The organism is Citrobacter sp. S39, assembly GCF_009495675.1.
Classification (GTDB): Bacteria; Pseudomonadota; Gammaproteobacteria; order Enterobacterales; family Enterobacteriaceae; genus Citrobacter; species Citrobacter freundii.
In genome coordinates this window covers 3,500,036-3,556,724 of record NZ_CP045555.1, presented here as the reverse complement: position 1 = coordinate 3,556,724, position 56,689 = coordinate 3,500,036, and the positions used below count along the sequence as shown (strand labels likewise).

At 51.4% G+C, this 56,689-nt stretch carries 58 protein-coding genes and 1 pseudogene (1 of these 59 only partly in view); 21 read left to right on the top strand and 38 right to left on the bottom strand.

Going from position 1 to position 56,689, the window contains the following annotated elements; all coding sequences use genetic code 11:
• Positions 1–323, bottom strand: the 5' portion of a protein-coding gene (cfa, locus tag GFB57_RS16945; RefSeq protein WP_003029219.1) for a cyclopropane fatty acyl phospholipid synthase. It extends 826 nt beyond the left edge of the window; the window shows 323 of its 1,149 coding nt (coding positions 1–323); the start codon lies at positions 321–323; its stop codon lies off the left edge, out of view.
• A 290-nt stretch (positions 324–613) separates the two neighbouring features.
• Complete coding sequence (punC, locus tag GFB57_RS16940) at positions 614–1,819, bottom strand: purine nucleoside transporter PunC (RefSeq protein ID WP_003029217.1); 1,206 nt, start codon at positions 1,817–1,819, stop codon at positions 614–616.
• A 113-nt stretch (positions 1,820–1,932) separates the two neighbouring features.
• Between punC and punR the strand changes: the two genes are divergently transcribed.
• A complete protein-coding gene (punR, locus tag GFB57_RS16935; RefSeq protein ID WP_003029215.1) occupies positions 1,933–2,865 on the top strand; it encodes a DNA-binding transcriptional activator PunR in 933 nt (310 codons plus the stop codon).
• Here punR and purR read toward each other — a convergent pair.
• Positions 2,862–3,887 (bottom strand): HTH-type transcriptional repressor PurR, encoded by a 1,026-nt coding sequence (purR, locus tag GFB57_RS16930; RefSeq protein WP_003029211.1) that lies wholly within the window; start codon positions 3,885–3,887, stop codon positions 2,862–2,864. The two genes, punR and purR, sit on opposite strands and share 4 nt — an antisense overlap.
• Before the next feature lie 297 nt (positions 3,888–4,184).
• On the opposite strand from purR, the gene cydH reads away from it, so the two are divergent.
• Both cydH and GFB57_RS16920 read left to right on the top strand, forming a co-directional pair.
• Entirely contained in the window at positions 4,185–4,274 is a 90-nt protein-coding gene (gene cydH, locus GFB57_RS16925) for a cytochrome bd-I accessory subunit CydH (RefSeq protein WP_003029209.1), read from the top strand.
• Positions 4,275–4,449: 175 nt separating this feature from the next.
• Positions 4,450–5,619: an MFS transporter gene (locus tag GFB57_RS16920; protein WP_003029207.1), complete on the top strand. Its 1,170-nt coding sequence runs from the start codon at positions 4,450–4,452 to the stop codon at positions 5,617–5,619.
• Positions 5,620–5,658: 39 nt separating this feature from the next.
• On the opposite strand, the gene sodB is transcribed toward GFB57_RS16920, so the two are convergent.
• Positions 5,659–6,240, bottom strand: a complete 582-nt coding sequence (gene sodB / locus GFB57_RS16915; protein ID WP_003029205.1) for a superoxide dismutase [Fe] — start codon at positions 6,238–6,240, stop codon at positions 5,659–5,661.
• 127 nt (positions 6,241–6,367) lie between these two features.
• Positions 6,368–7,198 (bottom strand): C40 family peptidase, encoded by an 831-nt coding sequence (locus GFB57_RS16910; protein WP_003029203.1) that lies wholly within the window; start codon positions 7,196–7,198, stop codon positions 6,368–6,370.
• 334 nt (positions 7,199–7,532) lie between these two features.
• Here GFB57_RS16910 and grxD point away from each other — a divergent pair, with 334 nt between their 5' ends.
• Positions 7,533–7,880, top strand: coding sequence for a monothiol glutaredoxin 4 (grxD, locus tag GFB57_RS16905; RefSeq protein WP_003029202.1), 348 nt, complete (start codon positions 7,533–7,535; stop codon positions 7,878–7,880).
• 53 nt (positions 7,881–7,933) lie between these two features.
• Here grxD and rnt read toward each other — a convergent pair whose 3' ends face one another.
• From rnt to GFB57_RS16885, 4 genes are all read right to left on the bottom strand, one after another.
• Entirely contained in the window at positions 7,934–8,581 is a 648-nt protein-coding gene (gene rnt / locus GFB57_RS16900; RefSeq protein ID WP_003029200.1) for a ribonuclease T, read from the bottom strand.
• A 94-nt stretch (positions 8,582–8,675) separates the two neighbouring features.
• Positions 8,676–9,083 carry a lactoylglutathione lyase gene (gloA, locus tag GFB57_RS16895; protein ID WP_003029198.1) on the bottom strand — a complete coding sequence of 136 codons (408 nt, stop codon included), beginning with the start codon at positions 9,081–9,083 and terminating at the stop codon, positions 8,676–8,678.
• Between the two features lie 97 nt (positions 9,084–9,180).
• Positions 9,181–10,278, bottom strand: a complete 1,098-nt coding sequence (locus GFB57_RS16890; protein ID WP_003029197.1) for an alkene reductase — start codon at positions 10,276–10,278, stop codon at positions 9,181–9,183.
• Between the two features lie 54 nt (positions 10,279–10,332).
• Positions 10,333–10,932, bottom strand: coding sequence for a TetR/AcrR family transcriptional regulator (locus GFB57_RS16885; protein WP_003029194.1), 600 nt, complete (start codon positions 10,930–10,932; stop codon positions 10,333–10,335).
• Positions 10,933–11,033: 101 nt separating this feature from the next.
• On the opposite strand from GFB57_RS16885, the gene GFB57_RS16880 reads away from it, so the two are divergent.
• The 3 genes from GFB57_RS16880 (at position 11,034) to sodC (ending at position 12,825) form a co-directional block, all read left to right on the top strand.
• The gene (locus tag GFB57_RS16880; RefSeq protein ID WP_003029191.1) at positions 11,034–11,273 is read left to right on the top strand and encodes a DUF1289 domain-containing protein; all 240 of its coding nucleotides are present in this window, start codon (positions 11,034–11,036) and stop codon (positions 11,271–11,273) included.
• Positions 11,274–11,322: 49 nt separating this feature from the next.
• Positions 11,323–12,219 (top strand): aldo/keto reductase family oxidoreductase, encoded by an 897-nt coding sequence (locus tag GFB57_RS16875; RefSeq protein ID WP_003029189.1) that lies wholly within the window; start codon positions 11,323–11,325, stop codon positions 12,217–12,219.
• An 81-nt stretch (positions 12,220–12,300) separates the two neighbouring features.
• The gene (gene sodC / locus GFB57_RS16870) at positions 12,301–12,825 is read left to right on the top strand and encodes a superoxide dismutase [Cu-Zn] SodC (protein WP_003029187.1); all 525 of its coding nucleotides are present in this window, start codon (positions 12,301–12,303) and stop codon (positions 12,823–12,825) included.
• On the opposite strand, the pseudogene GFB57_RS16865 reads toward sodC, so the two are convergent.
• From GFB57_RS16865 to GFB57_RS16855, 3 genes and pseudogenes are all read right to left on the bottom strand, one after another.
• A pseudogene (locus tag GFB57_RS16865) lies at positions 12,801–14,841 on the bottom strand (FUSC family protein). The gene sodC and the pseudogene GFB57_RS16865 overlap by 25 nt on opposite strands.
• Positions 14,838–15,701: an HlyD family secretion protein gene (locus tag GFB57_RS16860; protein WP_003029182.1), complete on the bottom strand. Its 864-nt coding sequence runs from the start codon at positions 15,699–15,701 to the stop codon at positions 14,838–14,840. Before GFB57_RS16860 ends, GFB57_RS16865 begins: the two are co-directional and overlap by 4 nt.
• A 2-nt stretch (positions 15,702–15,703) precedes the next feature.
• A complete protein-coding gene (locus GFB57_RS16855) occupies positions 15,704–15,940 on the bottom strand; it encodes a DUF1656 domain-containing protein (RefSeq protein WP_003029180.1) in 237 nt (78 codons plus the stop codon).
• Between the two features lie 192 nt (positions 15,941–16,132).
• On the opposite strand from GFB57_RS16855, the gene slyA reads away from it, so the two are divergent.
• Entirely contained in the window at positions 16,133–16,573 is a 441-nt protein-coding gene (gene slyA / locus GFB57_RS16850) for a transcriptional regulator SlyA (RefSeq protein WP_019076732.1), read from the top strand.
• Between the two features lie 47 nt (positions 16,574–16,620).
• Here the strand turns inward: slyA and slyB are convergent, their stop codons facing one another.
• Positions 16,621–17,088, bottom strand: coding sequence for an outer membrane lipoprotein SlyB (gene slyB / locus GFB57_RS16845; RefSeq protein WP_003029175.1), 468 nt, complete (start codon positions 17,086–17,088; stop codon positions 16,621–16,623).
• 274 nt (positions 17,089–17,362) lie between these two features.
• Here slyB and anmK point away from each other — a divergent pair, with 274 nt between their 5' ends.
• The 5 genes from anmK (at position 17,363) to pdxY (ending at position 21,943) form a co-directional block, all read left to right on the top strand.
• Entirely contained in the window at positions 17,363–18,484 is a 1,122-nt protein-coding gene (gene anmK / locus GFB57_RS16840; RefSeq protein ID WP_003029171.1) for an anhydro-N-acetylmuramic acid kinase, read from the top strand.
• Between the two features lie 87 nt (positions 18,485–18,571).
• A complete protein-coding gene (gene mliC / locus GFB57_RS16835; protein ID WP_003029170.1) occupies positions 18,572–18,901 on the top strand; it encodes a C-type lysozyme inhibitor in 330 nt (109 codons plus the stop codon).
• A 59-nt stretch (positions 18,902–18,960) separates the two neighbouring features.
• On the top strand, positions 18,961–19,617 hold the full coding sequence (gene pdxH / locus GFB57_RS16830; RefSeq protein ID WP_003029169.1) for a pyridoxamine 5'-phosphate oxidase: 657 nt from the start codon (positions 18,961–18,963) through the stop codon (positions 19,615–19,617).
• Between the two features lie 126 nt (positions 19,618–19,743).
• A complete protein-coding gene (tyrS, locus tag GFB57_RS16825) occupies positions 19,744–21,018 on the top strand; it encodes a tyrosine--tRNA ligase (RefSeq protein WP_003029168.1) in 1,275 nt (424 codons plus the stop codon).
• Positions 21,019–21,082: 64 nt separating this feature from the next.
• Positions 21,083–21,943 carry a pyridoxal kinase PdxY gene (gene pdxY / locus GFB57_RS16820; RefSeq protein WP_003029165.1) on the top strand — a complete coding sequence of 287 codons (861 nt, stop codon included), beginning with the start codon at positions 21,083–21,085 and terminating at the stop codon, positions 21,941–21,943.
• 83 nt (positions 21,944–22,026) lie between these two features.
• Here pdxY and gstA read toward each other — a convergent pair whose 3' ends face one another.
• From gstA to blr, 12 genes are all read right to left on the bottom strand, one after another.
• Positions 22,027–22,632 (bottom strand): glutathione transferase GstA, encoded by a 606-nt coding sequence (gstA, locus tag GFB57_RS16815; RefSeq protein ID WP_003029164.1) that lies wholly within the window; start codon positions 22,630–22,632, stop codon positions 22,027–22,029.
• A 104-nt stretch (positions 22,633–22,736) separates the two neighbouring features.
• Positions 22,737–24,242 (bottom strand): dipeptide/tripeptide permease DtpA, encoded by a 1,506-nt coding sequence (dtpA, locus tag GFB57_RS16810; RefSeq protein ID WP_003029162.1) that lies wholly within the window; start codon positions 24,240–24,242, stop codon positions 22,737–22,739.
• 609 nt (positions 24,243–24,851) lie between these two features.
• Positions 24,852–25,487: an endonuclease III gene (gene nth / locus GFB57_RS16805; protein WP_003029161.1), complete on the bottom strand. Its 636-nt coding sequence runs from the start codon at positions 25,485–25,487 to the stop codon at positions 24,852–24,854.
• On the bottom strand, positions 25,484–26,179 hold the full coding sequence (locus GFB57_RS16800; RefSeq protein ID WP_003029158.1) for an electron transport complex subunit E: 696 nt from the start codon (positions 26,177–26,179) through the stop codon (positions 25,484–25,486). The genes nth and GFB57_RS16800 overlap by 4 nt, the downstream gene beginning before the upstream one ends.
• 3 nt (positions 26,180–26,182) lie before the next feature.
• The gene (gene rsxG / locus GFB57_RS16795; protein ID WP_003029155.1) at positions 26,183–26,803 is read right to left on the bottom strand and encodes an electron transport complex subunit RsxG; all 621 of its coding nucleotides are present in this window, start codon (positions 26,801–26,803) and stop codon (positions 26,183–26,185) included.
• 9 nt (positions 26,804–26,812) lie between these two features.
• The gene (gene rsxD / locus GFB57_RS16790; RefSeq protein ID WP_003029152.1) at positions 26,813–27,865 is read right to left on the bottom strand and encodes an electron transport complex subunit RsxD; all 1,053 of its coding nucleotides are present in this window, start codon (positions 27,863–27,865) and stop codon (positions 26,813–26,815) included.
• Positions 27,866–29,890 (bottom strand): electron transport complex subunit RsxC, encoded by a 2,025-nt coding sequence (gene rsxC / locus GFB57_RS16785; protein WP_003029149.1) that lies wholly within the window; start codon positions 29,888–29,890, stop codon positions 27,866–27,868.
• The gene (rsxB, locus tag GFB57_RS16780) at positions 29,883–30,461 is read right to left on the bottom strand and encodes an electron transport complex subunit RsxB (protein WP_003029148.1); all 579 of its coding nucleotides are present in this window, start codon (positions 30,459–30,461) and stop codon (positions 29,883–29,885) included. Before rsxB ends, rsxC begins: the two co-directional genes overlap by 8 nt.
• On the bottom strand, positions 30,461–31,042 hold the full coding sequence (rsxA, locus tag GFB57_RS16775) for an electron transport complex subunit RsxA (RefSeq protein WP_003029144.1): 582 nt from the start codon (positions 31,040–31,042) through the stop codon (positions 30,461–30,463). The genes rsxB and rsxA overlap by 1 nt, the downstream gene beginning before the upstream one ends.
• Positions 31,043–31,118: 76 nt before the next feature.
• Positions 31,119–31,559 carry a DUF2569 domain-containing protein gene (locus tag GFB57_RS16770; protein WP_003029141.1) on the bottom strand — a complete coding sequence of 147 codons (441 nt, stop codon included), beginning with the start codon at positions 31,557–31,559 and terminating at the stop codon, positions 31,119–31,121.
• Between the two features lie 91 nt (positions 31,560–31,650).
• The gene (gene ydgT, locus GFB57_RS16765) at positions 31,651–31,866 is read right to left on the bottom strand and encodes a transcription modulator YdgT (protein WP_003029138.1); all 216 of its coding nucleotides are present in this window, start codon (positions 31,864–31,866) and stop codon (positions 31,651–31,653) included.
• Between the two features lie 291 nt (positions 31,867–32,157).
• Positions 32,158–32,283: a division septum protein Blr gene (gene blr / locus GFB57_RS16760; RefSeq protein WP_003029134.1), complete on the bottom strand. Its 126-nt coding sequence runs from the start codon at positions 32,281–32,283 to the stop codon at positions 32,158–32,160.
• 240 nt (positions 32,284–32,523) lie between these two features.
• On the opposite strand from blr, the gene GFB57_RS16755 reads away from it, so the two are divergent.
• Entirely contained in the window at positions 32,524–33,564 is a 1,041-nt protein-coding gene (locus GFB57_RS16755; RefSeq protein ID WP_003029131.1) for an oxidoreductase, read from the top strand.
• A gap of 101 nt (positions 33,565–33,665) precedes the next feature.
• Here GFB57_RS16755 and add read toward each other — a convergent pair whose 3' ends face one another.
• The 3 genes from add to malX all read right to left on the bottom strand — a co-directional run bounded on the left by add (position 33,666) and on the right by malX (position 37,543).
• Positions 33,666–34,667 carry an adenosine deaminase gene (add, locus tag GFB57_RS16750; RefSeq protein WP_003029130.1) on the bottom strand — a complete coding sequence of 334 codons (1,002 nt, stop codon included), beginning with the start codon at positions 34,665–34,667 and terminating at the stop codon, positions 33,666–33,668.
• A gap of 100 nt (positions 34,668–34,767) precedes the next feature.
• Entirely contained in the window at positions 34,768–35,940 is a 1,173-nt protein-coding gene (locus tag GFB57_RS16745) for a MalY/PatB family protein (protein ID WP_003029127.1), read from the bottom strand.
• A gap of 10 nt (positions 35,941–35,950) precedes the next feature.
• Positions 35,951–37,543, bottom strand: coding sequence for a maltose/glucose-specific PTS transporter subunit IIBC (gene malX, locus GFB57_RS16740; protein WP_008323976.1), 1,593 nt, complete (start codon positions 37,541–37,543; stop codon positions 35,951–35,953).
• Between the two features lie 169 nt (positions 37,544–37,712).
• Here malX and GFB57_RS16735 point away from each other — a divergent pair, with 169 nt between their 5' ends.
• Complete coding sequence (locus GFB57_RS16735) at positions 37,713–38,741, top strand: Mal regulon transcriptional regulator MalI (RefSeq protein ID WP_003028974.1); 1,029 nt, start codon at positions 37,713–37,715, stop codon at positions 38,739–38,741.
• A gap of 47 nt (positions 38,742–38,788) precedes the next feature.
• On the opposite strand, the gene GFB57_RS16730 is transcribed toward GFB57_RS16735, so the two are convergent.
• Both GFB57_RS16730 and manA read right to left on the bottom strand, forming a co-directional pair.
• Positions 38,789–40,297 carry a YdgA family protein gene (locus tag GFB57_RS16730; protein ID WP_003028973.1) on the bottom strand — a complete coding sequence of 503 codons (1,509 nt, stop codon included), beginning with the start codon at positions 40,295–40,297 and terminating at the stop codon, positions 38,789–38,791.
• A 106-nt stretch (positions 40,298–40,403) separates the two neighbouring features.
• Positions 40,404–41,579 carry a mannose-6-phosphate isomerase gene (gene manA, locus GFB57_RS16725; RefSeq protein ID WP_008323978.1) on the bottom strand — a complete coding sequence of 392 codons (1,176 nt, stop codon included), beginning with the start codon at positions 41,577–41,579 and terminating at the stop codon, positions 40,404–40,406.
• 262 nt (positions 41,580–41,841) lie between these two features.
• On the opposite strand from manA, the gene fumB reads away from it, so the two are divergent.
• A complete protein-coding gene (gene fumB / locus GFB57_RS16720; protein WP_003028969.1) occupies positions 41,842–43,488 on the top strand; it encodes a class I fumarate hydratase in 1,647 nt (548 codons plus the stop codon).
• Positions 43,489–43,629: 141 nt separating this feature from the next.
• Positions 43,630–45,033: a class II fumarate hydratase gene (gene fumC, locus GFB57_RS16715; RefSeq protein WP_003028966.1), complete on the top strand. Its 1,404-nt coding sequence runs from the start codon at positions 43,630–43,632 to the stop codon at positions 45,031–45,033.
• On the opposite strand, the gene tus is transcribed toward fumC, so the two are convergent.
• The 3 genes from tus to GFB57_RS16700 form a co-directional block, all read right to left on the bottom strand.
• The gene (gene tus / locus GFB57_RS16710; protein ID WP_003028964.1) at positions 45,030–45,959 is read right to left on the bottom strand and encodes a DNA replication terminus site-binding protein; all 930 of its coding nucleotides are present in this window, start codon (positions 45,957–45,959) and stop codon (positions 45,030–45,032) included. The genes fumC and tus overlap by 4 nt on opposite strands.
• A 73-nt stretch (positions 45,960–46,032) precedes the next feature.
• Complete coding sequence (gene rstB / locus GFB57_RS16705; RefSeq protein ID WP_003028962.1) at positions 46,033–47,334, bottom strand: two-component system sensor histidine kinase RstB; 1,302 nt, start codon at positions 47,332–47,334, stop codon at positions 46,033–46,035.
• Positions 47,335–47,562: 228 nt separating this feature from the next.
• Entirely contained in the window at positions 47,563–48,081 is a 519-nt protein-coding gene (locus tag GFB57_RS16700) for a membrane protein (protein ID WP_003028960.1), read from the bottom strand.
• A gap of 234 nt (positions 48,082–48,315) precedes the next feature.
• Between GFB57_RS16700 and GFB57_RS16695 the strand changes: the two genes are divergently transcribed.
• Positions 48,316–48,660 carry a DUF1294 domain-containing protein gene (locus GFB57_RS16695; RefSeq protein ID WP_003028959.1) on the top strand — a complete coding sequence of 115 codons (345 nt, stop codon included), beginning with the start codon at positions 48,316–48,318 and terminating at the stop codon, positions 48,658–48,660.
• A gap of 26 nt (positions 48,661–48,686) precedes the next feature.
• On the opposite strand, the gene GFB57_RS16690 is transcribed toward GFB57_RS16695, so the two are convergent.
• On the bottom strand, positions 48,687–49,478 hold the full coding sequence (locus GFB57_RS16690) for an MBL fold metallo-hydrolase (protein ID WP_003028958.1): 792 nt from the start codon (positions 49,476–49,478) through the stop codon (positions 48,687–48,689).
• A gap of 190 nt (positions 49,479–49,668) precedes the next feature.
• Between GFB57_RS16690 and GFB57_RS16685 the strand changes: the two genes are divergently transcribed.
• Both GFB57_RS16685 and GFB57_RS16680 read left to right on the top strand, forming a co-directional pair.
• A complete protein-coding gene (locus GFB57_RS16685; RefSeq protein ID WP_290366836.1) occupies positions 49,669–50,511 on the top strand; it encodes an aminoglycoside phosphotransferase family protein in 843 nt (280 codons plus the stop codon).
• A 115-nt stretch (positions 50,512–50,626) separates the two neighbouring features.
• A complete protein-coding gene (locus GFB57_RS16680; RefSeq protein WP_003028954.1) occupies positions 50,627–51,655 on the top strand; it encodes a HoxN/HupN/NixA family nickel/cobalt transporter in 1,029 nt (342 codons plus the stop codon).
• Positions 51,656–51,707: 52 nt separating this feature from the next.
• Here GFB57_RS16680 and GFB57_RS16675 read toward each other — a convergent pair whose 3' ends face one another.
• Together GFB57_RS16675 and rstA are read right to left on the bottom strand one after the other, a co-directional pair.
• The gene (locus GFB57_RS16675; protein ID WP_003028953.1) at positions 51,708–53,048 is read right to left on the bottom strand and encodes an L-cystine transporter; all 1,341 of its coding nucleotides are present in this window, start codon (positions 53,046–53,048) and stop codon (positions 51,708–51,710) included.
• A gap of 246 nt (positions 53,049–53,294) precedes the next feature.
• Complete coding sequence (rstA, locus tag GFB57_RS16670; RefSeq protein WP_003028952.1) at positions 53,295–54,029, bottom strand: two-component system response regulator RstA; 735 nt, start codon at positions 54,027–54,029, stop codon at positions 53,295–53,297.
• 127 nt (positions 54,030–54,156) lie between these two features.
• Here rstA and GFB57_RS16665 point away from each other — a divergent pair, with 127 nt between their 5' ends.
• Positions 54,157–54,492, top strand: a complete 336-nt coding sequence (locus tag GFB57_RS16665; protein WP_003028950.1) for a GlpM family protein — start codon at positions 54,157–54,159, stop codon at positions 54,490–54,492.
• Here GFB57_RS16665 and folM read toward each other — a convergent pair.
• Positions 54,489–55,211 (bottom strand): dihydromonapterin reductase, encoded by a 723-nt coding sequence (folM, locus tag GFB57_RS16660; RefSeq protein WP_003028949.1) that lies wholly within the window; start codon positions 55,209–55,211, stop codon positions 54,489–54,491. The genes GFB57_RS16665 and folM overlap by 4 nt on opposite strands.
• 36 nt (positions 55,212–55,247) lie before the next feature.
• Complete coding sequence (locus tag GFB57_RS16655) at positions 55,248–56,630, bottom strand: amino acid permease (RefSeq protein WP_003028947.1); 1,383 nt, start codon at positions 56,628–56,630, stop codon at positions 55,248–55,250.
• Positions 56,631–56,689: the final 59 nt, after the last annotated feature.

The window sequence follows — 56,689 nt, the reverse complement described above, 5'->3', positions numbered from 1 at the left end:
GTCTGCAAATTGAACAAGCGAGCAGCGGCAATTCGTAACGTATCTTTGAAGTGGCGGGGGAGTTGGTTTTCAAGACCGGCGCGTAGGACTTTACTAAAAAACATATCCAGCCGGTCGCATTCCCACCAGCCATCCATATAACTTTCACCTAACCCTAACGATCCTTCCTGCAATACTCGTTTGAAAAAATCGGGGTTCTTTACGCGAATATCCGCCGGTGCCGGGCCATTAATGGTAATGCCTGCACGGCTCAATAATTCATTGGTGATGCGGTACCAGTCATCATCCGGTACGCTGACGTCTTCTATACACGATGAACTCATAGCTTCTCCATCACTGGTCGGTGATCAGAACCTTAAAACAGCGTAGACGCTTTTTTGGGCTTTGTGAGAAATCTCACGGAATTAATCCGTGAATCTATAATCCGACGTAGAACAGAGGAAGGGAGGAACCCTTGCCGAAAAGACCATCCGTGGGAATACGGGAACATTCTTGTTCCCGTTAACACATAAAAATTATCGTTTTTTTAACATCCGGAAATCAGTATAGGCCTGAATTTTTGACGATTCAACTGATAATTCTTAGCGGGCTAATTAATTGCCCGCGACAATTATTAGTGAGACTCTCCGTGGGCAATTTGCGCGCGGTCATCTGTTTGCGGGGCGTCAGTTTTCTGCGATTGCATTTTGTAACCCACAGCAGCCAGCAATACCGTGGTCAGCATAACGCTGGTAGTGGTGAGCAGCGGGGTAGCAATCAACCAGGAAACGACAAGGCTTGCCAGGAAGCATAAACCCAGTTGTAGCGTATTCTGCAATGCGGCAGCGCGTCCAGTGGCCTGTGGGAAAGGGCGTAATGCTTGGGCGACAACGATAGGGTAGATTGCGCCGTTCGCAATCGCCATAACGCAGAATGGGATCAGGATTTCAGCCAATGCGACATGATGAATAAAGCCGGTCGCCCAGGTGCCTACAACGCTGAAGGCATACAGAATGAGTAACCAGGGCAGCAGCTGACGACCCTGCCATTTTTGCAGCGCAGCACGACAGCCGTAACCACCGATTAAAAAGGCGATAGTTTGCGGAACATAGCTCAGACCAATTACCGCTGGGCTATAACCCATTTCGCTAAGGATGAACGGGGAACCCGTCAGCCATGCAAAAAAGCTCGCAGAACAGGCGGCATAAATCAGCACGTTTCCACGGTAAGTTTTCGAGCGCAGCAAGGTGGCGAAAGTCAGTTTATCCTGGCTGTCATCGCGTGCTTTAGCTGAAGGCTTTAAACGCAGCGCCGGAAGCATCAGAATCAGAGTAATGGCGAACAGGGTGGCAAAAATGGCCTGCCAGGAAAAATGTACCAGGATCCAACTACCTAATAACGGGGCGAGGGCAGGTGATAACCCGACCAGCGGCATAATGGTGGCAAAGATGCGGTTTACTTTTTGTGAAGGATAATAGTCGGTAACCAGCGCTTGCCAGATAACCGATGCTGCACAGACGCCAACGGCCTGAACAAATCGCAGTACCAGCAGGCCTGTGGCGTTTTCAACCCACAGCATGCCCAGACTGCCCAGTGCGAAGATAGATAAACCCAGTAGCAAAATAGGCTTGCGACCATAGTGGTCAGAGAGCGGTCCCCACAGCAGTTGTGCGACGGCAAAACCGGCTAAGAACAAGCTCAGGCTGGCGCTGACGGCAGATGCAGGCGTTTGCAGATCGGACTGAATTGCGGCGAAGGCGGGCAGATACATATCTGTTGCCAGAAAGCCGAGCACGCTAAGGCCCGCCAGCCAGACTAAAAACCCTTTCCCAGGTTGCATCATCATTTCTCTTTTTTTAGCAGTAGAACAATGCCGCTGAGTGTAGTGAGTGTAATTCTCGCTGTGAAACGCTAATATTTGCTTACTGATTTCAAAATTTTTGCAGGCAGAATATGTGGTCGGAATATTCACTTGAAGTGGTTGATGCGGTTGCGCGTAACGGTAGCTTTAGTTCAGCCGCACAGGAGCTACACCGTGTACCTTCGGCGGTAAGCTACACTGTGCGCCAACTGGAAGAGTGGCTGGCGGTACCACTTTTTGAGCGACGCCATCGGGATGTGGAATTAACGCCTGCCGGGGCATGGTTTTTAAAAGAAGGTCGCTCTGTTATCAAAAAAATGCAGATCACGCGCCAGCAATGCCAGCAAATTGCCAACGGCTGGCGCGGACAGCTGGCGATCGCAGTCGATAACATTGTCCGCCCGGATCGTACCCGACAGATGATCGTGGATTTTTACCGTCACTTTGATGATGTGGAGTTGTTAGTTTTTCAGGAAGTGTTTAACGGCGTATGGGACGCGCTGTCCGATGGACGCGTGGAGCTGGCCATCGGCGCCACACAGGCGATTCCGGTAGGGGGGCGCTATACCTTCCGCGATATGGGAATGCTGAGCTGGAGTTGCGTGGTAGCCAGCCATCATCCACTGGCATCAATGCCCGGACCGCTAAGTGATGATACGTTGCGCAACTGGCCGTCACTGGTGCGCGAAGATACCTCCCGTACGTTGCCAAAGCGTATTACCTGGCTGCTGGATAACCAAAAGCGCGTCGTGGTGCCTGACTGGGAATCATCCGCTACCTGCTTATCAGCAGGGTTGTGTGTTGGCATGGTACCGACGCATTTTGCCAAGCCGTGGATCGATAGCGGCAAGTGGGTTGCGCTGCAACTGGAGAACCCCTTTCCTGATGCCGCATGCTGTCTGACATGGCAGCAGAACGATACGTCACCGGCATTGAGTTGGCTGCTGGACTATTTAGGGGATAGTGAAACGTTGAACAAGGAATGGCTGCGGGAGCCAGATGAGACTCCCGCACAACAGGCTTAACGGCGATAATCGCGGAACGGACCGTCGGCAACGGAGCGACGCTCAACCAGACGTGGATGCACCTCGATAGACTGTGACTCTTCACGTTTATTCACGATACGGTCTAACAGCATGTTGAAGGCCGTTTCACCTAGTGAATCCTTCGGCTGGTGAATGGTCGTTAAGGCCGGCGTGAAGAAGCGGGCGTTGCGCACGTTGTCGTAGCCGATGAGTGAAACATCCTGTGGTACGCGCAGACCCATTTCGTCAGCGGCGCACAGCGCACCCATCGCCATAATATCGCCACCGCAGAAGACAGCGGTCGGACGATGCGATTGCGAAAGAATTTGCTGCATGGCGCGATAGCCGGACTCAGGCTCGAAATCGCCCTGGACAATCCAGTTATCAGGCACTTTAATCAGCGCTTCTTCCATCGCTTTCATAAAGCCCGCCAGACGCCCGGCCCCGGTATTACGTTCCATTGGACCTGGGATCACGCCAATTTCACGATGACCGCGTTCTACCAGATACCGACCCGCCATGTAACCGCCTTCGAAGGCGTTATCAATGACCGTATCGGTAAAGTCGGCTTTAGCTTCGCCCCAGTCCATGACGACCATCGGAATATGGCGATACTCTTCGAGCATCGAAAGCAGCGACTCCGGATACTCAGAACACATCACCAGCAGACCATCAACGCGCTTTTGCGCCATCATCGACAGATAGGCCTGCTGCTTTTCGAGACTGTTCCATGCGTTACCCAGAATCAGCGTATAGCCTTTCTGGAAACAGTTTTTCTCCACGGCTTCGATAATTTCTGCGAAATAGGCCGCTTCGCTGCTGGTCGCCAGCAAGCCAATAGACTTGGTGTGATTCACCTTCAGGCTGCGGGCAACTGCGCTCGGAGAATAGTGCAGTTCTTTGATCGCTGCCCAGACAGCATTACGCGTTTCTTCCGCGACAAAGCGCGTCTTGTTAATTACGTGTGATACGGTTGTAGTGGAAACGTTTGCTCGCTTCGCTACATCTTTAATTGTTGCCATTACATCTCACTCCAGACCATATCCTAAGCTCCTGAGAATACTCCAGGTAAACGTTTGCCTTTACACACCCTTAGCGCAACGTAAGGGTTGCGGCACGCCGGGAAAACGACACGGAACGTCAGGAAGGGGTCAATGGCCGGTACGCTAATCAAGTAAGCGTGGAATTTTGTCTGATCTTAACGAAAAGGGGAAGAGTTAAAAGCAGTTATCAATATAAATCGTGAGAGATTTTTGCTTTCAAGTGTGTAAAAATGCGCAATATCACTTTTTGTGTGGGAATAAAAAGGAGAAAACTTGATGAGCACCGATCTGAAATTTTCGTTAGTGACTACCATTATTGTTCTGGGTTTGATCGTCGCGGGTGGCCTGACCGCAGCGCTGCATTGATTTCCCCGAGGGAGTTAGCTCTCCCTCACTCTTTCCGCTCGTCTATCTCTTCTATTGTTTGCTAATTAGCAAAAGTCTTTTGCAATTTTGTTAACTTTATTAATTTTGCGATCAATGTCATGCTTTTGACTCTTATTTTATGTCGCGCCACGGCTCGACGTTACGGAGTCGCAATATGAAACTCAATTATCCTTTACTGGCGCTGGCGATCGGAGCGTTTGGCATTGGCACCACCGAATTTTCGCCAATGGGATTATTGCCCGTCATAGCCAAAGGTGTGGATGTCTCGATTCCGGCGGCCGGCATGCTGATCAGCGCCTATGCGGTAGGTGTGATGGTAGGTGCACCGCTGATGACATTGCTGCTGTCTCATCGCGCGCGACGTAATGCTTTGATATTCCTGATGGCGATTTTCACGCTGGGTAATGTGCTTTCGGCTATCTCGCCGGATTACACCACGCTAATGCTATCGCGTATTTTGACCAGTCTTAACCATGGGGCCTTTTTTGGTCTCGGTTCAGTGGTTGCTGCCAGTGTTGTACCCAAACATAAGCAGGCCAGCGCCGTAGCAACGATGTTTATGGGGTTAACCATCGCCAATATTGGCGGCGTTCCGGCGGCGACATGGCTTGGTGAAACCATCGGCTGGCGCATGTCATTTATGGCCACTGCGGGTCTGGGCGTCATTGCTATGGTTAGCCTGTTCTTCTCCTTACCCAAGGGTGGAGCCGGAGAGCGCCCGGATGTTCGCAGCGAACTGGCGGTACTTATGCGCCCACAGGTGTTGTCGGCGTTACTGACTACCGTACTGGGTGCTGGAGCGATGTTCACGCTTTATACCTACATCTCGCCAGTTCTGCATACTATCACTCATGCCACTCCGGCATTTGTTACCGGGATGCTGGTGTTGATAGGCATTGGTTTCTCGATCGGTAACTACTTTGGTGGCAAGTTTGCTGACCGTTCAGTCAACGGTACGTTGAAAGGCTTTTTACTGCTGCTGATGGTTATTATGCTGGCCATTCCTTTCCTTGCGCGTAATGAGCTGGGGGCGGCGATCAGTATGGTGGTCTGGGGCGCGGCGACGTTCGCGGTCGTTCCACCGTTGCAGATGCGTGTGATGCGCGTTGCCAGTGAAGCGCCTGGATTATCATCGTCAGTCAATATTGGCGCGTTTAATCTGGGGAACGCTCTGGGTGCAGCGGCCGGTGGGGCGGTGATATCAGGCGGCCTGGGCTACAGTTTTGTGCCAGTGATGGGGGCGATTGTGGCGGGTCTTGCGCTGCTGCTGGTGTTTATTTCCGCAAGAAGACAGCCAGAAGAGGCTTTCACGACCGCGAATTAATGCAAAAACGCAGAAGGAAGCCCTTCTGCGTTATCTTTTTTATGCTGCGAAGTTCTTCGCAACAAATTCCCAGTTCACCAGCGCCCAGAAATGTTCCAGGTAGCCAGGACGGGCATTGCGATAGTCGATGTAGTAGGCGTGTTCCCATACGTCAACGGTCATCAGCGGCGTCGCGTCGGTAGTCAGCGGAGTACCTGCGTTGGAGGTGGAGACGATAGCCAGTTTGCCATCAGTTCCTTTAACCAGCCAGGTCCAGCCAGAACCGAAGTTTTTGATAGCGGCATCGGTGAACTGCGCTTTGAAATCTGCAAAGCTGCCAAAGGAGGCGGCAATTGCATCGGCCAGTTTACCGGTTGGTTCGCCACCTGCGTTCGGTGCCAGGCAGTTCCAGTAGAACGTGTGGTTCCATACTTGTGCTGCGTTATTGAATACACCGCCTTCAGAGCTACGAACGATCTCTTCCAGTGATTTGCCTTCAAACGCCGTGCCTTTAATCAGATTGTTCAGATTGGTCACGTAGGTTTGATGGTGTTTGCCATAGTGATATTCCAGCGTTTCGGCAGAAATGTGCGGTGCCAGAGCATCTTTGGCATACGGTAATGCAGGTAATTCAAACGACATTGCTTCTCTCCTTATTATTTATATTGAGTACACACAATAGCCTCATTGTGAGTAAGGATAGGGTAGCAAATTGAAAGGTTATGCAAAAGAAGAACTTACCCTACAGCATGTTCTGTAGGGTAAGTTTTTAGCGAATTGTTTTTGGCGTCATTACCCGACGAGCGCCCACATAGTGGCGCTGCCAGTAATCTTCGCTCAGAGAGGTGATTTGAATTTCCTGCCCGCTACGCGGTGACTGAATAAACTTACCGTTTCCGACGTAGACGCCGACGTGATCGGCTGTTCCGCGACCCTGGGTACGAAAGAAGACCAGATCGCCATTTTTCAGTTCGCCACGTTCAATCGGTGCGGCATCACGCAGATGATACATTTCGTTCGCGGTACGCGGAATGCGGAACTTCACCAGATCTTTATAGGCGTAATAAACCAGACCGCTGCAGTCAAACCCGGTTCTTGGCGAGGAACCGCCCCAACGATAAGGTTTACCGATTTGGTTCATCAAAGTGGACATAGCGGTTTTAGTCGCTTTCTGCACTTTCACTTTATGGGCGTCAGCAAGCGTAGTTGGTGCAGTGGTTTTCACCTTCACGCAGCGTGGTTTATGACCTTTGCGCGGTGTGCATTTTTCAGTCCAGGTAACAGCTGCGGTTTGTGCTACGGCAGTTTTACCACGACGATTTGCAGTTTTAGTCGACTTTGCCGGAGTGGCAGTGCGTTTTTTAGAAGAGGAAGCGGTTTTGGTGCTGGTTTTACTGGTGGTTTTTGTCGCCGTTTTCTTGCTGGTCTTTGTTGTTTTTTGGCTGGTTGTTGCGCTTTTCTTTTTATCTACCGTTTTGATGGTGTGAGAATTGGTAGGTGTCGCCCTGGCTTGCTTGGAAGCATGAGCCATAGGCGTAAAGGGCAGTGTAGTAAAAAGTAAAGCACAGAGCGTGATCGAGATTCGGTTTATCCGCGCCACTGAGCAGTCCTCTGGTAAGGCAGGTCTATCGTGCCTGCGTGTGATTTTCAAAACTTGACGATTCTAATCTATAGAAAGAGGGAAAGTTAATAGCTTTTTTTGTTTAAAACTATGTTTCGTAACCGACCGCAAAAAAAAACATCAATTAACGTTGGAGTTGGTGAACAGATAATCAAAACCACATGTTTGAAGGGGATAAATGAGATTATGAATGCAACTTTTAGCGTCAGGGGATAAAATAATAACGCGTAATGAAAATGTTATTTTCCGTTGCCTGTCTGACCCGTTACAATGTCAGACTACTGCCGTAAAAGAAGTTTAAGGAAGCAAGATAATGAGCACCACTATCGAAAAAATCCAGCGCCAGATCGCTGAAAACCCGATTCTCCTGTACATGAAAGGTTCTCCTAAACTGCCAAGCTGCGGTTTCTCCGCTCAGGCTGTGCAGGCGCTGTCAGCCTGTGGTGAACGCTTTGCTTACGTTGATATTCTGCAGAACCCGGATATTCGCGCCGAACTGCCGAAATACGCAAACTGGCCAACTTTCCCACAACTGTGGGTTGATGGTGAGCTGATTGGCGGTTGTGACATTTTGATCGAAATGTACCAGCGCGGTGAGTTGCAGCAGCTGATTAAAGAAACAGCTGCGAAATACAAAACCGAAGAGCCGGACGCTGAGTAATATCAGCAGAAGTAAAAAAGCGACCTGAAATGGTCGCTTTTTTTATGTCGCCGTTACGCTTCTTCAGGCACGGGAAGAGGCCAACCACCGAGACGTTTCCAGCGGTTAACGATTTCGCAAAACAGCACGGCCGTACGTTCGGTGTCATACAGTGCCGAGTGTGCCTGATTCCCGTCAAACTCCATTCCCGCCGCCAGGCACGCTTTTGACAACACCGTTTGCCCCAATGACAGACCGCTTAATGCCGCAGTATCAAAGGTGACAAATGGATGAAACGGATTCCGTTTCAGCGAGGCGCGTTCTGCTGCTGCCATCATGAAACTGTGGTCGAACGTAGCGTTATGCGCCACCATGATTGCCCGATTGCAGCCGCTGTCTTTAATGCCTTTACGCACCATTTTGAAGATGGCATGCAGAGCGTCATATTCGCTGACCGCGCCGCGTAGCGGATTGTTCGGGTCAATACCGTTAAAGGCGAGGGCCTCCGGCTGCAGATTCGCGCCTTCAAACGGCTCTACGTGGAAATGTAACGTCGTGTCCGGCATCAGCCAGCCTTGTTCATCCATTTTCAGTGTGATGGCTGCAATCTCAAGCAGCGCATCGGTTTTGGCATTGAACCCTGCGGTTTCGACATCAATGACGACAGGATAAAAACCACGAAAACGGTCACACAGACCGGAAAGTTGAGCGTTATCGGACATCTGGGTCTCTTAATACGGGAAAATTGCAGCGCGTATTATGGCAAAATGATGAGTATAAAACTACGGGCACAGACGATCTGCGCCCGAGGGGAAGTTAGTCGCCCAGGCCGCGCCCGGCGTCTTTCTCTTCGATCAGCTCAATTTTATAGCCGTCCGGATCTTCAACGAACGCAATCACTGTGGTGCCGCCTTTTACCGGACCCGCTTCACGCGTTACGTTACCGCCATTCTGGCGAATACGTTCACAGGCTTCAGCCGCGTTGTCTACGCTCAGGGCGATATGGCCATAGGCAGTACCCAGCTCATACTTGTCGACACCCCAGTTATAGGTCAGTTCGATTACGGCTTCACTGGTTTCAGGACCGTAGCCGACAAAAGCCAGAGAGTACTTGTATTCAGGGTTTTCGCTGGTACGCAGCAGCTTCATGCCCAGCACGTTGGTATAAAACTCGATGGAACGCTGCAGGTCACCCACGCGCAGCATGGTATGGAGTAAACGCATCTTTTTCCCCTTCGAAAATGGCTAATACAATCAAAATGTTGTTTTAGTATAGCGGCGTTGTTACGCCGCTATCAATGGCAGAACGGAGATTGTGACGTTAGAGGGTAGGATAGTCGGTGTAACCTTCCGCGCCGCCGCCGTAGAAGCTCTCGGCACGTTGCGGATTCAGTTCCGCTTTGCGTTGCAGACGCGCCACCAGATCCGGGTTAGCAATATAGGCACGACCAAAAGCAACGGCGTCGATCAGACCTTTCTCGATCAGCGCTTCTGCCTTTTCAGGGGTGTAGGCACCAGCACCAATGATAGGACCGTGGAAGCGCGCGCGAACTTTTTCGCGGAACGCATCGGAATACGGCTCACCACCGGCCCAATCCGGCTCAGACATGTGCAGGTAAGCGATTCCACGCTTGCCCAATTGTTCAATCAGATACAGCGCATCGGCTTCTTCGTTCGGACCGTTGTCAACGTTCTGGAATGAGCCAATCGGGGAGACGCGAATACCAATACGATCGGCACCCCATTCTTTAATACCGGCATCAACCACTTCCAGCACAAGACGCGCACGATTTTCGACGCTACCGCCGTATTGATCGGTACGCTGATTAGAGGTTGGCGACAGGAACTGGTGCAGCAGGTAGCCGTGGGCAGAGTGCAGTTCAACCATGTCGAAACCCGCTTCGCGCGCGTTGGCTATCGCCTGACGGAAGTCATTAACGATGCCCGGAATCTCTTCGGTTTCCAGCGCACGTGGCATTGAGGTATCGGCACGCGTTGCCAGACCGTTTTCATCGCGCAGCGAGGTGCGGGTTCCAGCACTAATCGCGGAAGGTGCAACTGGAGCTTGACCATTTGGTTGCAGACTGGCGTGAGAGATGCGTCCGGTGTGCCACAACTGGACAGCAATATGACCTTGCTCAGCGTGTACGGCAGCGGTGATTTTCTTCCATGCGGCAATTTGCGCTTCGCTGTGTAAGCCGGGTGCTCCGGCATAGCCTTTCGCCTGTGCGGAAATCTGCGTCGCTTCGCTGATAATAAGACCCGCGCTGGCGCGTTGACGGTAATACTCGGCCATCAGCGGAGTAGGGATGTCGCCAGGCTCAATACTGCGCAGACGCGTCAGTGGCGCCATGAATACGCGGTTTGCTGCCGTAATGGCACCCACTTTCAGTGGGGAAAACAGTTTTTCAGATGACATGTGGCACTCCTGAATAGACCGGTCGTCTAGTAATAAAAGAAATAAAAACGCCTGTTAAACGGCAGGCGTTGTGATGATGTTTTTAACGTGCGCCAGCGCATTTTCCAGCGGAGTAGCGCTACGAGAAATCTTGGCCTGTAGGTTGGCGCCAAGCCACAGCGCATACAGTACTTGCGCCTGCTGTAACGGCTCGCCAACAAAGGACAGACAATGGCTGGCCTGACCTTTCTCCAGTGCCTGCGCTAACAGCACAATAATGTGCCGCGCGCCTTTATCCATCGCTGTGCGCATATCTTCTGACAGATCGCACACTTCGGCAGACAGTTTTACAGTTAAACAGCCGCTAATAATGCCGTGCTGGCTAAACTGGTTCAGGGTTTCCTGATAGTAGGCCAGAATGCGGTCGCGGTAGTTTCCCGCACCCGTATCAAAGTGCGTAGCCAGTCGCTGATGATAGGCCGCATAGTGGCGTTCCAGCATCGCGACACCGAACGCTTCTTTAGAGCGAAAATAATGATAAAACGAACCTTTGGGCACTTCAGCGGTTTTCAGTAGTTCGCTTAAACCCATGCCGGTGAAGCCGCGCTGCATACACAGCAGTTCGCCAGTCGCCATTAGATGTTCGCGTGTATCGTGTTCAGTGATTTTGTTCATGAACAGGAGTGTAATAGACCAGTCGGTCTAATGCAATAGCGCTTGCGAGAAATTCAGTTAACGTCTTCAATAAGTATATCAATCTTACTAAAGGAGGGGATGTGGCCGAACAGCTGGAGTTTTTCCCCGTCCAGAGCCCATGCCGTGGAATATGTCAGTCTGACGAACGCGGATTTTGCCGTGGCTGTTTTCGCAGTCGGGATGAACGTTTTAACTGGCAAAAGATGAGCGATGCTCAAAAGCAGGAAGTGCTACGGCTTTGTCGTCAGCGCCTGATGCGTAAATTACGAGCGAACAAAGCCAACCCTTCGGAAGAACCGCAACAACCTTCACTCTTTTAAAAGCGTAATTGCGTATACTCGAGGCACATTCACTTAAAAGGAAGCTGCTATGGTTCAGCGTATTACTATTGCGCCGCAAGGCCCGGAATTTTCTCGCTTTGTGATGGGGTACTGGCGCCTGATGGACTGGAATATGTCCGCGCGCCAGCTAGTCAGCTTTATTGAAGAGCATCTGGATCTGGGCGTGACCACCGTCGATCACGCCGATATCTACGGTGGATACCAGTGTGAAGCGGCGTTTGGTGAGGCAATGAAACTGGCTCCGCATTTGCGTGAAAAAATGCAGATTGTGACCAAATGCGGGATCGCGACGACGGCGCGCGCGGAAAATGCGCTGGGCCATTACATCACCGACAGCGCGCATATTATTGCCAGTGCGGAAGAATCGCTGAAGCTGCTGGCGACCGATCATATTGATCTGTTGCTCATCCACCGTCCCGATCCGCTTATGGATGCTGACGACGTCGCCGACGCTTTCAAAAAATTGCACCACAGTGGCAAAGTGCGTCACTTTGGTGTCTCTAATTTCACCCCGGCACAGTTCTCATTGTTGCAATCGCGTCTGCCGTTTACGCTGGCGACCAACCAGGTTGAAATCTCTCCGGTACATCAGCCGCTCCTGCTGGATGGCACTTTAGATCAACTGCAACAGTTGCGTATTCGTCCAATGGCCTGGTCCTGCCTCGGCGGCGGTCGCTTGTTTAATGACGATGCGTTCCAGCCATTACGAAATGAACTTGCCGCGATTGCAGAAGAGTTAAACGCGCAGTCTATTGAGCAGGTGGTGTACGCCTGGATTTTACGTTTGCCGTCTCAGCCGCTGCCGATTATTGGCTCAGGAAAAATAGAGCGCGTACGCGCCGCCATTGAGTCTGAGACGCTGAACATGTCTCGCCAGCAATGGTTCCGCATTCGTAAAGCTGCACTGGGTTACGACGTACCTTAATCGTGTTTTTGGTGCATCTCCGTTCAAAATTGCGTCACTGGTTTACACTTAACAATCAGACACCTTTTGGACGGAGGTCTTATGAAGCGTTTGAGTTTGGCCATCATCACTCTACTCGCCTGTGCAGGTGCGCAGGCTGCCATTGAAGAAAAAGTGACGATGAATCTGGTCACGTCGCAAGGCGTTGGCCAGGCGATTGGTACGGTCACTATTGCTGAAACCGCAAAGGGGCTGGAGTTTTCGCCCGATCTGAAAGCGTTGCCGCCGGGAGAACATGGCTTCCATGTGCATATGAACGGCAGCTGCCAACCGGCGATTAAAGAAGGGAAAGCCTCAGCCGCGGAATCGGCTGGAGGCCATTATGATCCGCACCAAACCGGCAAACACGAAGGCCCGGAAGGCGCAGGTCATATGGGTGACCTGCCGCTGCTAGTGGTGAATAACGACGGAAACGCCACAACACCGGTCATTGCGCCGCGCCTCAAAACCCTCGATGAGGTTAAAGGCAAAGCGCTGATGATCCATGTGGGCGGCGATAATATGTCCGATCAACCGAAACCGCTTGGCGGTGGCGGAGCGCGCTACGCCTGTGGTGTTATCAAATAATCAACTACTGAGAGTGCCCGGCGGTGGCGCCTGTTCGAGTTGTGAAAGCGAGCAGTGTAGCCGCCAGACCAATGCCGATAACTCCTGTGCAGCAGGTTGATGATGGTGGGCAAGCGTATCGCTGATGCGTTGTAGCTCACTCAGCGTGGCATTCAGTGGTCGTTGCTGGACGCCACGTTCGCTCATTACATCGCGCAGCAGAGAGATACACACGTCCCTGACGCGAGCCAGCGGATCCGAACGCGCCTCCCAGGTGCGCAGTTGCCACACCACGTGCGAGCAGTTCAGCAATACGACCCCCCAGCGTAATAACCAGCGTCGCGCCAGCGCGTCCTGACTGCTGCTGAGCTGGCTGACGTGATGATAGGTCAGCGATTCAAATTCGTTTTCACTGAGTGACGGGTGTCGGCTGAGCTGATCGACAAAATCCCGGCGCAGGGCGCGAATATGACGGCGACTTTTCCGTGCATCCGATCCGGGCCGCAGAATGGCGAAGGCCAGCCATGACAGCGCCACGCCAGTGATTTTCGCCATATTGTCATTCAGGAAATCAGCAAAATCATATACCGGCGGATTGGTCACCGCGATAAACGAACCCATAAATACAATCAGTTGCCCCCAAAGACCTGCCAGGGCTGGCATTTGCAGCTTTAACAGTTGCATGGTGGCGAGTAGCGGGAAGAGAAAAAGAATGAATTGCCAGAGGTCGGAAATTTGCACCATCAGGCCAAACTTAACCACAAAGCTGAACAGCGACAGCAGAACCAGTGTGCGCATCAGCAAAGAAAGCGACTTGAACGGCGTGGCAACGGCGGAATACAGTACGCTGCTGATGGCGGCGAGCGTGAGTGCGCCAGAGCCTGATTCCCATTGTGCGCCAATGCTCCATGCGCCGATAAGCATCAAAGTGCAGAACGTACGTAACCCGCTCCAGATAGCTTCCGCATTATCGGTATGACGGGCAAGCCCCGGCGTGCGGACGATACTAATACGCTCGGCGGTAACGCCATTTTCCAGTAAATGCAGATAATGACTGCTGCGCAGGTAGAGCCGACAAAAATAACGCAGTCGTTGCCAGAAGGCGACGTGTCGATAGTCGCGTGCATCGACGGGTCGCAGTGGGGCAATAATACGTGCAACGGTGTAGCTATTAGCATTGGATTTTATCAGTTCGCTGAGCAACTGTTCGATAATTTCCCGGGTATTGGACGGGGGATTAGGCCAGTTCAACAGCATCCTGCGCAGACTGGAAATCACGCTGGTCATCCTTAACTGTTGATGCAACAGCGAATTGAGCAAAGCATTTTGTCGGCGAAAACGGTAGTGGCTCCAGAACGCCTGAATACGCAGCAGGTTCATGGTAAGAATCTGACCGATAACACCTTCATGGGCTGTGCGAATGGCGTCCGTGGTTTCTGGTTGCCAGAGTAGGCTGGCATGTTCCAGTAAACGTGAATGCATGTTTTTCAATGCAGTCAGTAACGTGATGCCATCGGAGGTGCTGGGCAGGATCATCATCATCACACCGCCACACAAGATACCGACGATGACTTCACACACGCGTGCTTGCGCGATATCCCATAACTGCGTAATTTCCACGGTATTGACCATGGGAAACGCAATGATCGCCGCTGTATAACCTGCCAGTTGAAAGGCGTAGGCAACGTTATTGGTGAAATGCGCACAGGCCCAGGTACAAAAACCGATCCACACCGACATGCTCAGCAAGAACAACCACGGCTCATTAAGGGTATGACCGGCAATAATCAATGCGGCGGTGGCACCCAGTAAGCTACCCGCCACGCGACCCAGACTTTTGCTGATAACCCCGCCAACGGTGGGAAAACTGACTACCGCCGCTGAGGTCATCGCCCAATAGGGTTCGTCCAGATTCAGATAATAAGCAAAAGTTAACGCCAGACACATCGCAATGGTGTTACGCAGCGCATAACGCCACTGTGCCGCCGTGGCTTTAAACCACGGCAAATTGCCAGGTGTCAGGTGAGGTAGTTTCATTTACGCTGGCCAATGGATACGCTGCAGGTTGTACCTGATACCAGCGTGACATCCCGCGGCAGGGCGTCGAATTCGATGCGTACCGGGATACGCTGCGCCAGACGCACCCACGGCACGTTGGGCTTGATATCTGGAATCAGGCCGGAATCACTTTCCACACTTTGATCGTAGATAGCACGACCAATACTGGAAACGTGACCCTGTAACTTTATATCACCGCTGTAGAGCGTGATGAGGGCTGGTGCACCTTCGCGAATGTGGCGCAACTTAGTTTCTTCAAAATACCCCATCACATAAAAAGAGTGACTGTCGACGAGAGCAAACAGAGGCTTCCCGGTTGAAGCGTAGTCTCCGGTACGGGTTGAAAGATTGGTGACCCAGCCCGCTACGGGGGCTTTGACCACCGTTTGCGTCAATTGCCACTGTGCTTGGCGCAGACTGGCCTCTGCTGCTTCAACACTCGCCTGCATGGCTTTCACGTTGAGATTTGCGGTATCCAGATCCTCGGCTGAGATGTAATTTTGCGATAAATGACGGCGACGGTTGGCTTCGTTATTGGCTTTCGCCAGGTCAGACTGCGCTTTTGCGAGTTGCGCTTGCGCATTCAGTTCAGCAATGTGAAATGGCGTCTTGTCGATAATAAAAAGGACATCGCCTTTATTCACAAACTGGTTATCTTTTATATAGAGTTCGCTAATGCTACCTGACACCTGTGGCGTAATGCTGACCTGCTCTGCTCGCACTTTGCCATCACGTGTCCAGGGCGATTGCATATAGTAATTCCACATCCACCATCCGGCGAAAACTGCGATTGCAGCGACTATAATAGTGGAGAAGTATTTAACGGTTTTAAGCGACATAATCACCACGCTATCAGCATAACAAAGGCCAGACATACGCAAAGCGTAAAGAGTGACAGATCCATTAACAAGGGATGCCAGATTTCGCCAGAGTAAATCCAGTCGCGCAGTAGGCGATGAACAACCAGCCAGAGAATAAATCCTGCTACAATCGCCTTGAAAACAGGAGGGAAGTAGACAGATGCGCCGATCATTAAATCTTGTAGGGGCAATCCTGTTGCATTAAACATAAACTTCACGGGCAAAATCCTTGGCGGAAGAGAGCATTGCTATAGGTTTAGCAAAAAAGAGACAATGAGTCTCCGTAACGCATAATGTCTGAAAAAATGTCAGCCGGTAAGCAAATTTGGCAATACATTTGTTTTGGGAATACAAATGCTGCACACTATTCTAAAATCAGCACAATAACTTAGCAAGCTAATTATAAGGAGATGAAATTGGAATCGCCATTAGGTTCTGATCTGGCACGGTTGGTGCGCATTTGGCGTGCTCTGATTGACCATCGCCTGAAACCTCTGGAGTTGACGCAGACGCATTGGGTTACGCTGCACAACATTCATCAGTTGCCGCCGGATCAATCGCAGATTCAGTTGGCTAAAGCGATTGGCATCGAGCAGCCTTCGTTGGTACGTACGCTTGACCAGTTAGAGGAAAAGGGACTCATTTCACGACAGACTTGCGCCAGCGATCGCCGGGCAAAGAGAATTAAACTGACAGAAAAAGCAGAGCCGCTGATCGCTGATATGGAAGCGGTTATCAACAAGACGCGTGGAGAAATTTTGGAAGGGATTTCAGCTGAGGAAATTGATCTGCTGATTAAACTGGTCGCCAGGCTGGAACACAATATTATTGAGCTGCAGTCACAGGGCTGAAGCAAAAAAATGACGTGTGGCCAGGGTCTGACCACACGTGAATTAGATTAGCGTGGAGACACGGTAACCTGGCTGCCGTTGTTAGCCATAACAACGCGCTGGCCGGCTGAAAACTTGGTCGCACCCTGTTTCTGAACCACCATGATGGTATTACCATCATCCTTACGGATTTCCAGTTCCACACCCTGGGTTTTATTCATCGCACCTTGTACGCCTTGACCCGCTACGCCACCGGCAACTGCGCCTGCAGCCGTCGCTAATGAACGACCCGTACCGCCGCCGACGGTGTTACCGAGGAACCCGCCGAGTACCGCACCACCAATAGCACCAATCACGTTTGCGTCATCGCCACCCTGGATTTGCACCGGACGAACATGAACAATCGTACCGTAGGTAACGTTCTGAACTTGTTTCGCTTCGGATGCGGTATACACGTCACCTGAAAGGCTATCATTGTTAACGCAACCCGCTAAAGATACGCCCATTAATGAAACAATCAGCACACGTTTAATCATTTACAAATCTCCTTTGTCACCACGAAACGCTAATAAAGCACCCTTCATGGTTAAATTATATGGCATTTGTGAGCCTAAGATCACATGTTCTACTGGAACAATATGAAAATCTTAACCGAAATCGGATCAACCGAGTATAAACGAATCATTCATGTAATTGATGTAATTAAACGATCATTGTAATGATTAGCCACCAAAAATCATTAAGCAAGCATGGCATTAGTCGACACTTTATGGTTGAGTGTCAAGGCTAATTTGCTTAAAAGGATGACCTATGAAATCGGGCCGTTTTATCGGTGTAATGTCTGGAACCAGCCTTGATGGCGTCGATGTTGTGCTGGCGACAATAGATGAAACGATGGTTGCGCAGCAGGCGAGTCTGACCTGGCCCATCCCCATTCATGTTAAACAAGCGATTCTGGATATCTGCCAGGGGCAGCAGCTTACACTTTCTCAGTTTGGTCAGTTGGACGCACAGCTCGGTTATTTATTTGCTGAGGCAGTGAATGCGTTATTGGCGCAAGAAAAATTGAAACCGCAGGATATCGTTGCGATTGGTTGCCACGGGCAAACCGTGTGGCATGAACCGAACGGTGCTGCGCCACACACGCTGCAAATTGGCGATAACAACCAGATTGTTGCGCGTACAGGGATAACCGTAGTCGGCGATTTTCGTCGACGTGATATCGCCCTTGGCGGGCAGGGTGCACCGCTCGTTCCCGCGTTTCATCAGGCACTGCTGGCACATCCAACGGAACGGCGGATGGTGTTAAACATCGGCGGGATTGCCAATCTGTCTCTGCTTATTCCGCAACAACCCGTTCGCGGATACGACACCGGGCCGGGCAATATGCTGATGGATGCCTGGATCTGGCGGCAATGCGGTCAACCTTACGACAAAGATGCACAGTGGGCCATTTCGGGAATGGTTATCCTGCCGTTACTGCAAAATATGCTTAACGACCCTTATTTCTCCGCGCCTGCGCCGAAAAGTACTGGTCGTGAGTATTTCAATTATGGCTGGATAGAACGTCATCTGGTGCAGTTCCCGGGGATTAGTCCGCGGGATGTGCAGGCGACGCTTGCCGAACTGACCGCGGTGACCATTTCAGAGCAGGTCTTGCTAAGCGGCGGTTGTGAACGGCTCATGGTCTGCGGTGGAGGAAGCCGTAATCCGCTGCTGATGATGCGTCTGGCGGCACTATTGCCGGGAACAGAGGTCACCTCAACTGATGAAGCCGGGATCAGCGGCGATGATATGGAAGCGTTAGCCTTTGCCTGGCTGGCGTGGCGGACACTGGCCGGATTACCTGGAAATCTGCCTTCTGTGACTGGCGCATCAGAGCCGAGCGTTTTAGGGGCGATTTATCCTGCTAACCCACGAACTCAGAGTTAACTGAAATTATTCAGCACCGTATGCCGGTAAACTAGGGATATTAGGGAGGGTTCCATTACCCTCCGGGACCAGGAAAGTCTTCAGGATATGGCTATGAAAAAACTATTGTTAGTGTGTCTGCCGGTACTGCTTAGCGGGTGTAGCGTATACAACCAATTTGTTGAGCGTATGCAAACGGATACGCTCGAATACCGCTGCGACGAAAAACCGCTTACCGTCAAGCTGAACAATACCCGCCAGACGGCAAGCTTTGTTTATGATAATCAGCTATTGAACCTCAAACAGGGCGTGTCGGCATCAGGTGCGCGCTATACCGATGGGATCTACGTTTTCTGGTCTAAAGGCGACGAGGCAACGGTCTATAAACGAGACAGAATTGTGCTAAATAACTGTCAGTTACAGAACCCGAAGCGTTGAGATTTTCACCTGGGCGGCGCACAATAGCGTCACCCACTGACAATCCGTAGCCCAACATCATGTCTGATAACGACGAATTGCAGCAAATCGCGCATCTGCGCCGTGAATACACGAAAGGCGGTCTTCGCCGCCGCGATCTTCCCGCCGAACCCCTTGCGCTGTTTGAGCGCTGGCTGGGGCAAGCCTGTGACGCCAAACTGGCCGATCCCACCGCGATGGTCGTTGCGACCGTCGATGAAAATGGCCAGCCGTATCAGCGTATCGTGTTACTCAAACATTATGATGACAAAGGGCTGGTGTTCTATACCAACCTTGGCAGCCGAAAGGCGCATCAGATCGAGAAAAATCCACGCATCAGCCTTTTATTTCCCTGGCATACGCTGGAACGGCAGGTGATGGTGATCGGCAAGGCTGAGCGTCTCTCCACGTTAGAAGTAGTGAAATACTTCCACAGTCGCCCACGCGACAGCCAGATTGGCGCCTGGGTCTCTAAGCAATCCAGCCGGATCTCAGCTCGTGGTATTCTCGAAAGTAAATTTCTCGAACTGAAGCAGAAGTTTCAGCAAGGAGAAGTTCCGCTGCCCAGTTTCTGGGGCGGCTTTCGCGTGAGTATTGAGCAAATGGAGTTCTGGCAAGGTGGTGAAAACCGCTTACACGATCGTTTTTTATACCAACGCGAAGATAACGCGTGGAAAATTGATCGCCTGGCCCCCTAAAGATGCAAATTTCTTGTTTTAAGCGCTGGTGCTGATCAATCCGGCGCTTTATTCTATGTTTCTTTCGCATCAGGCGAAAAGTCGTGTACCGGCAAAGGTGCAGTCGTTTTATACATGGAGATTTTGATGGCAAGCAGTAACTTGATTAAACAATTGCAAGAGCGGGGGCTGGTGGCCCAGGTGACGGACGAGGAAGCGTTAGCAGAGCGACTGGCGCAAGGCCCGATCGCGCTCTATTGCGGCTTCGATCCTACCGCTGACAGCTTGCATTTGGGGCATCTGGTTCCATTGTTATGCCTGAAACGCTTCCAGCAGGCAGGCCATAAGCCTGTCGCACTGGTAGGTGGCGCAACCGGTCTGATTGGTGACCCGAGCTTTAAAGCCGCCGAGCGTAAACTGAATACCGAAGACACTGTGCAGGAGTGGGTGGATAAAATCCGCAAACAGGTTGCACCGTTCCTCGATTTCGACTGTGGCGACAACTCGGCGATTGCTGCGAACAACTACGACTGGTTTGGCGGTATGAACGTACTGACTTTCCTGCGTGATATCGGCAAACACTTCTCCGTTAACCAGATGATCAACAAAGAAGCGGTTAAGCAGCGTCTGAACCGTGACGATCAGGGGATCTCCTTTACTGAGTTTTCTTACAATCTGCTGCAGGGTTATGACTTTGCCTGCCTGAATAAGCTGCACGGCGTGGCACTGCAGATTGGTGGTTCTGACCAGTGGGGTAACATTACTTCGGGTATCGATTTGACCCGTCGTCTGCACCAGAATCAGGTGTTTGGTCTGACCGTACCACTGATTACTAAAGCTGATGGCACCAAATTCGGTAAGACGGAAGGCGGCGCAGTGTGGCTGGATCCGAAGAAAACCAGTCCGTACAAATTCTACCAGTTCTGGATCAACACCGCCGATGCGGACGTTTATCGCTTCCTGAAATTCTTCACTTTCATGGATATTGAAGAGATCAATGCGCTGGAAGAAGAAGATAAAAACAGCGGTAAAGCGCCGCGTGCCCAGTATGTTCTGGCCGAACAGGTTACGCGTCTGGTTCACGGTGAAGAAGGTCTGGTCGCGGCAAAACGCATTACCGAAAGCTTGTTCAATGGCAATCTCAGCGATTTGAGTGAAGCAGATTTCGAACAGCTGGCGCAGGATGGCGTGCCGATGATCGAGATGGACAAAGGTGCCGATTTGATGCAGGCGCTGGTAGACTCCGAGCTGCAACCTTCTCGCGGTCAGGCCCGTAAGACCATTGCGTCTAACGCGGTGACCATCAATGGTGAGAAGCAGTCCGATCCGGAATATTTCTTCCAGGAGAGTGATATCCTGTTCGGGCGCTATACCTTACTGCGCCGTGGCAAGAAGAACTATTGTCTGATTTGCTGGAAGTAAGATTGAGTTAGCAGGGGCGTGGGAAACTACGCCCCTTTATTTTTTCAGGGTTGTGATAAGTAAAATGAAGAATATCCTCGCCATCCAGTCCCACGTTGTTTTTGGCCATGCGGGCAACAGTGCAGCAGAATTTCCGATGCGTCGTCTTGGCGCAAACGTCTGGCCGTTGAATACCGTCCAGTTTTCAAACCACACGCAGTATGGCAAATGGACCGGTTGCGTTATGCCGCCGAGCCACCTGACTGAAATTGTCCAGGGCATTGCTGATATTGATAAACTCCAGACCTGTGACGCAGTACTGAGCGGCTATCTTGGCTCAGCTGAACAGGGCGAGCATATTCTGGGTATTGTACGTAAAGTAAAAGCGGCCAACCCGCAGGCAAAATACTTTTGCGATCCGGTGATGGGACACCCTGAAAAGGGATGTATCGTAGCTCCGGGTGTGGCGGAATTTCATGTACGTCATGCGCTTCCGGCTAGTGACATTATTGCCCCGAATTTGGTTGAGCTCGAAATTCTGTGCGAGCATGCGGTGAACAATGTTGATGAGGCTGTTGCGGCGGCGCGTGAACTGATCGCTCAGGGACCTGAAATTGTACTGGTGAAGCATCTGGCACGCGCAGGTATTAGCACCGACCGTTTCGAGATGCTGCTGGTCACCGCTGAACAGGCGTGGCATATCAGTCGCCCGCTGGTCGATTTTGGCACACGTCAACCGGTTGGTGTGGGTGATGTTACCAGTGGCTTGTTGCTGGTGAAACTGTTGCAGGGCGCGTCTTTACAGCAGGCGCTTGAGCATGTGACTGCGGCAGTGTACGAAGTGATGATCGCCACTAAAGAGATGCACGAGTATGAGCTGCAGGTGGTGGCCGCGCAGGATCGCATCGCGAAGCCTGAGCACTACTTCAGCGCAACGCAGCTGTAATCAATGCCCGATGGCGTTCACGCTTATCGGGCATATTTTTAGCTGTAGGCCGGGCAAACGCAAGCACCACCCGGCAACAACAATTAATTTAACCCTTCTGCTTTAAGCGCCGCGGCAACCGCCGGGCGTTCAGCCATACGCGCCATATACGCGTCGATATGGCTTAATCCTGCCATATTCAGCTTAACCGCATAGGCCCAACGCAGTACGGTAAACAGGTAGGCATCGGCGATGCTGAAGCGCGGGCCGCAGATCCATTGGTTATCTTTTAGCGAGTCGTTCACATACTGCATTTTTTTCTCCAGCAGCGCGCGAACGGTTGGCTTGAAGTCTTCCGGCGTATCGGGACGGAACAGTGGCGTAAAGCCTTTATGCAGTTCTGTCGCAATGTAGTTAAGCCATTCGATGGTTTTGTAACGGGAGAGGCTGCTGGTAGGGGCAAGGAGCTGACGGTCTGGCACGCTGTCCGCCAGATATTGCATGATGGCGACACCTTCGGTAAGTAGCGTACCGTCATCCAGCAGCAGTGCGGGAACTTGCCCTTTTGGGTTTACCGCGAAAAAATCATCGCCATTTTCCAGACGTTTCTTCATCAGATCAACACCATCCAGCGTGAAATCTTTACCGCTCTCACGAAGTGTGATGTGGGAAGCAAGAGAACAAGCGCCCGGTTTGTAGAACAGTTTCATCGGTAACTCCTTTTGGCTGAGGTATATCGTATGGTAGTGCTACCTCATGCAAAAAAAAAGCCGCTAACAACAGTTAGCGGCCTGAAAATGAGTTTCCCTGAGAATTACGCTGTCGCGGCCTTAGCGGCTTTCTCATCGGCTTCGTCATCCTGAGTCATACGGTTCAGTTTCGGAGCCGTCAGCAGCATCAGAACAGCAATAACAGCCGTCGCAACACCAATCTGCAGGAACACACGACCGTAGACTTCAAGGGACATCAGCGGGTCAGTCACGTTCTCTGGTACAGCCATCATGTTAGCGACGTAGCCACCGATGATGTTTGCACCGGCAGTGGTCAGGAACCAGCTACCCATGATGAAGCCCATCAGGCGTTGCGGAACCAGCTGTGCCACCATTGCCAGACCCAGACCGGAGATCATCAGCTCACCGATACTTTGCAGGCCATAGCAGATAATCAGCCAGTTAACGGAAACGATGCCCGCATCGGTAGCGAATTTCGCGCCCAGCGGCAGGATCAGGAATGCACCGGAACACAGCACCATACCAATCGCAAACTTGGTCGGCATCGGCAGGGTATCGCCCATCTTGTTATAGATAGCGGCGAGGATTGGGCTACCAATGATGATCCAGAACGGGTTCAGCGCCTGGTACTGTTCAGGTTCGAAAGCAATGCCAAGAATAGAGTGCTCAACGTTACGAATCGCAAAGAAGTTCAGTGAGGTCGGCATCTGGCTGTACAGCACGAAGAAGATAATCGCTTCCAGCATCAGAATGAAGGCGACGATCATTTTACGACGTGCAGCGCCTTTCATGGTGAAGGCTTCTTTACCGAAGATAAACACGATACCGATAGCAATTACACCCAGAACCATACGTGCGATCTGCTGGTTGTGCAGCAGCCAGGTCGCAATCGCGATCAGAACCACAACGCCAACGATAGTCAGCAGCAGGTTACGGAAGTTGATTGGTTCAAAGTCAGGTTTAGAACCGTATTGTTTAACCCAGCGCTGACAGAATGCGAAGTTAACAACGGTAATCAGCATACCCACGACGCTCAGCGCGAACGCAGTGCTCCAGCCGTAACGCGCAGCTAACCATGGCGTTGCCAGCATAGAGAAGAATGAACCGATGTTGACGGACATGTAGTACATGGTAAATGCACCATCAAGACGCGGGTCATCTTTGGCATAGCAGGTAGAGAGCAGGGAGGATGGGTTTGCTTTAAACAGGCCGTTACCGACCGCGATAGCCGCCATGCCCATATAAACGATACCCGCATCGTGACCGGACCATGCTACCAACGCATAACCGATGGCCAGGACAACGGCACCCAGCATAATGACACGTTTTGTTCCCAGAACTTTATCACCTAACCAGCCGCCAATGGCAACCAGACCGTACACCAGGGCGCTAAAGGACGAGAAAAGGGTGATGGAATCCGCTTCTGACATACCCAGCTGTTTAACCAGGTAGACGGCCATAATCCCTTGCAGGCCGTAATAACCAAAACGTTCCCACAGCTCAATAGAGAAAATGAGATAGAACGCTTTTGGTTGTTTGAAGGCGTTTAAACTTACGCTTTCTGTTGGTTTATTGTTTGCAGTAGACACTTTTACCTCTTTTTTTACATCCCATATCAACGGGGGTGTTCAGGTACGTGATGAGTCAAGTTCATCCGTCCGATTGTTATAGTGGGAGGGGAAACGGCAAGTAATGTTCACTATCTTGACCATTCAGACAAGTGGTTTGTAATAATCTGTTACATATATCATGACTGGTGAAATCGTCGGGGCTGCGAAATGTTATCTAGCGTTAAATTTCTTCATTTGTAAAATGGCAGATTTTTACACTGTTTAATCACCGCTAAAACCGCAATGTGGCGATATGTTCTGCTATTTAAGGTTGAATCCAGTGATATAGGCCATTATCTGAAAAATAGGCAGTGTAATGTTTTGTTTATAAACTGTGCAGTTAGGTCATCTAATTGTCACCTTAACTAAAAAATAAAAACTTATTAACATTGTGTTAGCTGGATGATCTGGATCACGTATAGATAGAAATTTCTTTTGCTAAAAAAACGATTAACCTGCTCAGGTGTTAATTAACAAGAATATTGCATTAGATTTGAGCAATTGAATGGCATCATTGTCGGGAAAAGAAACATTGGGGAGTGCATAACTAAACGTTATGTATGGGGCAAAGAGGATGCCCCGGCAGTATTAGATATCGACTTTCTCTTTGAATTCGCAGAGATCTTCGATGATACAGGAACCACAACGTGGCTTTCTGGCTATACAGGTGTAGCGGCCATGAAGAATTAACCAGTGGTGGCAATCGACTTTAAATTCACTGGGTACGACTTTCAGTAGCTTTTCTTCTACCTGCTCGACGTTTTTACCTGGGGCGAATTGTGTCCGGTTACATACCCGGAAAATGTGGGTATCTACGGCAATAGTGGGCCAGCCAAAGGCGGTATTTAACACCACATTTGCTGTCTTTCGCCCAACGCCGGGGAGAGCTTCTAACGCAGCACGGTCTTCAGGCACTTCACCATTATGTTGTTCCAGCAGAATGCGGCAGGTTTTAATTACGTTTTCCGCTTTGCTGTTAAACAAACCGATTGTCTTGATGTAGGACTTAACACCTTCAACTCCGAGCTCCAGCATCGCAGCAGGCGTATTGGCGACGGGGTATAGTTTAGCCGTCGCTTTATTGACGCTGACATCGGTGGCCTGAGCGGATAGCAAGACCGAAATCAGCAGTTCAAACGGCGATGTAAAATTAAGCTCGGTTGTCGGATGCGGGTTGTTATCCCGCAGGCGAGTCAGTATTTCCAGACGTTTTGCTTTGTTCATGAGACATTCCCTGTTTCACCAGCCGGACTGTCCGCGACAGCCGCTTCGGCACGACGTTTCTTCATTCTCTCATCAATCAGGTACTTAACTGCCAGCATCAAGCCCAGACCAATAAACGCGCCTGGTGGCAGCATGGCCAGCAGAAACGGCGTATCAGTATGGAAGATCTCAACGCGCAATACTTTGGCCCAGTTACCCAACAAACCGTCTGCGCCATCAAACAGTGTACCGTTACCAATTATTTCACGCAGCGAGCCCAGAACAAACATGGCGCCGGTCGCCCCCATACCGATGGAAAAACCATCGAGTGCGGATAATGCAGGGCCTTTTTTAGCGGCGAAGGCTTCTGCGCGGCCAACAACAATACAGTTGGTCACAATCAGCGGGATAAAGATGCCCAGAGACTGATACAGGCCAAAGGCATAGGCATTGATCAGCATCTGCACCGCACTCACCACGGAGGCGATGATCATGACATAAATTGGAATACGGATTTCAGGCGGAGTCCAGCGACGAAGGGCCGAAATCGTCAGGTTGGTCAGCGTCAGAACTAGCGTCGTCGCGAGCCCCAGCCCCAGCGCGTTAGTAGCGGTAGAGGTAACGGCCAACAGCGGACACATCCCGAGTAGCTGTACAAGCGCGGAGTTATTTTTCCATAACCCCTGGACAATAACGTCTTTAATTTCGCTCATGGTTTATTCTCCACAGGCGCTAAGTTGAGGAAGCTGCGCGGGTAGCGTCTGCGCATACAAACCGGCGCGTTTTACTGCGTTCACTACCGCCCGCGGCGTAATGGTTGCGCCAGTAAACTGGTCAAAGTCGCCGCCGTCTTTTTTCACAGCCCAGTGGGCATCGTTACCCGTAGCGATCGTTTTGCCGCTAAAGTGGGTGATCCAGTCGGACAGTCGCAGTTCGATTTTATCGCCCAGTCCCGGGGTTTCATGATGCTCGGTTACCCGCGTACCCAACACGGTACCCGTAAAATCGACACCGACCAGCAGTTGAATCGCCCCGGAATACCCATCTGGCGCCGTAGCTTCAAGAATTGCTGCAACGGGACGGTCGTCCTGGCGGGCAATATACACGCGGTGAGTACCTTTGCCCAATGCCTGCGCATTGACCAGATAACAGCTCTCAGACAAGTTATTATTGTAGCGATCGCCAGGTAGCACCTGATCGAACAGTGCTTTTTGCTGCAGCGCGGCCTGTTCATCAATGGTGGACTTGGTTAATTGATTGATTGCCGCGGTTAATCCCGTTGAACCAGCAGCAAACAGCGCCAGCGTAATACCGTGTTTACGAATCGTTTTCAGCATTGGGAGTCCTTAGCGATGTCCGTACACGCGAGGGCGGGTGTAATAATCAATCAGGGGAACCGTGATATTTGCCAGTAATACAGCAAAGGCTACACCGTCAGGATAACCGCCAAAACTGCGAATCAACCATACTAACAACCCCGCAAGTGCGCCAAAAATCAGGCGGCCGCGGTTAGTTGTCGAGGCCGTAACGGGGTCGGTAAGAATAAAGAATGCACCCAGCATGGTTGCGCCGGAAAGCAGGTGTAACTGAGGAGACGCGAGTGACTCAGGTGAGAACAACCATCCCAGAGTGGCGCAAACGGCGAGCGACAGCAGGAAGCTAACCGGGATATGCCAGCGAATCGCCCCCTGCCATAACAGAACGATACCACCCGCCAGCCAGGCAAGATTAACCCACTGCCAGCCCGCGCCTGCCAGCACACCGCTGTAAATCGGGTATTGCATCACCTGTTCAACGGTATGCCCGGCATGCAGTGATGTCTTAAAGGTATCGAGAGGCGTTGCCTGGCTGATACCATCAATGCCCATACGCAGTGTATTCATATCCCCACCGCTGACGGTATGACCGCTAAAGATAACGTTCAGCGCGTCAAAGAACCCAGGCACTGTAGCCGCAATTTCGTGCGGCGGCAGCCAACTGGTCATCTGTACTGGAAATGAGATTAGCAGCACGACGTAACCAATCATGGCAGGATTAAACGGGTTCTGACCGAGACCGCCATACAGTTGTTTCGCAATGATAACCGCGAATACCGTGCCCAATACCACCATCCACCAGGGGGCGAGCGGGGGAATACTCACGGCCAGCAGCAACCCGGTGAGTAACGCAGAGTTGTCTTTTAAAATCGGCACAATGGGTTGTTTACGCAGTTTAAGCACGCCCGCTTCGGCTGCGATAGCGCTGATGGCGGCCAGAATTATCTGGAACAACGTACCCCAGCCGAAGAACCACAGCTGTGCGGCGATTCCCGGCAATGCCGCAAGTAACACCAACATCATGATACGTGATGTCTGGCGCTGGTTATGGGTATAAGGGGAGCTTGCTATTCTGAATACCATTTATTCCTCGTTAACAACCTGCTGCTGTGCGGCTTTCTTTGCCTGAGCGCGTGCGATAGCGGCCGCGACGGCGGCTTTGCGTGGATCAACCGGCTCGGCTGTTTCCGGTACCGCCTGCTGTTCGAGCTTGCGGGCCTTGGCGCGGGCGATGGCCGCTTCCACGGCGGCTTTACGCTGATCAACCGATTCGGCTGTTTCCGGTACCACCTGCTGCTCGAGCTTGCGGGCCTTGGCGCGGGCGATGGCCGCGTCCACGGCGGCTTTACGCGGATCAACCGATTCGGCTGTTTCCGGTACCACCTGCTGCTCGAGCTTGCGGGCTTTGGCGCGAGCAATTGCCGCTTCGACGGCAGCTTTACGCGGATCTGTACCCGTGCTGCTGCCTTCACTTTGCGGCGAATTTTCCTTACGGGAAGCACGAGCTTGCGCCTTACGCGCCTCGCGTGCGGCAATCACTGCGCTATTGTCAGGTTTTTCACCTGCCTGAATTACTACCGGCTGCAGCGCCTGAGCCTGTTTTTCTTTTACGCGAGCCAGCGCGGCGGCAATGGCATCATGGTCTTTGGCCGCCGGTTGAGCAGCGGCGCTCTTATGGCGTTCAAGACGCGCTGCTTTTTCACGTTCAAGGCGCGCCTGTCGGGCTTCAAACCGTGCTTTCGCTTCAGCGGCTCGTTTTTCTTCCTGGCTAATGGCGTAAATCTCGGCTTTTTCCTGGCGGAAATACTGCACCAACGGAATATTGCTTGGGCATACCCAGGCGCAGGCACCGCATTCAATGCAGTCGGCGATATTGTGGGCCGTTGCTTTGTCGTGCTGTTGCCCTTTACTGAACCAATAAAGCTGTTGTGGCAGGAGATCCGCCGGACAGGCATCGGCGCATGCGCTACAGCGAATGCAGCCTTTCTCTTCCGGCGTTTCACCCATTTCACTGGCAGAGGGGGCCAGAAGACAGTTGGTAATCTTCACCACCGGGACATCCAGCCATGGCAGCGTAAACCCCATCAGCGGTCCGCCCATAATCACCATCTGGTCGGCGGAAGGGCAAAAGCCCGCGTCGTTGAGCAGATGACGAACCGGCGTGCCCAAACGCGCCCAGACGTTGCCCGGGCGGCTGACGGCTTCACCGGTAAGTGTCACGACACGTTCGGTGATCGGCTCACCGTCAATTACTGCACGTTTAATTGCATAGGCGGTTCCGACGTTTTGCATCAATACGCCGATATCTGAGGAGCGTCCACCGTGGGGAACCTGCTTGCCAGTCAGGATTTGTGTTAACTGTTTAGCCCCGCCGGAAGGGTACTTGGTGGGGATCACTCGCAAACTGATGTCGTGTGAATCAGCCAGCACCGCGCGCAGCATAGATATTGCCTGCGGTTTGTTATCTTCTATGCCGAGGAGGATCTCGCGTGGCTGAAGAATGTGCGCCAGGATGCGGATCCCTTCGACGACCTGCGCCGCACAGTCCTGCATCAGGCGGTCATCTGCTGTAATATACGGCTCGCATTCAGCGGCGTTAATGATCAGCGTTTCAATTTTATCTCCGCCGCCCTGCAGTTTAACGCCGGTGGGAAAACCTGCGCCACCCAGCCCGGCGACGCCGAACTGATGAATACGCGCAATCAGCTCTTCCCGGTTGTGGGAGCGGTAATCGGTCCAGCCGTCTCGCTCAATCCAGCGGTCTTCGCCATCGGCGTCTATGATAACGCTCAACTCAGCCAGTGCCGAAGGATGTGCGGTGGAGTGCGGGGCAATGGCAACCACGGTACCTGATGTTGGCGCATGGACTGGAAGCATTTTGCCACGCCCGCGGGTTAATGCCTGACCACGCAGCACGGTGTCACCCACGTTTACGCACAGTTCACCCTCCGCACCAATATGTTGTTTCAGCGGAATAACAAAACGCGGTGCCAGCGGAACCTGTCGCAACGGTGTTCCGTTTGACTGGGTTTTCATTTCTGGTGGATGAATACCACCATCAAAGTCCCAGATTTTATTTTTTCTGAATGCAGAGAATAACTTAAACATGTTGTTCCACGGGAATGATGCGCACAGGGATGGTGTTTAAATCCCATTTCCAACTATCGGGTGTCTCGGCTACCGGGCGTAATTCAATGCATTGCGTCGGGCACGGGTCAACACACAGGTTGCACCCAGTGCAGAGATCGCTCATTACCGTGTGCATGGCGCGGGTCGCGCCCACGATCGCATCGACCGGGCAGGCCTGAATACACTTAGTGCACCCGATACAGTTATTTTCATCAATGACCGCCAGCATACGCACCGGCGTAACGTCTTGTTCATCACCATCAATAGGCTGCGGATCGACGTTCAGCAGGGCGGCAATTTTTAACATCACCGCTTCGCCACCGGGGGCGCAACGGTTAATTTTTTCACCCTGAGAGCCGATCGCTTCAGCGTAAGGATGACAGCCCGGATAGCCGCACTGCCCACACTGGCTTTGCGGGAGAATTTCATCAATTTTCTCCACGACCGGATCATCTTCAACGGCAAAACGTCGTGAGGCGTACCCCAAAATAGCGCCGAACGCCAGACCCAGTACACTCACTGCGGCAACGGCAATCCAGATAGCATTCATTACAACTTCACCAAACCACTAAAGCCCATAAAGGCCAATGACATTAAACCAGCGGTAATCAGCGCAATCGCATTCCCGCGAAACGGCGCCGGGACGTCCGCCACGGCGAGGCGTTCGCGGATCGCGGCGAACAGTACCATCACCAGCGAGAAGCCGACGGCGGCGGAAAAACCGTATAGCGCCGACTGTAAAAAGTTATGGCCGAGGTTGATGTTCAGCAGCGCCACACCTAACACTGCGCAGTTAGTCGTGATCAGCGGTAGGAAGATCCCCAGCAGGCGGTACAGCGCAGGGCTGGTTTTGCGCACAACCATTTCGGTAAACTGCACGACGACGGCGATAACCAGAATAAAAGCCAGCGTGCGCAGATAGATGAGATTGAGCGGGATTAGGATCCAGGTATCAATCAGCCATGCGCAGATGGATGCCAGTGTCATGACAAACGTCGTGGCAAGGCCCATACCCATTGCGGTTTCCAGTTTTTTGGAAACGCCCATAAACGGGCAGAGGCCCAGAAACTTGACCAGTACAAAGTTATTGACCAGTACAGTTCCGACAAACAGCAGCAGGTAATCAGTCATTTTTCGGCCTGAAATAAAAAAGCCGCCTATTATCTGACAATCTACAACAGGCGACAACAGGTTAACTGTAGGGTTATTACGGGTTCACAAACGTCGATTTAACGCGCTGCGATTGCTTGAAGTAGGGCACCAACAGTGCTGCGGCCAATAATGGGAACAGCAGTTGGCGCACGGCAAAAGCGTCTGGGACGGGTGAAAACGCAAACGCTTTAATCGCCAGCAACACGGAGATCAGCAGCCACAGAATGTAATGCTTGGGCACACAGGCTCTGCGTTTGAAAAACGCAATTGTCAGCCACAGTGTGTAATACCACATGGCGATCGCGGTAACAAAGGAGACGCCCCATAACAGCAAATTTGCTGTACTTTGCTCACCCAGCGTTTTGAAGGTTTGCGGTGTTGCCAGCGCAGTGACATAAAGTAATAACGCCAGCGAAGCGCTCAACAACGCGACTAACAGCCAGGCCAGTGGCCCAAGTAGCCAGCCTCCGATACGTTGTGCCGGTGTGGTAGTCATCTCTTCTCCAGTTTTACGCGCGCAATCAATCATGCCATTCATTTTGGGGCAATTATTATAAAGCTTTTAACGTTGAGCGCTACTTTCTTCTCTATTGCACGTAATGCCAGACTGATTTAGGTACCTGACCAACATCAAACAGACGGCCTCCGGATATAAGCTCCGCACGGCGATGGTCTGCGGCACGGTACATATTGATCATGTCGCTATCGTCGGTGAGCGTGTAGTTTAAATGGTCGAAAAGTTTTTCCAGACTTTCGAGTGAGCTGATTTTGCGGAATTTTAATAAGTAATCCTGAACAGTCATAAATGCAGATCCATATTAATAAAATAATACCAACGGAGTAGAAAATATAAAAATAAACAACGTGCACAGGTAAAAGCGCATTTACGTGCAAATGTAAGAAGAGTGTTCATACCTGTGAAAAAGCAGGCGCTATGCGCGTCTTCGGCAAGGGTAACGCGCATAGCGATCGCTGGCAATATGCAGCGAAACGGGATGCGGCATAATTCGCTTTTTTTGACAGAAAGCGATCTTTTACCGGCAAACCCTGCAACTACCAATGTTAATTGCCGGGCAATAAAAGGTTGCGGATGCTTATTTCTTCTGCACTGCCGCAACGGGCTCTGGTGGCTGGTAATTGTCAATATGATTGGCAACACCCAGCAGGATCACGGAGACGGCGAGAACAATCCAACCTGTTAATTCAATAAGACGATTCATTACTGATGACATTTGCTTTGATTTATCCATAAACACAGGCTGCAAATGTTACTAATCTCTCATTAATACAGCAAGATGGTTGGGAACGATTTCTCCCTCTTTTTCGCTGCAAGTTAAGCATAAGTGGCATATGTTTGACTTAAGTTAAAAACAACCTTTGTAGCGCGAAGGTTATTAAACTATTGAGACGTTGCAAGGTATGGTGTGAAATAGGTCAGTCCTGAATTGAGAGGCAATAACATGAGTGACAACATCCGCGTTGGGCTAATTGGCTATGGTTATGCCAGTAAAACCTTCCATGCCCCCCTGATTGTGGGTACGCCGGGCCTGGAACTGGCTGCAGTTTCCAGTAGTGATGAAGCAAAAGTGAAGGCAGACTGGCCTACGGTGGCGGTTGTTGCTGAGCCTAAGCATCTTTTTAACGATCCAAATATCGACCTGATTGTGATCCCCACACCTAATGACACACACTTTCCATTAGCGAAAGCTGCGCTGGAAGCGGGCAAACATGTGGTTGTTGATAAGCCTTTTACTGTGACACTGTCACAAGCTCGTGAGCTGGATACGCTGGCGCGCAGCCTCGGGCGCGTGCTGTCTGTGTTCCATAACCGTCGCTGGGACAGTGATTTTCTGACGCTGAAAGCTCTGCTGGCGGATGGTGTTTTGGGAGAGGTGGCGTATTTCGAATCCCATTTCGATCGTTTCCGCCCGCAGGTTCGTGACCGTTGGCGTGAACAGGGCGGTCCGGGAAGCGGTATCTGGTACGATTTAGCACCGCATCTTTTGGATCAGGCGATTAATCTGTTTGGTTTGCCCGTCAGCCTGACGGTAGACCTGGCCCAGTTGCGTCCGGGCGCGCAGGCGACGGATTACTTCCATGCCATCCTGACGTATCCGCAGCGTCGTGTGATCCTGCATGGCACCATGCTCGCTGCCGCAGAATCGGCCCGTTATATTGTGCACGGATCGCGTGGCAGCTATGTGAAGTATGGTCTTGACCCGCAGGAAGAGCGCCTGAAAAATGGCGAGCGACTGCCACAGGAAGACTGGGGTTATGATATGCGTGATGGCGTTTTGACGCGAATAGAAGGCGAAGAGCAGGTTGAAGAAACCTGGCTTACTGTACCAGGCAACTATCCGGCGTACTATGCTGGCATTCGTGATGCGTTAAACGGTAACGGTGAAAACCCGGTACCGGCGAGACAGGCTATCCAAATTATGGAGCTGATTGAGCTGGGTATCGAATCTGCGAAACATCGTTCGACGCTGTGCCTTGCTTGATTGGACTAATGCCGGATGGAGATGCTCAGGCATTTTATCCGGCCTACAATGAAAACCAACGTAGGCCGGATAAGCGTTAGCGCCATTCAGCACTTTACCCGTTACGCTGCGGCGACTTTCTCGCGCAAGGCTCGTTTTTCTTCGTTACTCAGGAATGCCATTTCCAGACCGTTGATTTGCGCCTGGCGGATCTGTTCGCGCGTTAGGCCTGCAGCTGGTGCGGCAATGGTGTACTCGTGAATAATATCCACACCCTGAACAGCCGGGTCGTCCGTATTCAAACTGGCAATAACGCCATGCTCAAGGAACGTTTTCAGCGGATGGTTCGCTAGTGAGGCAACGGTGCTGGTCTGAATGTTTGATGTCAGGCAGGATTCGATGCCGATACGATGCTCGGCGAGGTAATCCATCAACGCACGATCTTCAACGGCTTTAACGCCGTGACCAATACGCTCAGCGCCCAGCTCTTTAATGGCCTGCCAGATGCTTTCTGGTCCCGCGGCTTCGCCCGCATGCACGGTAATATGCCAGCCGGCGTCGCGTGCCTGGTTGAAATGGGACAGGAACAGACTGCCAGGGAATCCCAGTTCGTCACCGGCTAGATCCAGTGCCGTAATATGATCTCGGTGGGCTAACAGCGCATCCAGTTCCTGCAGACAGGCGGCTTCGCCAAAAGTACGGCTCATAATGCCAATTAAGCGTGCTTCGACGCCAAAGGTCTTGCAGCCCTCGCGCACGCCTGCGATGACGGCTTCAACCACACCTGCCACCGGGAGTTGATGCGCCATCGCCATATAGCCTGGTGAAAAACGTAATTCTACATAGTGCAGACCGTTACGTGCTGCATCCTCAATATTTTCAAATGCCACGCGGCGACAGGCATCCAGCGAGGCCAGTACCTTCACGCCCCAGTCGAGCTTGGATAAAAAACTCACTAAATCTGGCTCAGTGGATGTCACTTGCACATGAGGGATCAGCGTTTCCAACGTTTGTGCCGGGAGCGTTAAATTGAACTGACGACCCAGATCCAGAATCGTTTGGGCACGGATGTTACCATCAAGGTGGCGATGGACGTCGGTCAAGGGGAGGGAAGTATCAATCATGGTCGCACTCGTGTATTTAGGTAAAGTGCGTCGTATTATAAGAAAAAATCGGGATAAAAATCTATGTTGCGCAATGAATAATTTCATTGCGCAAACTTTATTAGCGTACAGAACGTATGCCGTTAATCAACCCCTGAACGCCTTTTTCAAGTTTGGATCGTGGACATCCGGCATTCAGGCGCACAAAACCGCGTCCTTCTTCGCCGTATGTGTATCCGGGCATGATGGCGACTTTCTGCTGGTGGATGAGCGCTTCCTGCAATGCGTGGTCATCAATGTTGAGCGGACGCAGGTCAATCCATGCCAGATAGGTGGATTGCGGAACCTGCCAGTTCAGTTCGGGGAATGCGGCATTAAGCTCGCGGGCGACGTAATGCAAATTGCTGGTAAGGTAATCCCGCAGCGCATCAAGCCAGCTTGCTCCCTGATGATAGGCGGCAATATGTGCGCTCAGCGCGAGCACTGCTGGTGAGGAAAGACCATCGCGACCTTTTAATGCGCAGAGATAATCGTTACGGCTTTGAGCGTCTTCAATAATTCCGTAAGCCCCGGTCAGTGCCGGAATATTAAAACTTTTTGAACCGGAAGTGAGCAGCGCCCAGCTGTCACGCGCGACATTACTCCAGGGGATATGTGGGTGATCCCCCCATACCATATCCATATGGATCTCATCGGAAATAACTTTTACACCATGGCGTTGACACAGTTCTGCCATGGTTTCCAGCTCATCACGCGTCCACACTTTGCCCGTCGGATTTTGTGGGCTACAGAGCAGAAGAATTTTGCTCTCTGGACGAGACAGGGCATTCTCCAGCGCGGCCATGTCGCAGTACCAACCGTCAGTGCGTTTTTCCAGTTCGACAGCGCGCACCACGCGCTGATTACCTTCAATTGCTTTGTAAAACGCGTCGTACGCCGGCGTATGAATCACCACCTCATCACCCGCAGAAGACCACTGGCGGATCAGCTCCGATACCATATAGATGACCGAGGGGCCATAAACCAGCGACTGAGGATCGATATGGGTATTATGACGCGATAGAAACCAGTGACTAATCGCCGCAAGAAATTCATCATTTTTCCAGCGACTGTAACCCAACACGCCATGTGACAGGCGCTGAGTCAGCGCCTCCAGAATACAGGGTGCGGTGGCAAAATCCATATCGGAGATGGTGAACGGCAGCAGGTCGGCTGAACCAAAACGGTCGGCAACGTAATCCCACTGAGTACACCAGGTACCATGCCTGTCCACAACCTTTGAAAAATCAAACATATCATTGTCCTTAAGCTTGTACGGTGTTCATCAGAACTGCGATCTCGTCTTTCACTGACTGGACCTGTGGGCCAATAACGACCTGAAGATTATGCTGATTGAGTTGCACTACGCCAATGGCGCGATTGTCCTTCAGTGCCTGTACATTCACAAGAGACATATCTTTCACTGACAAACGCAGACGGGTAATGCAGTTATCCAGGCTGACGATGTTTTCCGCACCGCCAAGCGCCGCCAGAATGGCAGGGACGTTGTAACCGGATTTACCCGGCGCTCCAGCCATTACTTTTTCGATATTGCTGGCAATTTCGACGTCCCGACCCGGTGTCTTCAAATTGAAGCGTGTGATGGCGAAACGGAAGATGACGTAGTACACCGCGAACCAGATCGCCGCTACAACAGGGACCAGATACCACTTGGTAGAGAGTCCATGCAGGATACCGAACACCACGAAGTCAATCAGGTTACCGTCGGTGTTACCGATGGTGACGCCAAGCACTGCCATCACAGTGAAGCCAAGACCGGTCAGCAGGGCGTGGATCACATACAGAACTGGGGCAACGAACAGGAATAAGAACTCAAGGGGCTCGGTGGTACCGCCGATCACACAGGCAATAAGACCGGAAATTAATAACCCTTTAATTTTATGACGATTTTCAGGGCGAGCACAGTGGTACATTGCTAGCGCTGCCCCCGGTAAACCACCGAGGAACGCAGGCATTTTGCCCTGCGACAGGAAGCGGGTTGCGCTTTCAGAGAAACCTTGTGTTGTCGGGCAGCTCAGTTGGGCCTGGAAAATAGTCAGTGCGCCGCTCACGCTGTGACCGCAGACTTCTTGCGTGCCGCCAGCCTCGGTGAAGCGAATGAGCGCCACCAGAATATGATGCAGACCAAACGGCAGCAGCAGACGTTCACCGGTACCAAACAGCATTGGGCCAAATTCTCCCGCGCTGTTGATGATGTGGCCGAGCCCGGTAATGCCCATGGCGAAAACCGGCCAGATCAGGGGAATAACCAGCCCGACCAGCCCCATCACCACCGAGGAGATGATAGGCACAAAACGGGTGCCGCCGAAGAAAGCCAGCGCATCCGGCAGACGAATGTTGTGGAAACGTTCATGCAGCATCCAGACGATGATCCCGGCAATAACAGCACCGAGGATCCCAGTATCGATCGACTGGATCCCCAGGATATTCTGCACGTTGTTGGCCTTCATGATCGCGGCATCCGTGGTAGGTAAGATACCTTTCGCGGTTAACCAAAAGTTGACGGCAAGGTTCATGACCGCATAGCCAACAAAACCGGCAAATGCCGCTACACCTTTGTTCTCGCGAGCAAGGCCGAGAGGTATGGCAATACAGAACATCACCGGTAAGAAACTAAACGCAAATGAGCCTACTTTGCTCATCCAGGTAAAGATGGCCTGCAGTACCGGATTACCCAATGCCGGGATCAGTGTTAAGACATCATGGCTGCTTAACGAGCTGCCGATCCCCAACATGATCCCGCAAAATGAGAGTAGCGCTACGGGGAGCATAAAGGTTTTGCCCAACTGCTGGAAAAATTCCCATAACGTTATTTTTGGTGTGGTTCTCGTCGTCATCAAACGACTCCTCGTAAAAGCTAGCTGACTAATGATGGCGAGAAGATAAAACGTTTTACCTAATTTTAGTGCGGTATAAATCACATTATCGAACGATAATAGGGCGTATAAATATAAGTGATTGATAAAACGTTTTATCCGTCACGTTATCAGGGAGTTTTCCGGTTTTATGGCTATAGCCAAAAAAATAACCATCCATGATGTTGCGCTGGCCGCAGGCGTTTCGGTCAGTACTGTCTCATTGGTGCTTAGTGGAAAAGGTCGTATTTCATCCGCGACAGGCGAACGCGTGAATGCCGCTATTGAGCAACTCGGGTTTGTGCGTAATCGCCAGGCATCGGCGCTGCGTGGTGGGCAGAGCGGGGTAATTGGTTTGATTGTGCGCGATCTTTCTACGCCGTTTTACGCCGAGTTGACAGCGGGTCTGACGGAAGCATTAGAAGCGCAGGGGCGCATGGTCTTTTTATTACATGGTGGCAAAGATGGCGAACAGCTCGCGCAGCGTTTCGCTATGTTGCTAAATCAAGGAGTTGATGGTGTGGTGATCGCCGGGGCTGCCGGCAGTAGCGACGACCTACAACAACTGGCCGCCGATAAGGGGATACCGGTGGTGTTTGCGTCTCGGGCAAGCTACCTGGATGATGTCGACACCGTCAGACCTGACAACATGCAGGCTTCGCAATTGCTGGTTGAACATCTTATCCGCCACGGGCATCAGCGAATCGCGTGGTTGGGGGGGCAGAGTTCCTCATTGACTCGCGCAGAGCGTGTCGGCGGCTATTGTACGACGTTGCTAAAGTATGGTTTACCGTTTCATAGCGACTGGGTGCTGGAGTGTTCATCCAGCCAGAAGCAGGCCGCAGAGGAGGTAACCGCGCTGTTACGTCGTAACCCAACGATCAGCGCTGTGGTGTGCTACAACGAAACCATTGCCGTTGGCGCCTGGTTTGGCCTGATGAGAGCAGGGCGTCAGAGTGGTGAAATTGGCGTAGATCGCTATTTCGAACAGCAGATCTCCTTAGCGGGATTTGCCGATGTAGCGGAAAATGCACTGGACGATATCCCCATTATTTGGGCCTGCACGCCTGCGCGTGAAATGGGATATACCCTTGCTGAGCGCATGCTGCAGCGCATTGGGCACGATGATGGTCATTCGCGTAACCTGACGCTTTCCGCCCGTCTGGTGGTGGCCAAATAAAAAAGGCCCGATAAACACACGGTTATCGGGCCTGTTGTCACGCGTATTTACTGTTGCGGGATAGCCGGGGCATCCGGTTCGCCAAGAGAAGGCATACCGAACATGCCAACAAACTCATCCAGCGGCATTTTTTGTCCGTTTAACGTAACCTGTCCGTTTGCGTATTGCAGGCTGGAGCCGATGACGTTGTCCTGCATCGTTGTAATACGGAACATCTGACCCATTGCCGCCAGGCCATTCACCTGTTGCTTCGCAAGATCGGCCGCTTGCTCCTGCTGATAGCCTTCAATTTTGGCGATCTGCGTCATGAACTCAGTCGCCATATCGACCGGAATCGTCAGCTTGGCATCCAGTGATTTGACCGAACGATCCACTTCCTGAGCCAGCGTTTGTGGTTCCTCAGTATTTGCTGTCGGATCTTTTAGCAGCAGTGACAGATTAAATGCGGTTTCACCTTTCGCATTTTTCCAGCTCAGCGGGGCAATGGTGATAACCGGCTCGCCTTTCATCAGTATCGGCAGCGCATTGAAGAAAGCTTCGGTGACTTTTTGCTGATAAAGCTCAGGATTTTGTACCACATCGATCTGCGCCATCAGCGCCTTGGTTTGGGCGCTATACTGCTGACTGAACTGATGCAGGGCTTCACCGTCAATCTGGGCAACTTTCAGCGTCAGCTTACCGCTACCCATATCCTGGCCCTGCAATTTAAGGCTGTTCAGCGTGTAATCCAGCTGGCTGTTGACAGTTTTACCGTCGTTAACCAGATCGGATTTGCCATCGATACCCATGCCTTCCAGAACCGCCAACTCTTTACCCTCGACCGAGATCGACAGTTTTTCGAGTGACAATTTCTGGTCGCCGATGCGCTCACCAAAGCTGGCAATACTGCTGGAACCCTCAGTTTTCAGATTATTGAAAGTCATTTGTACTTTCTGGTCATACTCGTTGACCGCATTGACCACGCCGCTTTGCGCATTGCCTGTCAGCGAGACAGCGTTACCTTCTTTGTCTGCTGTAAACTGGAATTCCCCGCCGCTGAAGGCTACTTTTTCGTCGCCTTTCTCGTAGTTCAGTGGTTTAAGGGAAAGATCGGAACGGGTATCGCCGCTGTAGCTGATACGGGAGTTAATGACAAATGGCGACTCACCCTTGGCAATATCAAACAGCGGTTTGGTAACGTCGTTATTCACTAGCGTCGTTTTCACGGAGGCCATAGCCGGAACCAGATTCAGTGACTTCAGTTGGGCCAGTGGGAAGGGACCGTGATCCACCGTTTCATCCAGCACAATACTTTGCCCCGGTTTCAGCCAGGAATCTGCCTGCCCGGCTATTGGTTTCACCACCAATTGCAGTTGGCTATTGAACACCCCGCGCTGGTAGTTTTGATAACTCAGTTCAATACCCGCCTCAGGGGAGAAACGTTTTAACTGATCGTTTGCCTGCGTCACCATCTCGGCGAGATGCGTTTCAAGTTTCTTACCTGTGTACCAGGCGCCGCCCGTCCAGACGATACCCAGCGCAACCACCACACCCGCAGCTACCAGCGATTTTTTCATTTCGATATCCATAAAATAAAACCAGGCGTTTTAAGACGCCTGGAGGAGTGACATGTCTTTAACTCACTACAGCTTAGCAAGAGTTGTTAAAAATATCAGTATCTTGCTAAAGCTTGTTATAAACCCGGGCTAAACGACCTGCGCCACTGATGTTAACCGGCGATTCATTCGCGCCAATAAAGGCCGATTCACCCGGTCGCAGAACCAGACGTTGCTCGCCTTTGCTCAGTACAGCTTCACCTTCGATGCAGAACAAAATGGCCGCACTTTGCTGGCTGATATCTGCGCCACTGGTAGTAAGCTCATGCAGGGAGAACGCAAAATCGTCAACCGGGATCGGGAAATCCAGTTCGCCATCAGACTTAACCGGCGTGGTCAGTAACTGGTTTGCTGGCTTGGCGACAAACTGCACGTTGGCGACCAGTTCCGGGATATCAATATATTTTGGCGTCAGTCCGGCACGCAGCACGTTGTCCGAGTTAGCCATCACCTCAAGCGCCACACCTTGCAGGTAAGCGTGCGGGGTTTCGGCAAATAAGAACATAGCTTCGCCTGGATTGAGTTTCACCACATTGAGCAGCAGCGGGGAGAAGAGCCCACTGTCGTTCGGGTAGACGTCGGCGATCAGACGGATGGTTTGCCAGGGTTCACCCTGCTGGCTGTTCAGCGCTGATTTCAGGATCGCCAACGCATGGGATTTCTCCTCATCCTGCATATTCAGCAAGCTGGCGAAAAGATAGCTCAGACGTTCTGCACTCGGCTCTTCCAGGAAATGCGCAATAGCCGGATGTGCGGCGGAGACGGGTTGTAACAATGCAACAATGTCAGAGAACTCGCGGAATGCGTTCATCGCCAGGAAAGGCGTCAAAGCAAAAACCAGTTCCGGTTTGTGGTTAGGATCTTTGTAGTTGCGCTCAGCCGCATCCATCGGGATCCCTGCGGCGTTTTCTTTGGCAAATCCAATTTCAGAGTTTTGCTTGTTAGGATGAACCTGAATCGAAAGCGGTTGTGCAGCGCAGAGCACTTTAAACAGGAAGGGCAGCTCACCAAAACGCTGCGCAACGGCATCGCCCAGCAGTGCGGATTTATCGTGCTCGATAACGTCGCGCAGAGCAACCGTCTGGCCGTCAGCGCCCAGAACCTGCGAACTGCTTTTCGGATGCGCACCCATCCACAGCTCAGCCATCGGTTGCTGAGTGGGGTTGGCAATGCCATAGAGTTCCGTTAACGCCGTTTTACTTCCCCAGGCGTAGTTTTGCACTGAGTTGATGAGTTTTTGCATTATCAAGCCCTGTTTCAATGTGGAATTTTCTACGGCTATTAAACCAAGAAACCCTGAGGGAAGTAACCTGCACATGTAAAAAGTCGTACTTGTCTCAGTTTTTGTTAAAAAAATGTGTAGGATATGGAGACTCGCTTTTAATACCCTGAGTGATTCCGGTTGCAGACAGCCCTTCCTTCTACAACCGGATCTGCGGCAGGGAAGCAGGGCAACGGAACATCTGCCCAGAGAATAACCAGACCGAGCAGTAAGTGAGAGCACAATGTCAAACAAACCCTTTCATTATCAGCATCCTTTCCCCCTCAAAAAGGATGATACCGAATACTATCTGCTGACCAGCGACTATGTCTCTGTTGCCGAATTTGAAGGGCAGGAGATTGTTAAAGTCGCGCCACAAGCTTTAACCCTGCTGGCTCGTCAGGCCTTTCATGATGCGTCGTTTATGCTGCGTCCCGCACATCAACAGCAGGTAGCCGATATTCTGCGCGACCCGGAGGCCAGCGAAAACGACAAGTATGTGGCCCTGCAATTTCTGCGTAACTCTGACATCGCGGCAAAAGGCATTTTGCCGACCTGTCAGGACACCGGAACCGCGATTATCGTGGGTAAAAAAGGTCAGCGTGTCTGGACCGGTGGTGGCGATGAGGAGGCGCTGGCTCGAGGCGTCTATAACACCTACATCGAAGACAACCTGCGCTATTCACAAAACGCAGCGCTGGATATGTATAAAGAGGTGAACACCGGCACCAACCTGCCAGCACAGATTGATTTGTATACCGTCGACGGCGATGAATACAAATTCCTGTGTATTGCCAAAGGTGGCGGTTCGGCGAACAAAACCTATCTGTACCAGGAAACCAAAGCGCTGCTCACGCCGGGCAAATTAAAAAATTACCTGGTTGAGAAGATGCGTACGCTGGGTACTGCGGCTTGTCCGCCGTATCACATTGCGTTTGTGATCGGCGGAACGTCAGCGGAAGCTACGCTGAAAACGGTAAAACTGGCTTCGGCTAAATACTACGATGAGCTGCCGACCGAAGGTAACGAGCATGGGCAGGCATTCCGTGATGTGGAGCTGGAAAAAGAGCTGCTGATTGAAGCGCAGAATTTGGGGCTGGGTGCGCAGTTTGGCGGGAAGTACTTCGCGCATGATATCCGCGTGATCCGCCTGCCGCGTCACGGCGCGTCGTGCCCGGTTGGTATGGGCGTCTCTTGTTCTGCTGACCGTAATATCAAAGCCAAGATCAACCGTGAAGGTATCTGGATCGAAAAACTGGAACATAATCCTGGCAAATATATACCGGAAGAGCTGCGCCAGGCTGGAGAGGGAGAAGCGGTACGCGTTGACCTCAATCGTCCGATGAAAGAGATCCTGGCTCAGCTGTCGCAGTATCCGGTCTCTACGCGTCTGTCACTCAACGGTACAATCATCGTTGGCCGAGATATTGCGCATGCGAAACTGAAAGAACGTCTGGATAACGGTGAAAGTTTGCCGCAGTATGTTAAAGATCACCCGATCTATTACGCCGGTCCGGCAAAAACGCCGGAAGGCTACGCCTCTGGTTCGCTTGGCCCAACCACGGCCGGACGTATGGACTCGTATGTTGACCAGCTTCAGGCCGCTGGTGGGAGCATGATTATGCTGGCGAAAGGCAACCGTAGCCAGCAGGTGACCGATGCTTGCCATAAACATGGCGGCTTCTATTTAGGCAGTATTGGCGGCCCTGCCGCGGTGCTGGCCCAGGGCAGTATCAAGAGTCTGGAGTGCGTGGAATACCCGGAACTCGGGATGGAAGCCATCTGGAAAATTGAAGTGGAAGATTTCCCGGCGTTTATCCTGGTGGATGACAAAGGCAATGATTTCTTCCAGCAAATTCAGACGTCGCAGTGCGCACGCTGCGTTAAGTAACGTCAACCGCCCTTCGGGGCGGTTTTTTTTACCGCACGAACCACCAAACGACAGTTTTATCCTCGTTAATACTCATAAGACCAACGCAAGTGGGCAATGTCGAAACATAACCTAATCAACTGTTAATGTAAGGAGCAGGTAATGGTAACGGTACGCCGCGAGAATGATTCAATGGGGGCGATTGATGTTCCTGCCGATAAGCTTTGGGGCGCGCAAACCCAACGTTCACTGGAACATTTTCGTATCTCTACGGAGAAAATGCCGGTCTCGTTGATCCATGCGCTGGCGCTGACTAAACGCGCCGCGGCAAAGGTTAACCAGGATCTTGGGCTGCTGGCGGAGGATAAAGCCAGGGCTATTATGCAGGCTGCAGATGAGGTGTTGGCAGATAAACACCGCGATGAGTTCCCGCTGGCCATCTGGCAAACTGGGTCCGGCACGCAAAGCAATATGAACATGAACGAGGTGTTGGCAAACCGGGCCAGCGAGTTGCTGGGCGGCGTGCGGGGGATGGAGCGAAAAGTACACCCCAACGATGATGTCAATAAAAGCCAAAGCTCGAACGATGTCTTCCCGACCGCAATGCACGTTGCCGCACTGCTGGCGCTGCGTAAATCACTGATCCCTCAATTAAATGTGTTGACCAAAACGCTCAGTGATAAGTCCCACGCTTTCGCCGATATCGTTAAAATTGGTCGTACACATCTGCAAGATGCAACTCCACTTACGCTTGGCCAGGAGATTTCCGGCTGGGTAGCAATGCTAGAACATAACCTCAGACACATTGAAAACAGCTTACCACACGTGGCGGAGCTGGCGTTGGGGGGAACCGCGGTAGGTACCGGACTGAACACTCATCCCGAATACGCCCGCCGGGTTGCGGATGAACTGCGGGTCATCACCTGTGCGCCGTTCGTTACCGCACCGAATAAATTTGAAGCGCTCGCCACCTGCGATGCCCTGGTTCATGCTCACGGCGCGCTAAAAGGACTGGCAGCGTCGCTGATGAAAATCGCCAACGATGTACGCTGGCTGGCATCCGGTCCACGGTGTGGTATTGGCGAAATTTCAATTCCCGAAAACGAACCGGGCAGCTCGATCATGCCGGGCAAGGTCAATCCAACCCAGTGTGAAGCGCTGACTATGCTTTGCTGCCAGGTGATGGGCAACGATGTTGCCATTAATATGGGTGGGGCGTCAGGTAACTTTGAGCTCAACGTTTATCGACCAATGGTCATCCACAACTTCCTGCAGTCGGTACGCCTGCTGGCGGACGGTATGGAAAGCTTCAATGAACATTGCGCGACGGGGATTGAGCCTAATCGTGAACGAATCGATCAACTGCTCAACGAGTCGCTAATGCTGGTGACCGCGCTCAATACCCATATCGGTTACGATAAAGCGGCTGAAATTGCCAAAAAAGCCCATAAAGAAGGGCTGACCTTAAAAGCCTCCGCTCTGGCGCTGGGATATCTAACCGAAGCGGAGTTCGACAGCTGGGTACGCCCGGAGCTGATGGTTGGCAGCATGCGGCCAGGCAGTTAATCCGCAACGTACAGGTGCAGCCGGGGAATAATCAATCTCAACGGCTGCGCCTGAGGTTTAAAACGATGCTGAACGTTTTCGGCATCGTAATTAAGTAACTCGCCGATATCCGGTACGGTCATACCGTTGTCGTTATTAAGCAAAGCAATCAGTGGCGTCGGGCAGGCATATTGCACCTGTTTTTGCTCTCCTTTGTACCAGACGCGGGCAATAGGCTGCACTTTTACCGGCCTTTTGATCTTCAGGCGGGCCTGCTGCGGTAAGGCGGCGATATCCTGATATTCGCGTTCAAGCTTCGCCTGCCATTCTTCACGTGTCCAGGGATGTACGCTGCGCGGTGACGTCAGGCTTTTTTCCAGTTGCTGCAGTACTTCATCGCGTTTCAGGTTTTTAATGATGTGCTTATTAGCCCAGCCAAATCGTAGGGTGGCAGGATCGCGGACTACGGTTAGCGTACGATAGGCATTCAGAGTAATCAGCCCAGGCAGATGACGATGCACCCATTCGAAACGTGCTGCCGGCGCCAGCCCTGATTCCACTGTAACAATGCGCTCGAAGGTGGTTTTCAACTGGTTTATACGCTGGATTTGTTCTTCCAGAGTACATTGCGCCGCGTTATCAACCTGATAGCACAATACACCCGGTAGGCGGACGGCCGCTTTGCTGCTGCGGTTTTCGGACTGCTGCTGAATAAACAGGTGACGGTAATGGAGCAGTGCCAGCGCTTCAGCCTCTTTGCCTAAATGCTGCTTAACATTAATGCTCTGCAGAGGGGCATGCTCTGCCTCTTTAGCCACTTCCGGTAACGAGAATACGCGCGCAATCAGCAGCGTCTGCTGCAACAGGTTTTCGTTCAAAAGTGCCAGTTCTTGTTCCATCTGGCGAAAGGTGCCGTTCAGGCGGTCAACAAGATCGTAACGGGCCATAGGTTTACCATTTTAGTTACAACATACTTTTTTATAGCACAACCTCCACCACCTGACCACCGAGCAGAATAGGTCAGGCAGCTGAGATTTCGGGAATGTTATGCCAGACGGGCCAACGGAAAGTAAACCGGGCGCCGCCAAGTTCACTTTCATCACAGACGACCGTCCCCCCCATAGCCAAAGCAATTGAGTGGACGATGGCTAACCCAAGCCCACAACCCCCGGTTGCCCGGTCACGGCTGGGGTCAAGGCGTACAAACGGTTCAAAAACCTGTTCGCGAGCGTCTGGTGCAATACCGGGACCGTCGTCTTCCACTACCAGCGTGGCTTGATTGCCGTTCAGCAGCAGACTGGCTTGCACTGTAGACTGGCAATAGCGCAGGGCATTGTTCAGCAAATTATCCAGGACCCGCTCCATCAGGCGCATATCCAACGCGCCGTAGTCGCCAGTTTCGAGATGACGTAAGTGCACCGTACGGCCAGGATTCACGCTTTGCACATCCTCCAGATGGGTTGTCAACCAAACAGGCAGGTCAGGTACACTGAGCTTCAGTTCATTTTGCGGGCGATCCAGGCGGGCGTAGGTCAGTAACTCTTCGATCAACGCTTCCAGTTGGCCGATATCACGATTAAGCGCCTGAGATTCCTGCCCGGTGAGGTTATCACTCATTTCCAGCCGGTAACGTAAACGTACCAGCGGAGTACGAAGCTCATGGGCAATACCATCGATGAGCTGTTTTTTACTGGCGATCAGCGCATTGATATTATCGGCCATTTGGTTAAACGCTACGCCCAGGCGCTCAAAGCTGGAACCGTTGTCAAAATGAAGGCGTTCACTCAGATGTCCTTCACCAAAACGCTGTGCGGCGGATTCGAGTCTTAGCATTTCTTGCCAGTGTGGACGCATCCAGATCAGTACCGGGAAGGCCAGTGAGATAGCAATAAACGCCATCAGCGCGATGTCCAGCAGGCGCATTTGATGAAGAAAATAAAGGTAAGGAACCGGGCCGACTGCCAGCACATAATGGCTGCGAGGAATGCGTTGAATAAAGGTGTATTGATCGTCAAGAGCCACAATATCGCCTTCGCGCAAACGCTGCATGGTTGGGGCATCCAGTGTGTACTTATTCAGAGGTTCAACACGCAGGTCAAATGAGAGGTTTAAGTCCATCTCCTTCAGCGTCTTACCCCAATCGCGTGGCGGGATTTCGCGTAGTTCACTGCGCATCAGGTACAACGAGCTTTTCATCAAATCGTCGAGCGATTGTCTGCCTGCGCGTTCTGCGGTGAATTTGTATACCAGGCCGACCAACAGGGTCATCACCAAAAAGCAGACAAACAGCAGTAGGTAAAACTGCACAAACAGTTTCTTCATAAAAATCACCGAACGCTCAATAAGTTAGCGAGTTCTCGTGTCCCTCAGGGGAAAAGGGGCACAGCAGTATCCGCCGATGCGTGGGAGCAGAAAGGTTATCTGATCACCATCTGGCGTGTTTATCCTGGCAGAGTACACTGTATAACTCTTTTCTGCATTCTTATGGCCCCTACGGGGGCGAAATGACCTTTCGCTTGATAACGCATTGCTTTGTAAGCGGCAAGTTAATCAAAATCGGGATGGTGTTGTTCTGGCGTATGTTACGACCGCACCTAAAAGGTTACTTCGTTTCTCAACATAGATTGTGTTGTTATATTCGTAGTTACCTTCGGGATAGCAAATTCTGATGTTAGTCCCGAGATCCGGATCGTCAACATCAGCCCCCGAACAGCTTTTAGAACTTCCTGTAGAGTAGGTGTATGGAGCGGTATAGGACGAGGGGACACCTGGAATGAACCAGGTTATCGCCATAATTGTGATCACTGAAAACAGCACCATGGCAATGCTGATGCTACCAAATAATTTCAGATAAGTTTGGAAGGGACTTTTTTTCATTATCCCATTACCTACCAGAAATAGGGTGATTAAAAATGACACTGCCAGAGAAATAAGCATGAGGTATTTTGATGTGAGCGGGTAGAGAAAAGTCGCTCTGTATATCGTTACCTTCCACCAGTAAAAAAGAAAAATTGCGCCGAGAGATAATACGGTGACAAAAAACAAATATGGATATGAGTATTTTCTCATCCCTGCGACTCCAGAACAAATTCTCCATTTGGATTTAATAAATTACCATTTGTTCTGAATAATGAAAATGATTCTCTTGTTTGAATTGTTAGGTACGCCGCAGACCAGAGAATTTCCGCTATTTCTGGGGATATAGACATAAAAATAAAAGGGGTATTCTCACCCATGGCAGGGATGACTGACCTTGCGTATAATGGGTGACGAAACTTCCTGAAAAGTGCTGTGACTGAAAATATGAATCTCAATCGCTGTTGTTATTCGCTACTCATTTTTGCAGCGATCGGCTGCATTTTCACCGCTCACCCTCTTGTCATATGGTTTCTACTCGCCAACATACTGACGTTGCTGTTATACGGCGTGGACAAAATGGCGGCACGCAAGGATTGGCGTAGAGTGCCGGAATCCACATTGCTGGTGTTTGGCGTTGTGGGCGGATGGGGTGGCGCGATAGCGGGTCAACAAATCTTTCGCCATAAAACACAAAAGCAGCCTTTCAAAACCTACTTCATTATCAGTGTGATAGTGAGTATTTCTGTGATGGGCGTGGTTTATCAGTTCTATCCATTTTTACCTTCCTGAGTCTGGTTGGTGAATAAACTGCCGGTTTATCTGAGGCAGGAAATATACTTTTCACCTGAACGCCGCACAATTTCATCGGCATTTTGCGTAATATCTTTTCCTGCAAATGCGCCGTAAAGTTGCTTAAATTTCACTGTACTCAGTCTCTGGGTAATGTTGCTGACCGTTGCAGCTGGCAACGGTAGCATATTAGGGTAGCTCCACATAAAGGAGACGGCATGCGCACCTGGCGTAACCTGGACGATGTCGCCGGAAAGCACCACGCCTTCGTCACGCGCCCAGTGCAGGACGCAGCCTCCAGCAAAGTGTCCGCCGAGACGTATCACCGTGACGTCACGGGTTAACTCAATGGTGTCGCCATCCCAGAATCTAATCCACGGGCTGTCGCGCATTACCCACCTTCTGTCGCTGGCATGAAGGTAAATAGGCGCGTTAAATTCTGCAGCCCAGTCCTGCATGGTGGTGTAGTAATGAGGATGCGATATCGCGATAGCCTTAAGCCCGCCAAGGGACGTTATTAGCGTTTTTGTGGCATCGTCGAGCGAGGCAATGCAGTCCCATAAAATATTGCCTTCAGAGGTACGCAGAATAAACGCGCGCTGATCAATTGCAAAATCAGGAACGGTGCGGATGCTGAGGAGAGTACTGTCGTGTTGCTTCCACTTATTTGTATGCGATGCACACAGGGCGGTAAAATCGACCCATTCCTGTCCGCTCGCAGGGACATACTGGCGTTCATCCTGGCAGATATCGCACTGTTCCGGATGGGCACCAGTTACCTCATAGGATGTTCCACAGGTTTTGCATAACGTGATCATCGTGTCCTCCTTATTTACCGAACACAGTCAGCATGGCACACAGATACACAAGGATGTGCCTGTTAGTGCTCAACCCGTTAAGTCAGTGATGACGGCTATGGGAGGTTGTAGCTCAACCAAAAGAAAACAGGAATAATGCCGACACGGATCCTTTTGGTTACCATCTTCCAGAGAAAAATGAGGATATTGTTTGGAAAATCGCCTGTTCAACACCTGGCTCAACCGTTGGGGACTCACTCCAGATGGTGAACCGGTTGAAACACACACATCACAGCTTTTGCCTGTAGTGGTCATCAGGGACGGTCAGAAAGCCATACTTAAAATCACCGACGATGACAGTGAACGGATCGGCTGTGAACTCATGGTCTGGTGGAACGGAAATGGCGCAGCGAAAGTACTTGCTCATGCAGCAGGGGCGATTCTGCTGGAACGTGCGACAGGGACAGGGTCTTTAGCGGATATGTCCTGGACTGGTAACGATGCGCAGGCTTGTCGCATTATTTGCCATGCTGCCAGTAGACTCCATTTCTCCCGGAATGCGTCTACGCCAGCGTTAACACCTCTACACCATTGGTTTAGCGATCTGGCTCCTGTCGCGAAAAAGCATGGCGGTATCCTGACGCGTTGTGCAGCGGTGGCAAATGCGCTGCTATCTTCACCCCGCGATGAAGTCGTATTACACGGCGACCTACACCACGGCAATATTCTTGATTTCGGAACGAGAGGATGGCTGGCTATCGATCCCAAAGGGCTGCTAGGCGAGCGTGGCTTTGATTACGCCAATATTTTTACTAACCCTGATCTTGCCGAACCCACCAGACCTGTTGCCATTGAGCCGGAAACATTCACACAACGAGTCAACATTGTGTCTGAAATCGCAAGAATTGAACGGCAACGTTTGCTGATGTGGATTGTTGCCTGGTGTGGGTTGTCGTCCGTCTGGTTTCTGCAAGAGGGGGACAGCGCAACGGTACCTCTGCGTATTGCGGAGCTAGCGATGGCGGAACTTGCTTCAGGTGATAATCAACTTTGATCTACGACACTGGGTTAGTAATTCTTAAGAGTTATCATTAGCCTGATAAACGTTATATTAATTAATCAGTGAGTGGTGGTGTGTTGTTTAGCTCAAATTTAATTGGCGGGAAACAATGAACGCATTGTTTTCATTATTTAAAAAACGCCCGAATATTCTTTTGTTGATGGTCTTACTCATCGGGGCAAACATCGTGGCGTGGCTGTGGGCTTTCACCGCGTTTAGCAACAACACGTCATTGCTTGCACTGAGTCTGATTGCGTGGTGCTACGGTTTACGCCATGCTGTCGATGCCGATCATATCGCCGCGATAGACAGCGCTACACGTAAACTCATGCAGCAGAAAAAACGCGCCCTGACGACGGGAGCCTGGTTTTCTTTGGGGCACTCCACCATTGTGGTACTGGCAAGCATTGGCATTGCACTGACCACCAGCGTGTTTAAGCAACATATGGCATGGTTTCAGAATGTCGGCGGTCTGATAGGAACTTCGGTTTCTGCCGCGTTTTTGCTGATTCTGGCTACCATTAATCTCATTATTTTCTGCCAGGTCTGGAAGGCATTCCGCCATCTTAAACGCACCGGTACTTACGATGGCACCACGGAAGACATTACAGTTTCAGGTCCTCTGAACTGGCTTTTCCGCTCAGCGTTTCGGTTGGTAGGCAAAGACTGGCATATGTATTTTGTCGGTTTTCTTTTTGGTCTGGGTTTTGATACCGCCACTGAAATTTCTTTGCTGGGAATTTCTGCTTCAAGCGCGTCCAGTGGCATGTCTGTTTGGTCAATTCTCGTGTTCCCGGCGCTGTTTACCTGCGGTATGGCGTTAATTGATTGTCTCGACAGTATTCTGATGGTTGAGGCCTACGGATGGGCGTTCAATAAGCCGCAACGCAAGCTCTATTACAATATGACCATTACCGGGACTTCCGTGATTGTGGCGCTATTTATTGGCGGACTGGAGGCGCTGGGGCTTCTCTCTGACGCGTTTTCGCTTCAGGGTGGTTTGTGGGATACCGTCAGCAATTTAAGTGACCATATGGGGAATGTCGGTTTTGTGATTATTGGCGTCTTTATCGGCTGCTGGATTATCTCTGCCGTAAATTACCGTTGGAAAAAATACGACGGGCTGACGTTTAGTTGACACAAAAGAAAGCCTTCCAGCAACAGGAAGGCTTTGATCTTTTTAGGACTGACTAATTCGCGTTCACGGGTTGTGGTTTTTCAGCACTCTTTTTCAGGAGCCTGTTAGCCAGCACGCCAGACATCATCGAACCGTTCACGTTTAATGCCGTTCTGGCCATATCGACGACAGGCTCGATAGCAATGAAAATCCCCACCAGCGCGACCGGGAAGTTCAGTGTTGAAAGGACGATCAGCGCAGCAAATGTTCCGCCACCGCCTACACCCGCCACCCCAATAGAACCCAGCGCAATCGCAGGTAGCATGGCGAGCAAAAAATGTACTGATAGCGGATCAATCCCAATTGTTGGAGCAATCATCGCCACCATAATAGCCGGATAGATCCCGGCACAGCCATTTTGACCCATGCTGGAGCCGAATGAAGCCGCAATATTGGCAATGGTGTTTTGCACGCCAAATTTTTCTTGTGCGGAAATAGCCAGTGGAATAGATGCTGCACTGCTGCGTGAAACAAATGCAAAGGTTAAAACTGGCCAGACAGTTTTAAAATAGTGAACGGGATTATTACCGCTCAGAACCAGTATCAGTGCGTGGACGATAAACATCATCAGAATCGCAAGGTAACAGGCAGCAATAAAGCCTAACAGACTGGCAAATTGTTCAAATCGATACGCGGAAAATACGCCTGCCATTAATGCCATCACACCATAAGGGGTGAGAGCAATGACGATACGCACCATTTTCATCACCCAAATCTGGATAGCGTTAATGCCAGCACTTAATTTTTCACCTTCTTGCGGGGCGTCCTGTTTGACCTTTAATAATGCCACGCCGGCAAGTAGGGTGAAGATAACAATGCCAATGACGGAAACGCTTCTGGCCCCTGTTAGATCGAGGAAGATATTCGTGGGGATCAGAGATGTCACCAGTTTAGGCAGTGAAATGGCGGCTGTTTTATTTACATCGTCTGCCGTCAGCGTGGACTGCATATGAACAAACGCACTGGCGTCAAGGCCTAATACATACGCAGTCAACAGCCCAATAAAACCGGCAATCATTACCAGACAGAGCATGCATCCGACGATGGTTAACGACATTTTCCCAATGCCTGCGCTGTTTTCGAGCTTATTAATGGCTGAGAGAATAGAGATGAAAATCAGCGGTACCGCAACCAGCTTCAGTAAATTCACATAGCCGTTGCCGATAACATTGTACCAGTCGATAACTGTTTTTCTTTCGTCAGCAGCAATGAGATGCAGGGATAAACCGATAACGGCACCCGTAAAAATAGCGATGAAGACGCTTTTTGAAAGAGAGTGACTTTTTTGGTTGATTCTGAAAATTGCCCATGAACAAACCAAAAAGAACGCGATATACGCGAGCGAAACGAACATATTGTAGCCTCTTGCCTCATTCAGCACCTGAAATGCCGGAAAGAGTTTTGTTAGTGCGAAAAAAAATGATGAACCATACGGGTTCAGGACCGCGACGGATTATAGGGAGGGGGGAGGGTAACAGCCACACAAAAAGTGTGGAACGGCGTCGGATGGCGTTTGTATGCTTGTTCTGTAGACGATTTTAAGTGACAGTGTAACGTATTGTGAATAATCCAACCGATCAATGAGATCGGCCCGGTGGCATTACTTCTGTGGCTCGTCGTCCCAGGCGTGAGGTGCAAAGAGATAACCTTTGTTGCGCACTGTTTTGATTCGATAAGGTTCAGTCGCATTATCGAGCAGTTTTTTGCGTAACCGGGAAATCGCGACATCTACGCTGCGATCCATGCCGTCATAGCTTACGCCACGTAGGTTCTTAAGCAACGCATCGCGGTCCATAATCTGCCCGGCATGGGTTGCCAACTCCCACAGTAATTCAAAATCAGCGGTGGAAAGAGAAACTTGCTCGCCGCCGAGCAGCACGGAGCGGTTGGTTGGGTCGATAGTGAGTGTGCCGAAGCGCAGCGTTGTGTGCGGTGTGATGGTCGCCGATTGAATGCCTTTAGACTGGGCAGAGTGCTCATTCTGACGCAGGTGCAGACGCAGGCGAGCCAGCAGCACCGCTGGCGGCGTGGTTTTCAGAATATAGTCACAGGCGCCCATTTCCAGTGCCAGGATATGGTTCATGTCGCTGTCCAGCGAGGTGAGCAGGACAATCGGGCCTTGCCAGCGTCCGCGTAAATCTCGGCAGATAGTCATCCCGTCTTTGCCCGGCAGCATGATATCTAATAACACCAGATCGGGTTGAACGTGCAGGATTTTCTCCTCGGCCAAATCACCACGAGGTTCAAGGATAACCTCAATATCATGCCGGGCCAAATAGGCTGCAATCAGTGAGCCAACTTCGGGATCATCTTCAACAAATACGATGGTGTTCATATCATTAATTTTTGAATATAAAACGCCAACATACACCGCCCTGGTTTTTCCTTCCATTAATCTTTTCTAAACAAGAACGCTTCCGTTATGCTAGGGGCTGATGTTATTGATGTGTTAAGGCAGAGTGATGGGACTCGTTATAAAAGCGGCGCTCGGTGCGCTGGTGGTGGTGTTGATTGGCTTGCTGGCGAAAACAAAGAATTACTACATTGCCGGATTAATTCCGTTATTCCCGACGTTTGCGTTGATTGCCCACTATATCGTGGCCAGTGAACGCGGGATCGAGGCGTTACGTACAACCATCATATTCAGCATGTGGTCGATTATTCCCTATTTTGTCTACCTCGTTTCACTGTGGTATTTCACCGGATTTATGCGCTTACCCGTTGCGCTCGGCGGATCAGTGGTGTGCTGGGGCCTGAGCGCGTGGTTGCTGATCTTTTGTTGGATCAAACTGCACTAACGCAGATGACGCCCGCCATCAAGGGCAAAACTACGTCCGGTGACAAAACAGCTGGTTAACAGATAGTCAATTAAATCAATGACTTCTTTTTCACCTGGTGCGGTTTTCATCAGTGATTTGTTCAGTGCCTGCTGGCGATACTCTGCATCATCACCCTCGTTAAACAGGATAAGTGAAGGGGCAATCGCGTTCACTTTCACTTCCGGTGCCAGTTTGCGTGCGAACGAGCGGGTCATATTATCCAGCGCCGCTTTGCTGGCAGCATAAGCAATGTGCTTGTCGCTGCCGCGCTCCACAACATAATCAGTAAAATGGATTATATCGCTGGCCGCGTGTCCATGACCGCGTAGCAACCCTTCTAGTGCGTGGTTGAGCAGGTAGGGCGTATTGACATGAATCTGCATCATGGCTGACAGCACATCGGTCAGCGGTGTACCAGGCTTTTCTGCAAGCCAGGCACTGGCATTATGCACAATAGCACGCAAGCCATCTGTCTGAGCTTTGACCTCATCAGCAAAGGCCAGCACGCCTTTATCCGTGGAAAAGTCAGCAGGGATACAAATCGCGCCCGCTTCTCGCAGGCCGTCAATGGCAGGATAGTGCGTACGGTAGCTGACGATAACTGGCTGTTTTTGGTTCAGAAAGTGCCATGCGACGGCGAGGCCGATACGACGACCACCTCCGGTGATAAGAATTGGCAAAGGGTTTTTTTTACCCATCGTAATCTCCATATGTCGCGAACGATGGGTATAACGTTACCCCATCAGCATCCAGGTAGCCGGCACAGCAGCAACAAGCAGCAGGCCGATCAGCGCAATCTCCTGGCGTTTTAATACGTTTTCATGCGCGTGCGTTTTACGGGCATAAAGGAAAACCAGCAGTCCTGGCGCATACAGCACTACGGACAGCAGCAGGTGCATCGGACCTGACGCATACAATAACCATATGCCATAAATACTCGCCCCGATACCGACAGCCTTATGAATCGGATGGGTAGCAATTTTTAACAGAAATGCGCCGACCAGCAAATAGGGCACCAGAATCATCTCTGAGGCGATAGTCAATAACGTATTGTAGTCGGAACCAGTAAGCCAGATCAGCACCAGGCAGACCTGTACGCAGATGTTGGTCAGCCATAGCGACGCCGATGGCGCGCCTTGCGCGTTCTGTCGCGCAAAAATGCGCGGAAACGCTTTGTGCGTGGAGGCGAGGAACGGCACTTCCGCCGCCATAATCGTCCAGCTTAGATAGGCACCACACACGGAAACAATCAGACCTGCGGCAATAATAATTTCGCCCCATGATCCCATCATTTTAACCATCAGACCGGCCATTGACGGGTTACGGATCTCCGCCAGTTCGGGACGTGCGACAACGCCCAGAGACAACAGGGTGACCAGCAGGTAAACGCCCAGTGCGGCAAGTACCGCCAGCAGCGTGGCGCGTCCGACATCGCGTTTGTTTCTGGCACGGGCAGAAACCACCACCGCGCCTTCCACACCGATGAATACCCACAAGGTGATGAGCATGGTGTTTTTGACCTGCTCCCAGACGGGAACGCCCAATGCTACGCCGGTAAAATCGAGAGTAAAGGTGTCGAGCTTAAACAGCATGAACGCCAGCACGATAAACAGACCCAGCGGTAGTAATTTCGCCAGCGTCGCGACCAGGTTAATACTGGCTGCCGTTTGCACACCGCGCAGCACAAGGAAGTGTACGATCCACAGCAGCATCGATGCGCCCACAATCGACTGCCAGGTATTACCGTCGCCAAACAGACGTAACTCAGGCGTGTCGGTAAAGAAGCTGAGTGCAGAGAAGACAATGACCAGATACGAAACGTTGGCGATAACGGCACACAGCCAGTATCCCCACGCGGAGCAGAAGCCAATCAGCTCGCCAAAACCTTCACGCGCATAGGTAAAAATACCGCCATCCAGTTCAGGACGGATACGCGTCAGGATCAGCATGGCAAAGGCGAGCAAAAGAATACCCGCACCGGTAATCGCCCAACCAATCAGTAATGCAGCCGGGCTGGCTACTGCCGCCATGTTTTGTGGCAGGCTGAAAACGCCAGCGCCGAGCATTGAGCTTAAAACCAGCGCGGTCAGTGCGCTCAGACCCAATTTCTTTTCCATTTGTATCCAGTTACAAAAACGAGAGTGAGAGAATAATTATTTTGGCAAACCGCATAAAA

What these genes read in the sequence shown, in the direction of transcription:
- sodC (WP_003029187.1), top strand. Translation starts at nt 12,301, where the DNA reads ATGAAGCGTTTGAGTTTGGCCATCATCACTCTACTCGCCTGTGCAGGT.
- pdxH (WP_003029169.1), top strand. Translation starts at nt 18,961, where the DNA reads ATGTCTGATAACGACGAATTGCAGCAAATCGCGCATCTGCGCCGTGAA.
- GFB57_RS16800 (WP_003029158.1), bottom strand. Translation starts at nt 26,179, where the DNA reads ATGAGCGAAATTAAAGACGTTATTGTCCAGGGGTTATGGAAAAATAAC.
- rsxG (WP_003029155.1), bottom strand. Translation starts at nt 26,803, where the DNA reads ATGCTGAAAACGATTCGTAAACACGGTATTACGCTGGCGCTGTTTGCT.
- GFB57_RS16745 (WP_003029127.1), bottom strand. Translation starts at nt 35,940, where the DNA reads ATGTTTGATTTTTCAAAGGTTGTGGACAGGCATGGTACCTGGTGTACT.
- ydgT (WP_003029138.1), bottom strand. Translation starts at nt 31,866, where the DNA reads ATGACTGTTCAGGATTACTTATTAAAATTCCGCAAAATCAGCTCACTC.
- gloA (WP_003029198.1), bottom strand. Translation starts at nt 9,083, where the DNA reads ATGCGTTTACTCCATACCATGCTGCGCGTGGGTGACCTGCAGCGTTCC.
- cydH (WP_003029209.1), top strand. Translation starts at nt 4,185, where the DNA reads ATGAGCACCGATCTGAAATTTTCGTTAGTGACTACCATTATTGTTCTG.
- GFB57_RS16890 (WP_003029197.1), bottom strand. Translation starts at nt 10,278, where the DNA reads ATGTCATCTGAAAAACTGTTTTCCCCACTGAAAGTGGGTGCCATTACG.
- rsxA (WP_003029144.1), bottom strand. Translation starts at nt 31,042, where the DNA reads ATGACTGATTACCTGCTGCTGTTTGTCGGAACTGTACTGGTCAATAAC.
- GFB57_RS16875 (WP_003029189.1), top strand. Translation starts at nt 11,323, where the DNA reads ATGGTTCAGCGTATTACTATTGCGCCGCAAGGCCCGGAATTTTCTCGC.
- rsxD (WP_003029152.1), bottom strand. Translation starts at nt 27,865, where the DNA reads ATGGTATTCAGAATAGCAAGCTCCCCTTATACCCATAACCAGCGCCAG.
- rsxB (WP_003029148.1), bottom strand. Translation starts at nt 30,461, where the DNA reads ATGAATGCTATCTGGATTGCCGTTGCCGCAGTGAGTGTACTGGGTCTG.
- GFB57_RS16700 (WP_003028960.1), bottom strand. Translation starts at nt 48,081, where the DNA reads ATGAGAAAATACTCATATCCATATTTGTTTTTTGTCACCGTATTATCT.
- tyrS (WP_003029168.1), top strand. Translation starts at nt 19,744, where the DNA reads ATGGCAAGCAGTAACTTGATTAAACAATTGCAAGAGCGGGGGCTGGTG.
- rstA (WP_003028952.1), bottom strand. Translation starts at nt 54,029, where the DNA reads ATGAACACCATCGTATTTGTTGAAGATGATCCCGAAGTTGGCTCACTG.
- mliC (WP_003029170.1), top strand. Translation starts at nt 18,572, where the DNA reads ATGGCTATGAAAAAACTATTGTTAGTGTGTCTGCCGGTACTGCTTAGC.
- malX (WP_008323976.1), bottom strand. Translation starts at nt 37,543, where the DNA reads ATGACGACGAGAACCACACCAAAAATAACGTTATGGGAATTTTTCCAG.
- GFB57_RS16655 (WP_003028947.1), bottom strand. Translation starts at nt 56,630, where the DNA reads ATGGAAAAGAAATTGGGTCTGAGCGCACTGACCGCGCTGGTTTTAAGC.
- GFB57_RS16665 (WP_003028950.1), top strand. Translation starts at nt 54,157, where the DNA reads ATGGGACTCGTTATAAAAGCGGCGCTCGGTGCGCTGGTGGTGGTGTTG.
- blr (WP_003029134.1), bottom strand. Translation starts at nt 32,283, where the DNA reads ATGAATCGTCTTATTGAATTAACAGGTTGGATTGTTCTCGCCGTCTCC.
- slyB (WP_003029175.1), bottom strand. Translation starts at nt 17,088, where the DNA reads ATGATTAAACGTGTGCTGATTGTTTCATTAATGGGCGTATCTTTAGCG.
- purR (WP_003029211.1), bottom strand. Translation starts at nt 3,887, where the DNA reads ATGGCAACAATTAAAGATGTAGCGAAGCGAGCAAACGTTTCCACTACA.
- slyA (WP_019076732.1), top strand. Translation starts at nt 16,133, where the DNA reads ATGAAATTGGAATCGCCATTAGGTTCTGATCTGGCACGGTTGGTGCGC.
- GFB57_RS16675 (WP_003028953.1), bottom strand. Translation starts at nt 53,048, where the DNA reads ATGTTCGTTTCGCTCGCGTATATCGCGTTCTTTTTGGTTTGTTCATGG.
- rsxC (WP_003029149.1), bottom strand. Translation starts at nt 29,890, where the DNA reads ATGTTTAAGTTATTCTCTGCATTCAGAAAAAATAAAATCTGGGACTTT.
- pdxY (WP_003029165.1), top strand. Translation starts at nt 21,083, where the DNA reads ATGAAGAATATCCTCGCCATCCAGTCCCACGTTGTTTTTGGCCATGCG.
- rstB (WP_003028962.1), bottom strand. Translation starts at nt 47,334, where the DNA reads ATGAAGAAACTGTTTGTGCAGTTTTACCTACTGCTGTTTGTCTGCTTT.
- GFB57_RS16690 (WP_003028958.1), bottom strand. Translation starts at nt 49,478, where the DNA reads ATGATCACGTTATGCAAAACCTGTGGAACATCCTATGAGGTAACTGGT.
- punR (WP_003029215.1), top strand. Translation starts at nt 1,933, where the DNA reads ATGTGGTCGGAATATTCACTTGAAGTGGTTGATGCGGTTGCGCGTAAC.
- GFB57_RS16885 (WP_003029194.1), bottom strand. Translation starts at nt 10,932, where the DNA reads ATGAACAAAATCACTGAACACGATACACGCGAACATCTAATGGCGACT.
- GFB57_RS16770 (WP_003029141.1), bottom strand. Translation starts at nt 31,559, where the DNA reads ATGACTACCACACCGGCACAACGTATCGGAGGCTGGCTACTTGGGCCA.
- punC (WP_003029217.1), bottom strand. Translation starts at nt 1,819, where the DNA reads ATGCAACCTGGGAAAGGGTTTTTAGTCTGGCTGGCGGGCCTTAGCGTG.
- nth (WP_003029161.1), bottom strand. Translation starts at nt 25,487, where the DNA reads ATGAACAAAGCAAAACGTCTGGAAATACTGACTCGCCTGCGGGATAAC.
- sodB (WP_003029205.1), bottom strand. Translation starts at nt 6,240, where the DNA reads ATGTCGTTTGAATTACCTGCATTACCGTATGCCAAAGATGCTCTGGCA.
- GFB57_RS16860 (WP_003029182.1), bottom strand. Translation starts at nt 15,701, where the DNA reads ATGTCGCTTAAAACCGTTAAATACTTCTCCACTATTATAGTCGCTGCA.
- grxD (WP_003029202.1), top strand. Translation starts at nt 7,533, where the DNA reads ATGAGCACCACTATCGAAAAAATCCAGCGCCAGATCGCTGAAAACCCG.
- fumC (WP_003028966.1), top strand. Translation starts at nt 43,630, where the DNA reads ATGGTAACGGTACGCCGCGAGAATGATTCAATGGGGGCGATTGATGTT.
- tus (WP_003028964.1), bottom strand. Translation starts at nt 45,959, where the DNA reads ATGGCCCGTTACGATCTTGTTGACCGCCTGAACGGCACCTTTCGCCAG.
- GFB57_RS16680 (WP_003028954.1), top strand. Translation starts at nt 50,627, where the DNA reads ATGAACGCATTGTTTTCATTATTTAAAAAACGCCCGAATATTCTTTTG.
- GFB57_RS16920 (WP_003029207.1), top strand. Translation starts at nt 4,450, where the DNA reads ATGAAACTCAATTATCCTTTACTGGCGCTGGCGATCGGAGCGTTTGGC.
- fumB (WP_003028969.1), top strand. Translation starts at nt 41,842, where the DNA reads ATGTCAAACAAACCCTTTCATTATCAGCATCCTTTCCCCCTCAAAAAG.
- GFB57_RS16755 (WP_003029131.1), top strand. Translation starts at nt 32,524, where the DNA reads ATGAGTGACAACATCCGCGTTGGGCTAATTGGCTATGGTTATGCCAGT.
- gstA (WP_003029164.1), bottom strand. Translation starts at nt 22,632, where the DNA reads ATGAAACTGTTCTACAAACCGGGCGCTTGTTCTCTTGCTTCCCACATC.
- manA (WP_008323978.1), bottom strand. Translation starts at nt 41,579, where the DNA reads ATGCAAAAACTCATCAACTCAGTGCAAAACTACGCCTGGGGAAGTAAA.
- folM (WP_003028949.1), bottom strand. Translation starts at nt 55,211, where the DNA reads ATGGGTAAAAAAAACCCTTTGCCAATTCTTATCACCGGAGGTGGTCGT.
- rnt (WP_003029200.1), bottom strand. Translation starts at nt 8,581, where the DNA reads ATGTCCGATAACGCTCAACTTTCCGGTCTGTGTGACCGTTTTCGTGGT.
- add (WP_003029130.1), bottom strand. Translation starts at nt 34,667, where the DNA reads ATGATTGATACTTCCCTCCCCTTGACCGACGTCCATCGCCACCTTGAT.
- GFB57_RS16695 (WP_003028959.1), top strand. Translation starts at nt 48,316, where the DNA reads ATGAATCTCAATCGCTGTTGTTATTCGCTACTCATTTTTGCAGCGATC.
- GFB57_RS16735 (WP_003028974.1), top strand. Translation starts at nt 37,713, where the DNA reads ATGGCTATAGCCAAAAAAATAACCATCCATGATGTTGCGCTGGCCGCA.
- GFB57_RS16730 (WP_003028973.1), bottom strand. Translation starts at nt 40,297, where the DNA reads ATGAAAAAATCGCTGGTAGCTGCGGGTGTGGTGGTTGCGCTGGGTATC.
- anmK (WP_003029171.1), top strand. Translation starts at nt 17,363, where the DNA reads ATGAAATCGGGCCGTTTTATCGGTGTAATGTCTGGAACCAGCCTTGAT.